This window comes from Ammoniphilus soli (genome assembly GCF_040813775.1).
Genome location: NZ_JBEGDL010000006.1, coordinates 230,687 through 281,935, shown reverse-complemented (window position 1 = coordinate 281,935; position 51,249 = coordinate 230,687). Strand labels below are relative to the sequence as shown.

Below are 51,249 nucleotides of genomic sequence, written 5' to 3'. Positions count from 1 at the left end.
TTTCAGAAGAAGTAAGTCTAATGTTGTGTTCAGTTTTCATTCCTTGTATCCCCCTGCATTCCTTAAATCCATATTGTGTAGTGTATATTTTTTCCAAAAAATCAAGAAATATGTTTGTGGATGAATAGAAAAAGTCCAACCATAAGAAAGTTAGACTCTTTCATGAACACAATATTAGTCTTGCTTCCCTCAACTATTGATCTCCGTACTTGAAGAAAAGAACTCTATGTGAAAAGCTCTTCAGATTATAAAAGGCAAAAAATTTAACCAATATTCTCTTTGGGTTACTTTTCCATTTTCGCTAAATCCACACGGTCATCCGCTGTTGGCGGCTCCTCCATCCATCCGTTTTTTATCATGAGGACCGATCCATCTTTAGCAAAGTCCACGACCTCACCCATAAGACGCAAATAATGCATACCGAGGTCTTTTCTTGCGCATACCGATAAAGCTATCCCGTAAAATGCTATCGTTGTTATAGTAGACATCTGGATTTGGAACATGATTAATTTATCCGAAAAAGGTGAAGTCGTGGAGTTCGTGACCATTGATTCCCAAGAGATAGGGGAATTAAGATGATCCTCACTAAGCAGCGATTTGAATATCTCAAGATGCTTATTTGTTATATCTAGTCCCCTCAACAGATGCTTGCGAACTTGTTCTGAATTAGCAACTTGACTATATGCAATCTTTAACGTTCCATGCAGATTCATTTTAATCATATTAAAAGTGATGCTATTAATTTCAATAGAAGTTAGAGGCCGTCGTTTTCCGATCCAGCCTGCCAAAAAATCAGGTTGTTTAACAAAAGTTGCTAATTCCGGTGGATTGATGTATGGAGGGCGAACCATTAGACCTTTTATCAGCATAGTTTCCATAATTCGATGATAAAGAATCATACCTTCCATATTGCACTTAATAAAATACTTTCTAATGTCTGAACGTATAGAAGTTGTCACAGACGCTCCATATCCATCTATACCGTGCAATGACATAACATACAGATAATTTAAGAAAAGAGCATCGTCAAAAAGACGTGGAGCATCAGTATTCACATCCTGCTCATTAAATCCTTGAGGAAGCGGAAAATTTTCCTGTTTGAAAAACTCCTTAATCCGTTGCACATGACGTTCTGATAACTCTATTGCAAACTGAAATAGTGATCGGATATCCTCGTCTTCAATTTTCGCAAGTGCATACCTAGAGAAACAAATGGCCGCCATATCATTCATATATTGAGTCCAAAGATTAGCTATTTCCGGAGCTGTTAATCTGGTACGATGTTGTGTTTTCAAGTGTACCCCTCCAATATAAGGAACCATTTATGGAGAATGTTTGTCCGCCAATTTCCTATATTCTTGATGAATCAATTTCTAAAATTTATTTTATATATCGTCCAGTGGTGTGCTTAAATTTACCAGCCATCTTATTAATTTTCGGGTCGGCATCGATCACCATTTGGCCTGAACTTTCATTGACTTTCACTTACCATTTATTAATCGTTCAGATGATTTTACCATTCCCAATAATTACATAATTATGCAAAGCTAATAAAACGTGCTTTATTAATTGTTATTGCACCAATCCGCGCTATAGTTCAGCAACTAAAAAGAAGCAACAGAGGCCTCGTTCATATCAGCGGAACAAAAGCTGAACTGCCGGACGCAACCCGACTAAAGTGTGATTCCTTACTTGCTATAATTAAATCCTTCGGGTCTTTCCCGTGGGGTAAAATTAATAATGAAATAACCGATGATTAGCACTAGAATGACCACCGCATAAATTAACGTATCCATAGGACTATTATGATCTACAATAATCAACCTTACCATCGCGGTGATGGCAATATAAATAAAATACCGTAGAGGAAAATGGTAATTATCTTTAAAATACTTTACGATCATAGAAATGAATTCAAAATAAAGAAAAAAAACCAAAATCTCCTCAAGAAATTCATGAAACTCAATTTTCCTTTTTAAGAACAATTCCCATCCGAAATGAAACAGTTCACTTGCAAGCAAAAATGCTAATATTAGAGCGAGAAATATTAAAGACAAGTTTAACATGATCTGCAGAATCCATGAAATGGAAAATTCAAATGGAATACTTCTCATTTTAGACAACGTTTTGAGTGATCTTTGCATGATCTAACCTTCCTTTTACCCCATGTTATCGATCCGCACGTTAAAAAGTTTGTATCACACTTTAATAATTATTACATCTTCTCTCTCCTTTTCCCTCTCAATTTTCAGTATGTAATACCCTTGACGATTTAGTACAATAGCAAAAATTTCGCCTGTACTAGTCAACCCCTCTTGGCATGTGGCATGCCAGTTATGTGACAAGATGATTATATTTTATTTCGTTCTAATTTTCAATATATTAATATTAATTATATAATCCTCGATAAAACTTCTAGTGTTATCAAAAAATTGCTGAAGATCATTTATATAGAAAATGACCGTCAAATCCACTATGGTTTTTACAAGGATGCCTATCACAATCAAAACAAGGAATGACTTAATGTAAGTCCAACTGTTTAATTTGGTGATACCAAGATAAACAAAGAACGGTAAACCAATAAAAGATAAGTATACTTTTCAAATGATTGGTTTATATCATCGTTACTCAACATTTCTGCCCAATGCTTCAATAAAAAGAGGACTGCTGCAGCAGCCCTCGATGCGTAACAATCGAATTATTTATTTTATTTCAATAACAAATGCATAGTCAGCATTGTAATTGTTTAACAGGATTCTTATCCCCTAATATCCGTACAGCATAGAATGGGGACCAAATTCTATAAATGATCTTATTCCACTGAGTATTCACCCTATCAACCCTTCCTGTGAATAAGAAAGCCGATACCATCGGACTTTGATGATATCGGCGTTTGTTGTTTAATCTTTCACTCGAAGTAATCTCAATCCGTTCAATGTAACGATCAGTGTAGCTCCCATATCCGCAAATATCGCCATCCACAGAGTCAACCAACCAGGAATAATGAGTAAAAGCGCAACAACTTTGATCGCTAATGAGAAGGTAATGTTTTGTTTAATAATTTGTAGAGCTTTTCGGCTCAATCGGATCGTAAACGGAAGTTTTCTTAAATCATCTGCCATTAAAGCAATATCAGCGGTTTCCAGAGCGGTATCTGTTCCGGCTCCACCCATTGCAATGCCGACCGTCGATGCCGCTAATGCAGGAGCGTCATTCACACCGTCACCGACCATCGCAACACCGCTTCCATCACTTCTGAGCTTTTTAATAAATTCCAACTTATCTTGTGGCAAAAGCTCCGCTTGAACCTCACCAACTCCTACCTGTTGACCTATGGCTTGGGCGGTCGCTTGATTGTCCCCTGTCAACATGATGGTTTTATTAATGCCTAATTCGTGAAGTTTTTGAATCACTTCGTTACTGTTTTCACGTACCTCATCAGCTACAGCGATTAAGGAAATCACTTCTTGTTCAGTTCCTAAAACCATCACCGTTTTTCCTTGTTTCTGAAGAGTCTCGATTTGATTTCTTGTATCTTGTTCTATCCCATTAACTAAAAGTTCTTCAAACAACCCTGGGCTTCCAACATAGTAAAGAACATCATTCACTTTCGCTTTGATTCCTTTTCCGGTAATAGACGAGAATTCATCCACCTGTATCGCATTAAAATCAATACCCTGATTTTCCGCCTTGCGTAAGATGGCTGATGCTAGGGGATGCTGTGAGCCTTTTTCCAAGGCAGCAGCTATTCCTAATAAAACTTTCTCATCTTTGCCACCGACATTCACGAAGTCTGTTACTTCCGGAATTCCTCTGGTCAATGTACCCGTTTTATCGAAGGCAATGACCTTCAATGCGCCAGCTTCTTCAAGGTGAACCCCACCTTTGATGAGAACCCCATTCTTAGCTGCATTTCCGATCGCCGTGACGATCGACACAGGCGTTGAAATAACTAGGGCGCAAGGGCATCCAACCACGAGAACGGATAACCCTCTATAAATCCAATCCGTCCAATCCGCACTCATTAGGAGAGGAGGCACAACGGATATTAACAAAGCAATGAGCATGATCACTGGGGTATAATACTTAGCAAAACGGTCTACGAAAGCTTGAGATGGTGCACGCTCTGCTTGGGCTTCTTCGACCAAATGGATGATTTTGGCTATCGTTGTATCTTCCACTTGTTTGGTCACTTTAACTTCGAGCAATCCTTCTTCATTTAATGTGCCGGCAAAGACTTCATCCCCCATCCCTTTAGCAACTGGAACAGATTCACCCGTAATGGCAGCTTGGTTTAGGGTAGATGCTCCTTTTACAACTTCTCCATCCATCGCAAGTTTTTGACCCGGTTTCACAATCATGACGTCGCCAAGCTGGATTTCATCCACCGGAACTATCATTTCTTCAGTTCCACGGCGAATCAGGGCTTCTTTGGGGGCAATATCCATGAGCGAGCGAATGGATTGTCTAGCCTTATCCATGGAGTAGGTTTCCAGCGCTTCACTGATGGCGAAGAGGATTACAACCGTGGCACCCTCTCCCCATTCTCCAATGGCAGCAGCTCCTAGAATAGCTACCGTCATAAGGGTTTTCATGTCAAATTGCAATCGGAACAGGTTCACTAACCCGGTTTTAAATAGTCTGAACCCACCAATAAGGATGGATGCGACATAAAGCAAAATGGATGATAGGCTTTCTTCTCCGTAATTTTCCCCAGCCAGCCATCCAGCAAATAAAAATAAGGCTGAAATTAAAACATTTATATTCTCCTTTTGTCGCCAAAATGGAACTTGAACCTGTGGTTCTTTCGCATTTTCTGGTGTAATTTTTAAATTTTCAAAAGCCCCTGCTTTCTCTAATTCCTCTATGGTTGCCTCTCCAAAGACGGTTACTTTCGATGCACCGAAATTGACTTTAGCATCCTGTACACTTGAAATTTCTTTGATGTTCTTCTCGAACCGAGAAGCACAACCCGCTCAGGTGAATCCTTGAACACGGTAAGTCGTTTTATTTTGAGATTGTGCCTGTTCCATTGGTCGATAACACCTCCTTGTGGTGAAGAAAGGCTAATTGAATGAGTTGTTTCACATGCTCATCATCGAGAGAATAAAATACCAATTTGCCTTCTTTTCGGTATTTAGCCAATCCCATATTTCGAAGTAACCGAAGGTGATGGGATGCTGTTGCCATGGTACTTCCCACAATATTAGCTACGTCACATACACAAAGCTCATCTTCTTGAGATAACGCATAGGCTACTTTAACTCGTGTATCATCTGCTAACGCCTTAAATATTTTGGCGACGGAAAGGGTATCCTGTTGGCTTAGACCTTCCTTGAGTCGATTAACTTTATCCTCATCGTAGCAAAATATCTCGCAGCAATCTTGTTCGTTATTATTAGTCATTCAATCACCTCTCACTCAAATATCCGTTTGATTATATATTATTCCTTGTTACGAATACGGTCAAATGATTATTTGATTATTTTGCCCAATTTAACGAAATCACCATCCAAGAAGGATGGCTTTAAACAAATAGCCTTATGATGAATAATCCCAGACTAAGCCTCTCAACATTGCGCACAGGTCTGTTTACATTATGCTAGAGAATGCTTAGAATTCATCACTACTCATTAAAATAGTGCTTCAAAAAATGGAAAGGGCTTCAACCCATCCTTTACTTTGATGGCGAAGCCCTTTGCATTTGACTACTTTCTATTAAACTTTTGACCTTCCGCGGAATACGTAAAGCTTTGATCCCGATAGTTAAACCGTAATTTTGGTTACACCAAACGGTTAAAACAGCAGCACAAATTTATGAAAATACTTCACAATTCATGACGAAGTTCTATAAAGTCCAATAAAGAATAGTATCATTGATCCCAAGGAGGATGAGGAGCACCCCAGCCAGGATTTGTATCCACTTTCCAATCTTCTTCGAATTCTTTGCCAAACTTTTATCCCATCCCAATCCATAGGCAAGCCCCAAAAAGAAGAGAACCGGCATGAATGTTCCGATCGAGAATACAAAAGGTAAAGAAAATCCGTATCCTGTGGTATTTATAACTAATGGCATCAATAATCCAAAAAAGAGTAAAAACATGGTCGGACAAAAGGCTAAAGACAATAAGGAGCCTAACAAGAACCAGCGTTTATTTCCCTTCATATTTTCAATGAATCTTTCGTATTTCAAAAACCTTTCCGTGAAAATCCCTTTAAACTTGTACAATCCAACGAAATAAAGTCCGGATATTAAAAATAAGGGACCCATAATCTTTCGGGTTATCTGGAAAATGGGTATGGTCGTTTCCTCCAATTCTTTTCCAATCCAGATGACAAAGAATCCTAACAAAAAATAAACCAACGTTTTACCGAGAAAAAAGCTCATGATTTGCCCGTACCACCTCTCCCCTTTCCCCATTCGATTTAAGGTGTATGAAAGGGTCCCTAAATTGGCGGAAATTTGGCACGGGGCTAAGGCTCCAACAATCCCCAATAATAACGCACCGATCAGAGGCATTTGATTATTGGTATAATACATATTCGTGAAGGGTTGGCTTAAATAAGATAGGATTTGGCTAATTTGAAAATACCACTCCATACCTTCTCCCTCCTCTCCTTTTGATTTTCATCAATCACTCATTTCACCGGGAACTTCTAATCGGAAGGGGAATCTGACTTTTTCTCCATCTTTCTTTACAGCAATCACGTCCATAAAAATGGTTCCTGCACCATGCAATAAATTTCCCGTTAGCCTATACTGACCTTCACCGATCGAAAAGGCACGGCGTTCAATCTTCCAAATCGGCGCCATGGAAAGTTGAGTGTAGACTTCTTTCAATTCCGACTGGTTTTCAAATTGAACCAGGATGTCATTCGCGCCTATCTCAAAGGGGGTAATCTTCACATGAGCCGTGATCCCGCCACGAGTCATTTTGTTAGGATAAACACCTTGCTCCGCCGCACTAGGAGACAAATCTACCAGGATAGCGGCAGCCACTAAAATAAATGAGCCAAACAGTAATTCAATCCTGATCCTTTGGAAAAACGGATTCAACATTTCAGGCGACCATTGTTTCAAAGAATTTCGTTGAAAGTACGCCATGGCAATGATCCCGGTGAGTAATACTACCTTCATCGAAATCATTTTCCCCCATCGGCTTTCCATAAAACTTTCAAAGGAAAACGTCGGAATGTAGGTAAACATCATCCATATCCCCGTTAGAATCATTGCCAATACGCTCCCTAACGCCCATTTCGAATACACGCGTCCGGTTTCCCTCAGCCATTCCACTCGTCCTTCCTTTGGTTTCATTACCCAAAGGGCAACTAGGCCGCCCATCCAAATGGATACAGCAAACAAGTGAATCGCATCGACCGCGATCCCGCGACCCCCTCCATAAAGCGGGGATACCGAATGTCCGGATAAGGCTAACATGAACAGAGATAATCCAAAGAAAAATAACTTCCACCTGCCTTTGGCAATGGTGTAGCCGATCGTCCATAAAATGAATTGGATCAACGGAATCCAAATGCTTCGGGATGAAAGGAATTCTCTAAGCGATACCTCCGAGAGTTTCATCCATAGATTGCTGAATAGGATGAAAAATCCAGCAAGCCCCATCCCGTACAGCCACAGCGAAACTTTGCTCCATCTGAGAGAATCGCCGTTTTCTTTTGTGATGACGGATCGGAACCATTCCCCACCAAATAAAAGAAGAAGACTAATGAATAGGAGCCAGTTTGCCAATTGCCCCATCCCGATCCCTTCAAAGAAGTGTGTCGTAGACACCCCTCCTTCTGGTGCATAAGAAGTTACTTCCTCCACCGCAAAATAAAACAGACCATTTTTACTCCTGTTTCCGATCGATGCATACCAACTTGCGGTATAGGTACCTTTGGGTAAGTCGTCGTTCACGGCTACTGTATAATGTTTGGGATCTTCGGGATCCACTTTAGGATCATCTGTCAGGATGACTCCACCTTTATCGTTAAAAAGACCAAAAACCTCCAATTGAGCTGGCTGAGTAAACCATAATTCCATTTGTTTCGGACTGGTTTTGACAAGGGTTCCGTCACCTGGAATCGCTTGGTCCAGCTTCAATTGCTCAAGCCTTTCCTCTCCCGTAAGCTTAGGCTCTGCGACCTCAAACTGATAGTTCTCCCGAATGGGATGTCCGTCAATTCCTAAGACTTCGATAAGAACTTGATAGGATCCAGACGGGACATCTTCCTTCAGAAAAAGGGATACATGTCGAGGATCTTTGGGGTCAACAACTGCCTTCCCTTTTTGAACCTCCACACCCGTTTCGTGTTTGACAATGATAGATTCCTGGTAGAGTTCAACCGCATCCTTGAACCACAGCTCTATGACCGAAGGAGGCGTTTCTAATTCTTGTCCACCTTGAGGTGAAACTTTGATAAGGGGAGAATGAGCAAATACTGCAGAAAAAGGATATAGTCCGATAAGCAAAGCCATCATCAACCATAAAATCACTCTTTGTTTTACAATCATATCAACACTTCCCGAATAAATTCTGTACCATTAGCTATTCAATGGAAAAGCTACCCCCTAAAGGGAAGTAGCTTCTGCATTGATCTTTTGATTTGAATGGTCCTCTTCTTTGTAGGAATCTATAAAGTTATGGCACGCCTTGACCATCCTTGTCCTTCCGGTGGATTCATAGCATCCATCATTTTACCCATGTTTTTCGTCATCCATCATTTGCATCATATACCCATACCGCTTGCCTCGCAACCGACACCATCGTTGCAGCTAAAATGGATAAGATTAAAATTTTCTTTATTTGAGCATGACCTTAATGTTCGTGGTCATGTCCATCCCCTTCATTCGATTCCCCTTCGCCTTGATCCGCAATCTTTTCCCATGTGTTTCCCTGATCCTGGCTTAAAAATACATTTTTATTATAGGTGGCAAACACCATTTCTTTTTCATTCTTAGGGTTCTCGGCGAAATAAGCGACCGCATCCTTTTCTAAAGGTGGAATATTAAATTCTTTTATTTGGTTCAAGCTACCGTCCAACTGAAGCAAAAGCGCCTGCCCGTTATATCCGCCAACATATAAATCGCCTTTCAGGTTATATTGTAGGGCTGTTACCTGATTGGACCCTATTTTTTCAAAGTTTTGTCCATAATCTTTTGATATAAATAAACCTTTTTCAGAACCTAAAGCGACAATGGATTCTTCGGTAGGATGAACAGCGAGCACAAAGTGCTCTCCCTCCACACCATTCATGTCACTTTTGTTCCAGGTTTTGGATTCATCCTGGGTGTAATATAATCCAGGAGCCTTCATTTCGGAATTGGGTTCATGGTTCATCACATAAATTGCATGTGTCTTGTAGCCCACCGCCATCTCGTGAAAATCCACTTCTCCATGAAGGTCCAATATTTCAAGGTTTATCCCTTGATCTGAGCTTTTTACAATTCCAAACGGGTTCTTCAAATCAGATCCCGGTTCCGGATGTCCGCTGCTATAAAAGCCGTTATCTACTGAGGAAAATCCCATATAATCATGTTTGGGCCCTTCAGGAACGTGCCAATGACCATCGGAATAGATTCGGAGACCATCGTGGGCAGGAATAATGATTTGCTCTCCGTCACCTGAATAACCCAATCCATGCACATGAGTTAGTTCGACCGAATCCTGGCTGGATTCCGGTTTAGCTTCCGCATTCGGCAACCCTTCCTTTTCACTTGCTGCGCAACTCGATAATACAATACTGATCGAACCAAGGACTGATAAAATAACATTTCGTTTAAACACTTTCATTCTCCCTTCGTTAAACAAACACTAAAAGTTATCCCCTGTCTAATACTTTCCGTTTCTGTTGATACTCGTCATCGGTAATTTCACCCTTTGCGTAACGCTCCTTTAATATCATCAATGGTTGATCTTCGACCTTATTTTTTCGAATTAGCCTGCGAACAACCAAATAAACCGTAATTCCTAACAACCTGAGTCCGCTTCGATTACATCCCAACCTTGCTTCACAAGAAAAGGTTTGATTAAAGATCGCATATTGGGTTCATCATCAACAACCATGATATTGACTTTTCTTTCAGTCATTGAATTCTCCTCAGCTATCGAATTTATTCAACGTCATTATACCCATTAAATTTGATGAAAATATGAAGATATAAAAAACTTAGTCACGATATTACCAAGGCTGAGGCTCGATTAGCCTTATGAAGTCTCGATTCCCGTCCCTCGCAACTTAAATAAAAAGATGCCATTCATGGAAGAATGACATCTCCGTTTTGCTTACTGATCGATTTTTTTATCTATCCTTGGAACACATCCATGGCCGCATCCACCCAACACTCATCTGCTTTACAAATCCAGAGCTTTCACTCATAGCCTTCCTATCCATGCAAGCTTCCCTCCAACCGGGGGGGAGGATGATATGGACCGATCGCGATTTGGATCAGACTGGTTTTTCCTTGTGGAACTATTTTGTAGATCTCATCACACAACCTTACATCAAATCCAAGGAGCGGGTGCCCCCCCATCCCAAGGGAGGACGATGCCAGAAGTAGACGTTGCACAAGCATGCCCGCTTCCATCTGTTGGATACGATATCCTCTGTACCCCAGTGCCGTTTTGAGGTGATGCCGGTATCCTATCACATGCAGACAAAGAGGAATCTGGAATATATTTATATCTTGTATAGGCATTCCCTGCTGCAGCCAGAGCCGATAATCTCCGAGACGCCTCTCCCGCAAGGCATGAGCAGTACTGTCATAGTGGTAAGCACCATCCGGAACCCCTTCCACACCATACAAGCAGCCATAAAGCGAGACGCGTGGCTCGGGATTTTTTTGGGCTCCATCCAAATCATTTCGATACGAGAAGGAAGCCATCGCCCCTTGCAACAAGGTAGAGAGTTGCCGTTGACTTATCTTGCCCAAAATGAAGTCCATCCCCGGCGAATACCGCTTTCTGCAGACCGACACCAGTTCATACGATATTCGGTTCACGTGGGGCAGAGTCACCGTCTGTCCCTCACAGTTAACGATCTTTTCCCCCTCAAGCCGTCGAAACGATCTCGTTGATTCCAGCAGGGACGCCTCATTCATCTTGATCAGCATCGGATACTCCAAGACTCTCTGCGACCGGACATAGTGATGATGCTGAACCGCTGTCAACTTCCTGCTCAATTCGGTGGCAGAGACAGTCTCGTCTCTGGCATTCCCGGTAGCAAACCAAGTGACCTCAGGCTCCATCGATAATGGAATAACTGCATACACGCTTTCCTCCTGTTCGGACAGCCCGAGCAGATGGTTAACGGCCCGATCAAGAAATTGGAAGTACACCCCCGTTGCGAAGCCAAACCGTTTGGCTACTTCCAGTAACTGCCCGATCAGCACGCCAGCATCCAGCCCCTGCAAACGGTAGGCAAAGTTATTGTATTTAAAGAAGTTCTTCCAAAACATGGTCGACACAAAAACAGTACCAAAACAAGCTGACACCTCACAGCGATGCCCGAGAGCCTGAGTTAGATAGGAATCGAAATTGCCTTCACGTATCAATACCATTCGGTGATGTGCCACATCATAATGGTATACCCCGGTAGGCAACTCCACTATTTTTAGATACACGTATAATTCGTTTGGATACAACGCCCCACCGGAGGGTACAAACCGCCGGGATAACTGCATCAGGCCCACCTTTTCTTCTGTGGAATCCATGGAATAGGCGGACTGGCAGAATTGAGTGAGCCCAAATACGAACCAAAGAAAATGACCAATTTCACGAAGGTCTGGCTTCACGGGCGCTTCTCGTTCTTCGATCGTCAGCGGCGGTTCTGGAGAGAGCGGAAACACAGGCAAGCCGCGGTAAAGCTTATACGCAAGTGGAGCGTCATCCCAATCCACCTCCCAGTCCAGCGGTCTGATCTTGTCAATATCAAAATGCAGATTGTGGATAAATGTCTCCAGATTCATCCTTCTCCCTCCTTGGACGGTTATGGAAACGGATGTGGATGTGGATTGAGCTGTTCAAGCGTCAGTGGCTGTTTCACATACCCGAGTTCCATGGGTATCCTCAAGACCCTCTCCAGTCCTGTCAGGCGAGTAAAGTGATGTCCGAACGTCATCGGCAACATCCCAGGAATCAGCACTTTCACGCAATGCAGTCCATTTCGACTGATTTCCGGTCTCGTCTGGTTCACCACAATTACATCGAGGTTCAATCGGCGAAACACCTGGAGAATATCCTTCAGATCATCGGTCAGATCCGCATGCCTTGCCTTCCGCTTGAACTCCTCGTCAAAGGTCCGCAATGGACGATTTTCATCCAGCATAAATTGCATGCGCTCCTGCGCTTGCGGCAAACTATACAGCATGGAATGATCCTCCATCTGATGCACTAGGAACGGATCGTGCAGCATTCGCTCAACTTTCCCTCGGTTTGCCTCAAATTTTTTATCAAGCATCAGCATCGTGCCGGCCAACTCATGAATCGCGCTTTTCACCGCCCGTATGGGATCCAGATGAGATCCGGCCGCACAGATGAGATTCACTCCCTTTTGTTTCTTGTTTTTCGCTACCACCCAAACGCTTGGAATCCCATTCTCCATCGTAGTGTTAAACAAATACAGATCATATCCCGCTACCGACTGCAAACGATGAACCATCAACCGCAATTCCGGGTCGTTAGCGGAATAGAGGTCAACTCGCGGGACAGGTAATTGCGCATACCAAGTCATCAGAAATGAATCACGTTCTACTACTTCTAAAATGCCATAAAAAATAGCCTCCTCCAAACTTCCCCCTAATGCGCATCCGTTGGAAGTTTCAAAGACAAAGCCATCCCCGCAACCCGAATTGTAATAGGCAAGCCACTGCGGTATTAAAATGGGTCGCTCTTGCAAAAATGAATAACCCCATACCCAATTCATGGAACAGTCAGGCTCAAACGGTTTAAACGGAAAACCAGGCTGAGCATACTGTTCCCTCGCGTGCAATCCTACCTTGACTGGATGGAGAGCTTGATCTGACAGATTGCGAAAACTGTCGTGGATCACCTCCTGATTGCTACGGGGTGCAAGACCGCAGTAACGCTCCAAGCCCTCCAAAATAGCCGCTAACTCACTTTCTGCATAGGAATGAGTCCGACCACCTGTTCCTACATTTTCTGTGAATAACGGCAGATTCACACTCGCATCGGCAAACGGAGATAAGAGATCAAGCCTTTTCCCATTTAAAAGGCCAGTCCGATAGTCCAGATAATCTCTGACTAGAACTTCCTTCAGCTCATCGATCGAACAGCAGCGGAAACTGTCGGCGTTGATCTTCGGACTTGGTTGAAGCGAAATTCGGGCCTCAATAAGAGAATCATCAGGCCATTGACCACAAACGGAACACAGTGGGTCGGGCAGAAAGAAGTGATGTGAGCTCTTCAGCGTTTTCAGGTTAATCAAAAATATCCGTCCTTCCAAGTGGGCCGGTCTGCGTTGCAACACCCTCCGTGTCTCCGCCACAATCAGATGAGCCATCTGCAAAAGGCCAGTGCGCGATGCCCAGGCGTCACGCGTGATTCCTCCGTTAGTCGCCAGCCCCTGTTGAAGTTCCCGCATCTCCGTGCGGTCCGGTCCCGCCATGAGGTGTCGCAAGTCCGCACACTGGGAGCATCCCGGCGTTCCCTGGCGGACCAGTGGCCCGATCACGCCTGCGCCAAACGAAACGAAGCCGCGAAGCCAAGGGATGCCAGTTGATTGCATCACCTCTTCCGCCTCGTGATGAACGGAGGGATGCCATGCATCGTGTAACACCAGAGCTAAATCCGTTGTTTCCGGTACTCCTCCCCTTAAATCGGGATGACAAATGACCTGGTACTGGGCGGAAAGTTCCCCGTGCACAAAGTCCGCCAACAATCCCTCTCCGATGACCACCACGATAGCGCTCACTGGGATTCCTCCTCTCGCGACAACACGCCAAACACTCTTGCCAGTTCCTCTTTCCCAAACAGTTCCAGCGCCAGTTCGCAGACCAACAGCCGCATGTGGTTTCGTTTTAAGACCTGCAAGGCGGATTGCAAGATCTCCGATTGTGTCGTCTCTTCACTCGCTGGAATGACAAGACTTTGCGGCCTCTTTTCTTCCAGAAGAACAGACGAAGCCTCCAACGATTGTGTCGTGAGGCACGCCGCTTTGTTTTGTGCCATTGAGAGTGCATGTTGCAACGCCCTTCGTACCGCCATTGTCACATTGAATCCTACACTGCCATACCAGCGGTCGCCCGTACCGACCCACACCACAGGGAGTCCGCACACTTCCTCACCCAAGCCGAGCTTCGGAACTCCTTGCATCGTGGTTAATGCCTTCAAATAAAACAGACAGCGTTCGTCTTCTACCTCACTCAACTGCACCCGAAAAACAGAAGGCTTTTGCTTCACCTGCATCCTGCGCAGCTTCTCGGTCAAACACTTTTGTAGACTACGGGATATCCCTTCAACAACCGTTTCTCCCACTCCGACGCAGATAAATTCCTGCGGGTCCACCATCCTCATCCATGCTTTTGGATAGGTGGGAAGGTTAGCAACGAGCAGACTAACCATTCGTGACACATAAGCTTCCATTCCGGTCAGCCCGGCTTCTCGTCGCGCTTCCTCATGCGTCAGACCTGTGCAGATCATATCCGGCAAAAGCTCTGCCGGTCCTTCCGACAGCGGGTCGGCTACCTGAATACGGCATTGAGCCAAAGGAAGCTGTTTCAAATCGCCCTCCTCCCAAGTATGGAAAATCCCTGATTCCGCCGATGTCAATAAGCTGAAGAAAGGAAGCAATCCGATCGGCTCCCTTCTGCCCGAACCTTGTTCGATCAACAGATCGAGATCTTGAACCCATTCTGCTTTCGCACGTCGGGTCACGAGAGGATGAGGTAGAAACGAGTGCCAGTTCCCTTCTAGCGTTTCAAGATCCAGCAGGAAAAATTGATGATTCGGTTCCGATTTTGTCACACCAGTAACCGTTTTTAGCAATTCAAACACGATTACATTCGCCAATATCGCTCCAGCTGTGGGAGAAAAGATGTGCAACTTCGGATCCTTGCAAATGGCGGATCGGTGTATACGGCGCCACGCCGACTCCCAGCATCCTTCAGCATCCGGGTGCACCAACGGACCCGCTAGACCCGCCTGCTGCAAAACAATGGCTGGGAGTAACTCCTTCTTCACCTCCCTGCAAACCGCGTGAAGAGTCCGCCACTCCATGAAATCAACCTCTTGTGACACATACATAATCCAGTCAAATGGTTGAATAACCTCCCGCCAAGGACGGATGCCCTCCTTCTGCCAGGTGACCTCCTCCAGCGCCACCTCGGCATCCGCTTTACGAGCATGCGCCTCTATTTCCTCTATACGCTGCCGATTCGTTGGTACTGAGTCCGTAATCAACATATGAAACTTGGGCAATCCTGATTCTAGCAATGCCGAAACCAGCGAAACAAAAAATGGGCCAGATCCGACAGCTAAAACTTTGGCCTGGCGATAGGACTGAAAACGGTACCCTCCATCACCGATTAAATTTTCCAATAATTGAATCTGAGAAGCGTACTTTTGGAGTACCTCATCTGGCATTTGATGCGGACGGTCTTGGCTTACATCACGAACGAAGCCGTTTTTGTACAACATTTCTGCGATTTTATACACCTGGTCCCGGTGTCGATCCGGCAATCGGTCTGTTAAGTCCCCCAACGTGCGCTCCCCATTGAACAGCGGTAACAGTTTTTCAATCCACTGATCGATCGCCCTGCCTTCTATACGGAACGAACATAAGTTGTTTCGCAAGTACACACCGCCGTTTGGATCAGGGATAAAAAAAGTGTCCCTTTTCACTTTTAGACGCATTGAAGGGTTCAAATTCATGCCGTTCCTCCTCGTATGGGCAATTCTCAAATCTGCGCCATATATTTACCATTATCCTATGTACTTCCTATTTGTCCTATTTCATCATGGTGTAAAGAAGAACCCCTGCAAAGCAAATACTTGTTTATGCAGGGGCCGCTGCTCCTCCTAAGTAAACCACAGTTTCTGTTACAGCTATTTATTATTACCTGAACTCTTATGGCAATGATGGCAATGATGACAATGGGCATGACAATGATGACAATGGGCATGGCAATGATACTGGGCATGGCAATGATGACAATGGGCATGGCAATGATACTGAGCATGACAGTGATGGCAATGATGACAATGCCAACCACTATAAACGGACTGGCGACCTTGATTTTCCCAAGTCGTTAAATTACTTTCCCTAAACTCGTCAACGCTTAACTGTTCGAGTTCTTTTTTAAACTTATCCATAGATTTACATTCCCCCTTTAGGTCTTGTCGTTTTAACCTATGCAAAAAGGAGTAAACGGGGGCTTTTACCACGAAATATAGGCTTTTACCTTTTAACTATCTTTAAATCGTTTGCCAAGTACAGTGAAAAAGTTGCCACCCTCAATCTCGCTTCATGGCTTGAAATTACTTTTGTACTAATGCATTAGAGAAAGGACATAATGTTCATGAAATCGCTGTGATTGCAGGACACAGCAACCTTCACACCACGTTTCTTTTTCTCATTTAAGGCATGATTTTCCCATCGTTTTTGGGTCTGTTCTTCGGTGAGCCGATAGATAATAGCTCGAGTAGCTAGCTTTTAATATATCCTATTGTAACGGCAAGTTTTTTCAGCCGCAGTCTTCTAACGCTTTCAAAACCCGATCTGGACGAACGGATAATGGGTTTCGCATACTTGCCTTGCTGATCATCCCTTCGGAAACAAAATCTTTTAAATGATCGGATACGGTTTCACGAATGGTGCCGGCCATGCTGGCTAATTCCTGATGGGTGAGTTTGATCTCTAACTGAACCCAGCTTTGGCCTGATTCCTGTTTAGCATGAATCGACTGTTGCTTCCCAAACTTCTGACAAACATTATAAAGTAAATAAAGGAGTCTTTTTCTTACGCTTCCATATGCCATCAGTTCAAGCATTTCCTCGACTTCTTTTAAACGCAAGGCAACAAGCTCAATAAATTTCAGTCCTAGTTCCGGATGTGCGGTAATGATTGATTCAAATTGGAATTTGTTTATCGTACAAATGTACGAGTCCTCTAGCGTTTCCGCAAACATATTTACTGAACCTGTTGTAAAGGATCCTATTTCACCGAAAATGTGTCCCTCCCCTAATATGTCAACCGTTAACTCTTTCCCTCCTTTAGATATCCTGAATAAACGAACCATTCCCGACTTCACAAGAAACAAGCACTTCTGAGGCGTATGCGGCGATGAAACTATAGTTTTCCTTTTGATGATGTTAACCGGGGGGCCTGCTTGTCCTTCTTATGCTTGGCGCGATCCACGCACACCTTTTCAGAGCGAAACATAAACCGTTTATGGCGATCAATGCAATAGTGATGTTAGTATTGTCAGCTTTTCTCGTTGTTGTACATCTTTAAACTTGAACTGAATATCCCAAAGGATACACGAGCAATCTAATAAGATGATAACTCTTCATAAGGAATGTACAGATAGGAGATTTTGCAACCATCATACCGAAAACTGGAGGATTTCATGATGAATCCCATTGAAAACGTAAAAAGTCGTATAGAACAATTTTCACAACAACACCAATCAGACAATATAGAAGAGCTTTCGGATCTACTTGGTCATTTAAAAGTGGACGAGGGAAATGAGGAACAGGTGAAAAAACGAATTGCCGATGCGGAATCTCTGATTCAGGAAGCCATCTTGAATTTCTCATCTATTCAAGGTCACGTAGAGACGATTCGTTTCCTTGAAGAGTTAGAAATGGAACTAATGGAGCTAAGCCAAAACTTGCAAGGGAGGCGCAGTGAAGATTATCCCTCATTTGGGATGTTGGAATAGCTGCACTTCTTCTAAAGTGAACCTTGCTCCAAGGCATCCTCGGTTTTTTCATTTCATTTTCGTTGTATACTGGTCATTAAAAAATCGGCTCCCCGAGAGGAAGCCGATTTTTTCATTGCTTTACACTAAAAATACATCGATAAACTCCGTTTTCGCCAAATTTCTGATCATTTTAACGATTTTCATCACCCCGATTAAATCAATGCGATTCAACTTCGTAGCACAGTAAAATACCTAAGATAATTAACGGCGGTAAAATGAAAGTAAAGGGATGAAGAAACTTCATCGTAGGATAGGTAACAGAAATAACGGCTAGAACTAATGAAATACTGGCGGCTCCAAATAAAACTATTCTTGATTTCATGTGTTTAGCTCGCATTGGCTAGCCAATAATGATTCTTTCTTTTGGATAGTGGTATTCTGCTTTTCTTTCTTCTTTCTTGAGTAAGAACAAAAAGCTGATAATCCCGATTCTCCCCACGAGCATTTAAAAAATAATGATTAGCTTTCCTGCAGTGCTTAATTCAGGCGTAATTCCCATGGATAACCCAGTAGTGCCGAAAGCGGAGCAAACCTCGAAAACGACTTCTATTAATGAAAAGGATTCAATAACCATAAGTAAAATAATAGCTATAATAACTAAGGCAATGGCGACAAAAAAAACAACAAAAGACTTGATGATATCTTCCGGATGCAGTTCCCGCTTAAATACCTTTACCTCATTCCGACCTCTCATAAAGGCTAGAATAGAAAGGGTAATGACAATGAACGTTGTGGTTCGAATTCCCCCTCCAACACTGCAGAAATCGGTCTTGTATGTAATCATAAAAAAAGAGTATAAGTCCAAGACCAAGACTCATACTCTTTTTTTGTTATACATTCAGCTCCTAGACCTAATCTTTTACAACGAAACGCCCAGGAAACCGCGTGTGAATTGAAAATCGACGTTACCCTGTTGATACAGCCGCGGAGTATAGCTATGCTCCATGGTTTGCTTGCAGCGCTCCAGAATCTGCTCTGTCCAGGCGGTGGGGTCGCCGGTGAGTAATAGGTCCAAATCGTTCCGATAGGTTTCTTGCATAGCCGGCTCTGAAGCCACTTGCAGCATAGGCACGAATGGATGCGTCTGCATCGGCTGACGATTCACCAGCGCGATGATTAGCTCTACGCCCGTGGCTGCTAAGCCCGTGACGGTCTCCACCCAATGCTCCGTTTGGGTTTCCATGATGTGGAAACCCGTTTGGCGGGCATGCTCGCCATAAGCCAAAGACGGAGGGACATTCGTAGAGGTCAATACCTTTTCCCTGTAAGAAGGCATTGAAAGCAGCCCGCTGTTCTCAGGGACAACCACCATGCCGCCTGCGCCGACAATCATTTTTGTCAGCATGGCCAACTGTTCCCCAGCCGGGTCCGGAACGGAACCATCGCTTAAGATCCCAATGCGCAATCCTTCTAGCCCGACCGTTTCCTTCGCAGTGGGTTGAGTGGCTGCCAATTGATCAGCAAACCACGCTTCCACCTTCTGCGTCACCTTCTCAATTCCGCCGTCAAGCTGAATACTGGCAAAGCCAAGTCGGCTCGGGTCTACACCCATCTCCTCCATCTGGTGACGCATAAAGTCATTATGGGTTTTCTCACAGCCGTGTTCCAGCAATAGGCAATGCTTGACCAACGGATGGGTGATATAGCCCACCATGGTGCGAGCATACAACTGTTCGGATGGACCGGCCGAATTCCCGCATCCTTCCGTGTGAGCCAAGGCTACAAACTGGGAAAGATGCTCGGGTTGTCCAATCCCCTGCTTATTCAGCCGCTGCGCTATCTTATTCGCCACCTGCCCGGAACAAAGACTGGTGGGCAGGATTAAGCCGATGGAATCACTGGCTCGGGTGATGCGGATAGGGTTGCTTAGCGCGACTCCATCCGTTCGAACCGCGATCGGTTCCCCCGTTGGCTTGGCTGCCTGGAGCAATGTTTCCAGCCGGCTCGCATCGGTTTGCCGCCAGTTGCGCCAGATCTGCACCTGGGCATGGCCCGCCTTCTCCCCCACACTGCGCTGACCGGAGGCAATTTGCAATGTCAGTTCAAAAGTTTGCTTACCCAATTCATCCATGGACAGGCCATCTTGATACTGACCGGCGTTGATATCCATATCATTGGCTAGCAGCTCGAAGCGGCGCGTCGTGGTCACGACCTTCAGAGTCGGCACAAAAGGAAAGTTGGTGATCGAGCCGTTGCCTGTCGTGAAGAAAATCAGGTTACAGCCTGAAGCCACCTGCCCAGCCACGCTCTCGAGGTCATTACCGGGGCTATCCATAAAATAGAATCCGGATTCTTTCATAGGCGCACCATAGTCAATGGCGTAGTCCAGGCGAGTATCCGGGTCTTTCTTGCGGGCAGCGCCAATGGACTTGAGGTAAATGTTATATAGGCCGCGATATTTATTTCCGCCGGATGGGTTTCCTTCCGCGTTAGCCCCATGCCAAGCCGTGCGCTCCTTGAATTGCTCTACGAGATTTAAGAATTTGCGGGCGGTTTCAACGTCGCGCACCTTCTGCAAGACATAAGGCTCGGCGCCAATCAATTCATCGGTTTCAGCCAGATTGGCAGCGCCGCCGTAACGGATCATTTCCTTCGCCATCCAGCCCAGCAGCGGATTGGCAGAAATGCCGGAAAAGGCGTCGGAGCCGCCGCATTGCAACCCAATCTTGAGATGGCTAATGGATTCAGGGGTCCGTTCCATGGCATTGACCGTTGGCAGCCAATCTCTTACAATCGCTTCCCCTTTGGCTAGATTATCCTCAAACCCGCCTTGGATGGATAGGAACTGGTGGAACACGTCATCTAATGGATAGTTATGTTCGCGCAAGTACGCTTCTACCATTTGGTTAGTCACGGGTTCCGTCCCATAGTCTGCGATTAATACGGCACCCACGTTGGGATTCACGATAAATCCGGCCAACGTGCGCAGCAATAGGGCGAGGTTATTCGGTTGTTCAGCTCCCCCCTCGGTATGGGCCACAGGAACAATCCCGTCCACTTGGGGATAGTGCTTCAGCTCGCCCTGGAGACGAGCGGCAAGCTGCTTGACATAGCTCCCCGTGCGGGAGGAGGTGCCCAGCAAGACAATAGAGTTGCGGGTACCAACGCCGCGTGCTTCGCTGCGCCGAAAACCGAGGAAGGTGCGTGTATCCGGGTAAGCGGGCAAGGCTGGAGCCGGCTGGAAATTTTCCTCGTCAAGAACATAAGGTGGAATCTGATCCGTAAAATTGGGCGCCGACGGCAGCGCAAATTCCAGCGAACGCACACGCAGCGCTTCCAACACCCCGTTATTGATCACATAATGGCCTGGCTCAATCGGTTGCAGAGCCACACCAAAGGGTAATTCCCAAGAGAGCAGCGGTTCACCTGGAGAAATCGCCTTCACGGCAAAGCGATGGCCTTCCATGACGGTGTAATCCAAGCTCAGGTCTTGGCCCTGATAGTGAATGATCGTCCCGGCATCCAGTTGGCGCGTGGCAACGGCGACATTATCTCCGGGTAAGGGAAGTCTAGCAACTTCGTCAAAGTGGTAAGATGTGGTCATAGATTTCTAACTCCTTATTAAAGATTTATTCATGCTTCCGCTTTGATACCCCGCTAGATCCAGCGTGACATAAGTATAGCCATAGGCTTGAATCTGTGAGCTGATTTCTCCATGCCGTTCCATAAAAATCTGAATCTCTTTCGGGTTCACTTCAATTCTAGCGATTTCCCCATGCGTCCGAACACGGACCTGGCGGATTCCAAGACCTCTAAGATATTGCTCCGCTTTCTCGATCTTCGATAGTTTTTCAAGGGTGATCTTTTCGCCATAAGCAATCCGGGAAGATAAGCAGGCGAAGGACGGCTTATTCCACGTGACCAGATTCAATTCTTTGGAAAGCTCTCGGATCTCGTCCTTGTAAAGCCCCACTTCTTGCAATGGCCCTCGGATCCCCAATTCCTTGGCCGCTTTTGTCCCTGGCCTGTACTCACTGGCATCATCGGCAATAAGTCCGTAAACGATACTGTTAAACCCCTTATTTTCCAGGATGGGCAAGAGCTCTTCGAATAAATTTCTCTTGCAGAAATAACAGCGATTCTTATCATTTTCGGTGTATCCGGGAATGTTTAATTCGGATGTTTCGAGCACCTCATGAACGGCACCGAGTTCTTGGGCGATTTTCTTGGCCTCCGCTAATTCGGACGATGGATAAGTTTCAGAGTCCGCCGTAACGGCCAGGACGTTTTCTTTCCCCAGCGTGTCGATGGCCGCTTTCAATAGAAACGTGCTGTCCACCCCGCCGGAAAAGGCTACGACCACGCTTCCCATATCGGATAAAACTTCTTTTAGTTTTTCATATTTTTCGGTAATCAATGGTCAACACCTCGCTTAAGACCTCTGGCCGATACCGCTGGGTTCTCCAGCGCCTTCTTCCCCGCTTCGATGACTTCAATAATGCGGTCTACGTCGTAGATGCTCCCCTTCCAAGTGCCTCCGCTTACGGCTTGCAAGGCTGCCCACAGTCTCGTATCATCAGGCAGATCCGGGTCTGGCCTTAAGTCCGGATGGGGCTCACGGGCGGCCAGGACTTTCTCTCCCACTTCCGGTCCAAAGGTTTCATGATCGTGGCCAACAAAATTCAGGCTGGCGGTCAATTCATTGCGGTCGACGATAATCTCTACGATGTCACCCGTACGAAGCTTGCCAATCGGGCCTCCGGCAAGCGCTTCAGGTCCGATATGCCCAATGCAGGCCCCCGTGGAAACCCCGGAAAAGCGCGCATCCGTAATAAGCGAGACGTATTTTCCATACGATAAATGCTTTAATGCTGAAGTTAGCTGGTACGTTTCCTCCATCCCCGTACCTGATGGTCCGCGGCCAATGACAGCCATAATATCGCCTTTTTCGATCTCGCCTTGTTTTATCGCGCGGATCGCATCCTTCTCGGCGGTAAATACCTTCACTTTGCCTGTATTGCGGTAGACCCCGTCCTCATCCACCACGGACGGATCAATCGCGGTGGATTTGATCACCGATCCTTCGGGGGCAATATTTCCTGTAGGGAAGGACACGGTCGATGTCAAGCCTCGGCTTTTGGCTTTCTCTGGACTCATAATGACGTCTTCCGGATTCACGCCATCAGCTTCTAGCAAGTGCTTTTTGACTTCTGCTCGGCGCTCCGATGACTCCCACCAATCCAGCACCGTCCCCAGCTTCTCCCCCGTGACAGTCAAGACATTTTCTCTCAAGACGCCAAGCTTGCGAAGCTGCAGCATGACTTCCGGTACACCGCCTGCCAGAAAAGCACGAACGGTCGGGTGATGAGTAGGACCGTTGGGCAACACGCTGACGATTCTTGGAACCTCGCGATTCACTCGGCACCAGTCTTCTACCGTAGGAATTGTGCACTTTGCAGCATGGGCAATCGCCGGAATGTGAAGCAAAAGATTGGTAGAGCCTCCGAAAGCCGCGTGGAGCACCATGGCATTGTGGATCGCATCATCCGTTAAGATATCTCTTGTCTTGATCCCCGCTTCTTCCAGTTTAATCGCTGCACGAGCAGATTGGCGTGCCATTTCTATCCAGATGGGCTGTCCTGATGGAGCCAAGGCCGAATGGGGCAGGGAAAGGCCAAGCGCCTCCGCTACCACCTGGGCAGTTGCCGCAGTGCCAAGAAACTGACAGCCGCCGCCCGGCGTACCGCAAGCTCGGCAGCCCAGATCCGCGGCATCTTGCAGGGAAAGCTCCCCATTCGCATAGCGTGCGCCAATGGTCTGAACTTTTCCTGCATCTTCGCCGTTTGTCGGAGGCAGCGTCACGCCCCCGGGAACAATAATCGCAGGCAGATCATGCATGGCGGATAAGGCAAGCAGGGTGGCCGGCAGCCCTTTGTCACACGTCGCCACTCCGATCACGGCCTTTCGTGTCGGAAGCGAGCGAATCAGGCGGCGATAAACGATGGCTGCATCATTGCGATAAGGCAAGGAATCAAACATTCCTGTCGTCCCTTGGGATCGGCCATCGCACGGATCACTGACAAAGCCGGCAAACGGCACGCCTCCCTTTTCTTTTATTTCTTCTGCAGCCGCTCTCATCAGAAGTCCCACTTCCCAATGACCCGTATGATAGCCTAAGGCGATGGGGGTTCCGTCCTCGCCGCGGATGCCGCCCTGCGTACTTAAAATTAAAAACTGTTTCCCGTTCAATTCCGTTGGCTTCCATCCCATGCCCACATTTTGCGTCATGCCGAAGAGATCGCCGCTAGGTGAGTTCAATAACATGTCAGGTGTTAAGGGGAGGGAACCCGCAGGACCGGATGCATGGGTTTTGATTTGATATAAATCATCCTGTACCTCTCCCATAATATAGTGGAGGTTGTTTCTCATCTTATCGACTCCCTTGCCAGGTATGTATGTAGCGGATTTTTAGGCTGTATTTGCAGATAGTTTAAGATAACAGGAGAAAGTCCGATTTTTTTTTGGAATAGGGTCAGCAGGATTAAGCGGACATAGAATTCGCTATTCTCACGAAAAACACTAAATCAGAGCTTTAACGGACATTGAGTTTGTTATTTACTCAAAAACGGGGAAAGAGAGCAGGATTTTAACAAAATAACGGAACCTATGTCCTCTCCACTTTCTATACCTTCCGATTTTTACCCATTTAACGAATCGAATGTCCGCAATTTAACAGAGCCTTAAAAAATGACGACCTTTTGATGAAAATAAGCGGAAAATATCCGGTTATTTCTCTGAACCCTTAAAAAACATCGTGTTCTTTAAGGCGTAACCGGAAAAAGTCCGCTTATTTTTTATGTTTTTGGTCTAAATCGTTGAATAGTCGGAAAATCCCCCGTTATCATCAAACCCGAGTCAACCTACTTTTTCAACACATTGGTCAGGCGGCCCAGCTTTTCAATCTCAATCGTGACCTCATCACCATCCTTCAGCCATACGCGCTTTTCTTCCGGATACCCGACGATAACCCCTTCCGGCGTTCCGGTCAAAATAATATCTCCCGGGGATAGCGTCATATGCTGGGATATGTAGCTAATGATTTCATCGCAATGGAAAATCATATCATCCGTGTTGGACTCTTGGCGAATTTCGCCGTTGACGATCGAGCGGATTTGCAAATCATTCGGATTTCCGACTTCATCCGCAGACACTAAGTATGGACCGATCGGGCTGAATCCGTCACAGGTTTTTCCGAGCAGCCATTGGGAGCTCCTGAACTGCAGATCGCGCGCGGAGAGATCATTCGCGTTGCAATAGCCATAAACATAGCTCAGGGCATCCTCTTTTTTCACATCCTGGGCGGTCTTGCCCATCACGATGACCAGCTCCGCTTCATAATCCACTTGGGAGGATTTCTCCGGCAGCTTCACCTCCCGGCCATGGGCGGCCAGCGCATTGCTGAACTTGCTGAACAGCAAAGGCTCCTTCGGATAAGACATGCCGCACTCGTCCGCATGCTTTTTATAGTTGAGTCCGACACAAATAATCTTGGACGGTTCAGGAACGCATGGCCCATAGGAAAGTGATTCTTCCTCCAAAAATAAGGAATCCTCGGCATAAGCGCGGTCCGCCAATTTCGCCAATAGAACTTTTCCCTCATCTCCGCGGGAAATCAGCTCCGCTGTGGTCACCGGCGCATCCTTAAAGTCCGCAAACTTCGAAACCGCTGCCGCGACATCCAAAATCCCCTTGTCGGTCTTGACGCCAAGACTGAATCCTCCATCTTTCTGAAACGTAACTGTAATCATATTTACCCCTCCTCTTGATATGCTGGAGGGAACCCTCAGCCTCGGTCCCTCCGGATGAAACTCCAAACGATTATGATTTGACAAACACGGTTTTTACCGCTGTAAAGAATTCTATGGCTGCCTGTCCCTGCTCGCGGGAATGAGAGCTGGACTGCTTCATGCCTCCGAATGGAGCCTGAAGCTCCACCCCTGCGCTTTCTGCATTAATGCGGACCAGACCGGCATCCATGTCATTAATGAAGGAAAGCATGTTCCCGATATTTTGGGTAAAGATCGATGCGCTCAATCCGAACTTCACATCGTTGGCGACATGCAGAGCTTCTTCAAACGTATCCACCTTGATCAGCGCCAGGACCGGCCCGAAAATTTCTTCTTGGGCTATCGTCGAATCTACACTTACGTTTTCAAATACGGTCGGTTCAACATAGAAGCCATCGGCACATTCACCCTCTGCCACTCGGTTGCCCCCAATTAATAGAGTCGCTCCCTCTGACTTTCCTTTTTCAATATAGGAAAGAACGGTATTCAGCTGGCTTTCGCTGGCGCAAGGTCCCATCCAAGTATCCGACTTCAAGCCGTTGCCCACTTTAATTTGCTGCACTTTAGCCAGAAGCTTTTCTTTAAAGGCCTCGTAAACTTCACTCACCACGATCGCGCGGCTGGTCGCCGTGCACTTTTGGCCTGTGGACTTGAACGCTCCGTTTACCGTTTGCTCCACGGCCAGATCCAGGTCGGCATCCGCGGCTACGATGACCGGGTTTTTCCCGCCCATTTCCAGCTGATATTTCGCGCCTCGAGCCAATGCCCCTTGCCCGACAAGCTTACCCACGGTATCCGAACCGGTAAATGTAAGACCCGCAATATCCGGATGATCAATCATTCCCTGACCAATCACCGAACCGGCACCGGTTACCATGTTGAGGACTCCGGCAGGAAGGCCCGCCGCAACAAAAGCTTCCATGACCTTCGCGGCCGTCACCGCGGTTTCTTGAGCCGGTTTAAATACGACGGTGTTGCCATATACAAGGGCCGGTGCGATTTTCCAAATCGGAATCGCGACCGGGAAGTTCCAGGGGGTAATGACTCCGACAACGCCCAGCGGAACGCGGCTGGTAAACATCAGCGCTTCGCTATCTGTCGAAGGGATCACATCCCCGATTTTGCGCATGCCTTCACCCGCATAATAGCGAAGAATGGCTACCCCGCGGGCAGTTTCTCCTTTGGCTTCAGGCAAAGTTTTGCCCATTTCCCTGGTCATCGTTTCTGCGATCTCATCCAAGCGCTTTTCCAATTCATCCGCTGCTTTATGCAGATACTGTCCTCGAACCGAACCCGCGAGTTTTTTCCATTCCGCTTGAGCCTTTTTAGCCGAAGCCACGGCAAGCTCTAAATCTTCGTTGGTCGATTTTTGAACGTAACCCACGATTTCCTTTTTGTTGGCCGGGTTCACGCTAGGATCGACTTGGTTGGCTGAAGAATGAACCCATTCTCCATTTACATAGTTTTGATAGGTTTTCGTCTCGGTTTGAACTGTCATTTTCTCTGTCCACCCTTTCGTGCTTACTATATTATAAAACATCGTTTCATTCCTTGAATATTAAAAAATTTTATCGAGCGGTTAACCCCCCATCGGCTACCATGTTGCTTCCGGTAATGAAGGAGGCTTCATCGCTGGCCAGGAAGCAGGCCAGGTTGGCAATTTCCTCCGGTGTGCCCATGCGGCCGATCGGCTGGCGCTGCTGCATCTGGATTCTCGTTTTTTGCGGATCGGGCTGGTCAGCCAGGATTTTGGCTATCCATGGCGATTCAACCGTACCGGGGGCAATCGAATTAACGCGAATGCCTTGTTCTGCAAAATCCGAAGCCACCGACTTCGTCAAACCCACAATAGCTGCCTTGGAGGAGCAATACCCGGCTCGGTTCAGGACACCAACCATTCCTGCGACAGAGGAGATATTGATGATACTGCCACGGATCTCCTTTTCGAGCATATGCTTTACCGCGTACTTGCAGCCGAAAAACGTTCCTTTCGCATTCACGTTCATCATTAGATCCCAATCGGCTTCGCTTTGCTCCAATACCGTCCCCGCCTTGCCAACTCCTGCATTATTCACCATTATATCAATTCTTCCGTATTTTCCGACAACAAATTTTAGCGTATCGCGAACTTGCTCTTCCTTCGTCACATCCAGCAGGTAAAACGCCGCGGTTCCCCCTCGGGACTGAATTTCTTCAGCCACGCGGCTTCCGCCTTCCTTATCCAGGTCACATACGGCTACCGCAGCCCCTTCCCCGCTCAGCTTTTTGGCAATGGCTTCTCCTATTCCGGAGGCTGCTCCCGTCACTATCGCAATTTTTCCGGCAAGCTTCATTCCTTGCTTCCCCCCATCTTTATTGAGCAGTCACCGATTTTGCCGCTTGGCTCTTTACTGGGTTGTTCAGGACGCCAATCCCGGAAATCTCGATTTCCACGCGGTCCCCATCTTCTAGCGAGAATTCGTTTGGAGGAACGATGCAAGTTCCGGTGAGAAGAACGGTTCCGTCAAACAAATCATTGTCACGAATCAGGAAAGATACCAGTTCATCAAACTTTCTCTTCAGCTGCCCCGTACTCGCGGAACCTTTTACAGCCAGCTCTTCATTTCGATAGATTCGGCAAGTGATTTGGAAGGTATAGGGATCCTCCACCGTTTCCGCCAAGCGGATCGCGGGTCCGATGGAGCAGGAATTCTTCCACATTTTAGCTTGCGGCAAATACAAGGGGTTCTCGCCCTCGATGTCACGGCAGCTCATGTCATTTCCGATGGTGTAGCCTACAATCTTTCCGCTCGCGCTAAGGATCAATCCCAATTCAGGTTCTGGAATCTGCCATGTGGAATCGCTGCGCAGGTAGACATCCTGATTGGGTCCAACGGTACGCGCCGCAGTCGATTTAAAGAAAATTTCAGGCCGGTCGGCATCATACACCTTATCGTAGAACGTCGTGGCATCCAGCTTCCCCCCGGTTGCCTCATAATTGCGGGCATCACGGCTTTTTTCGTATGTAACGCCGGAAGCCCATACTTCGGGTGCTATAATCGGAACGACGAGGTTCAAGTCCGATACGTTTCTATCGATGGGGTTCGTCGATGCGATAATCCCTTCTACAAGGGCTAGCGGAGTGGTCCCCTGCTCTTCTGCCACGTTGACCAATTCCATAAAATCTTGCTGTGGCAAAGCATACACCTTTTCTTCATCGGTTAAAGCAGCAAGGGTAGAAACGGACTGTTCATTCACAAAACGAATAATTCTCATGGGTGTAGACCTCCAATATAATTTTATATTATAAAACAACGTTCTAATCATGCTATATGTTTAAAGGACTAGGGCCATGAAGTGACTTTGTAGGTACCCCCTAACCCTAGACCCTTTCTTCCATTACAAGCTAACCATTCCATAGCCCATTTCTGCGGACATATCTTTCGCCGCTTTCTTGAGCATGCTGACATATTCCTGAAGCTTTTCATCATTGACTCGGGAGATCAAGGTCGACATACTGATGGCAGCTGCCGGCTGACCCTTATGATCAAAGATGGGAACGGCCACGCAGCGAACTCCGGGCTCATTCTCCTCCATATCCACGGCATGCCCCGCCTTTCGAACATTGACCAGTTCATTCAAGAACTCTTGTTCCGAGCTGATCGTTCGGTCTGTATGGGATACATAGACGTAATTCTTCAGGATTCTTTGGACTTCATCCTCCCTGGAAAAAGCGACGAGCGCCTTGCCGACGGCACTGCTATGCACGGGAATTCTTCTTCCGATCCGGGAATAAAGAATGACGGCTTGAGGTCCCTCCACTTTATCGATATACACGCCTTCTTTTCCATCCAAGAGGACGAGATGCGTGGTTTGGCCGGTTTTAGTAGATAAATCCAATAGGTATTTTTTGGCAATATGGCGGATATCCAATCCCTGAAGGACAAAATTCCCTCGTTCAAACAGCTTCATCCCCAGCTTGTATTTTCCGTTTTCAGCGTTCTGATCAATATACCCGTGCACCTGAAGCGTCTTCAGCAGAGAATGAACGGTGCTCTTATGCAATCCCATGCGTTCGCTGATATCTGTAATTTTCAATTCTGTTTCATGCTCGTCAAACAAATCCAATATTTTTAAAGCACGCTCCACAGCCTGTATAATTGGCATCTTACCCACCCTTTGTTAGTAATGCGCTTACGTTGATTCTATCATAGGGAGAAAGCTGCTTCTAGTACGAAAGTACTTCTGCTCGAGGCTTTACGGCTGCTCCGCATAGCTCTTTTTCGGAACAGGTACCGCTAAGCCAGCCGCGCCTTTCTCCGAAGTTCTTAGATGAGGAGCATAGCGCTTAATCATATCCAGCCCGATTCGAGCCCGGCGAACTCGCTCTTTGCTCAAAGCAATCGATGTGTTTTCCAGATGAGTTCCCGACGGATAGATGTTAGGAGAATTGCGCAAGCCAAATTTGATATAGACCGGAGCGGCCACCCGGATAATCTCGGGAATATCATAGTGGCGAATAAAACCGCCCACATCATCGGGAGCTTCCACGTAGATGTCAATCGGAATGTCTACCGCTTGCCGTATGGCAGCGAGTCGGGATAAAGTCAGATCGGTAGGAACATTGTACGTTCCCGCACCCAGGTCTTCGATGATCTTGATGGAAACGGGATTGGCATGGGCCATCTGGACCGAAATCTTCACGACTAAATCCTCAGGAAGCTCGCCTTGCTTTTTGAATTCATTGACCAGCCATAACAGTCCCTCATCGGATACCAATACGCTGCGGATGCCTTTGTCGCAAGCCCGCTTGATATCTTCAATGGAATAAACCAATTGATCCATTCCCTGGACACGAAGGCCTTGGATTTTTCCCGCACTGGCCCACTGCATCGGGGTGATATCCCAGCTTCCCCGCGGTCCGACAAACAGGCTGACTTCCAGATTTTCGCGCTTTCCGATTTCGGCCATTTGCTCCAATTCCTCATCGGTCATGAGCATAATTCCGCTTCCCTGTGAGATGCGGTGAATATCCACCCCATATTCCTTGCAGGCTTCTACAACCGCTTCAAATGTGGCTGGCCCTTCCACGCTGGGGATTTCCACTCGGTATTGCGCGCCATCCGGAAAGGTTTTGGTTGAACTCGGCAGCTCATGGCCATCCTTGCTCGGGAAACCTAGCTTCTCGATCATACGTCTTGTTTCTTCCATTCTTGAACCCCTCCCTATTCCTCTATGGTCTGCTTCTCTGAAAGTGTTACGTCTGTCTTGTAACCCAGTTCCGCCTCTTCGTAGACCGAAATGGGCACGACTCCGTTGGCCGCATCGGTATGGGCCACCATCCGATTGCTTGCCGCCACTTGGCGCTGGCGCTTGCGGATGCGCGCCAATCTGGACCCCGCCAGCTCCTGGCGTTCTGCCACTACATGATCAAACTTGTATTCGATGGTACCAAAGCGGAAAGCCATTTCATTCAAGTATTGCACTTGACGCTCCCGCAGGTTCAGATAAAGCAAATCCCCTGTTTGCAGGTAAAGGATTCCGCCGCCCTGCACCGCCTCTGGTGTCATATGGCCGATCGCGGCTCCATAGGTGACCCCGGAATAGCGGCCGTCGCTGATTAAGGTGGCGAGTCGCTTCAGCTTATGATTGGCGTTAATGTGCTGCATCGGGGTGAACATCTCCGGCATGCCGAAGGCTAAAGGCCCTTGTCCGGAAACGACCACAGCCAGCTTCAGCGATCCGTTTTCTGCCATGTTGTCAAAAAGACTATCGTAATCCAGCTCTTTACATTCCTCATAACGGGCAGGTTCATTATTTTTGAGCACAGCTAATAGATTATCAAGGCTAAACTCTCGATTTTCCTTGATTTTTTTCAATAACTCCGGATCGAGCAATCCGCGGTTGGCCGCATCCTCATTCTCGTAGTAGAGAACAAAGGCCGCCTTCTTATCGAATTGATCCAGCTGATCGGTTGTCATGCCGCTGATCTTCACGACCGCGGTTTCGAAGAAATTGCCGGCAAGCACGTCGACTCCGCTGAATGGGCGGCGCGGCTTGGATAGGATGATCGGGTTTTCCTGCACATGGTCTGCCGAAAGGCTATCCAATCGGCTTAAGCGTTCGCGCCAGGTTTTGCCTGCGACGGTCGGAGACTCCACATCCATCGGTACGCCATTCTGGATCAGTTCATAGATGACGCTTTCCATCCCCCTGCTCTTCCCGCTGCAGCATTGCATCGCAAGAGCAAAGATATCTCTTCCCTGCGTCAGGCTGTAGTCGAACAAGTCAGGAATCGGAACTTCATGATGGATTCGATCATATTCGGCTAAGCTGAAGGTATAGCCTCCATATAGCATCGCTGCCACCACATGCATCATCAGGTTGGTGGAGCCTCCGGTCGCACTGTGGATGCGAATGGCATTGCGAATATTTGCCGCCATCACATTGGCTGCCCCATAAACCGGGTTATTGATCATGACGGTCAAGCTGTCGATCGCTTCGTTGATCTGGTGTTGTTCAGGCGGTGCAGTCAGCAGTTCCAGCGCGGGGTGAACCAAGCCCAGACCGGCCACCAGGTGGCGCGAGCTGTTTCCTGTCCCGTTAAAGGCACAGACGCCGCCTTTTCCGTCGCAGGTCGCAACCGCCAATCGCTTTTCATAATCCTTGTGCTGCTCCTTGCTGATGAGTCCGCGATGGCGTGCTCTCTCCAGCACCCCTTGAAAAGCGGTATTCGACGAGCACTGAAGAATATAGGCCATCGCGTCCCGCAAATCATAGGCGAGATCTTCATCCCCATTGCGATTCCATTTTTCAGCCAATGCTCCCAGTTCGGCATATAAGTCGGGAGGAATAGTGCCGCCCTGAAGCACATGCGCCGGTGCAAAGGTGGCAAAGAAAGGAGCTTCTCCTCTCTCCCGGCGGAGCCGGTCAAGGTGCGCTACAGCACTGACCACTCCTAAAGGCTGCTTATCGCACCCTTGAATGACAAAGGCACCATGGTAGGCATGGGATTCCACCTGATTAATGACCATTTGTGCTACAGCGTTGCGACTCTGAAGGGAATAGCTCATTCCCATGGTGTTTTGGGCCGTCCCGTCGCACATCACCGGGGTAGAAAAGAAGAAGGGAACTCCTCCATTCTGCCAAATCCGGATGGCTGCGCGGGCTGAAGTCAAGTAATCCATCACATGGGCAGGATGGTCAGCCGAACCGCCGATGATGGCAATCCGGGGGGCATTCGACTCCAGTCGGTCATAGACCGCATCAAGACTCCAGTCCGGAGCCGGTCCGTCGTAGGAAGAACCGAGAATGAGCTTCGACCGATCAAGAAATCCTGCCACGCAAATCGGCTCATTCGCTTTCCCCTGGACATTAAAATCATACGGGTTTATCGTATTCATCAATGGAAATTGCGGCATGAAATGTCCTCTCCTCTGTCTCACATTACCATTCGGCTACGGCTCCGTCCTCGTGCCTCCAAATGGGGTTTTTCCAATCGTGTCCGATCTCCGCTAGCTGCTTTACCTTTTCTTCATCGATTTCAATACCCAATCCTGGCTTATTAGGGATCTCCACAAAACCATTCACATATTTGAACACGGTCGGATCGACAAGGTAATCCAGCAAGTCATTGCCTTGATTATAATGGATGCCCAAGCTCTGCTCCTGGATGAAAGCATTATGCGTACACGCATCCATCTGCAGGCAGGAAGCTAAAGCGATGGGTCCAAGCGGACAGTGAGGAGCAACCGCTACATCAAAGGCCTCGGCCATGGCTGCAATTTTCTTTACTTCCAAAATCCCGCCAGCATGGGATAAATCCGGCTGGATGATGTCGACGTAACCGTCCATTAGGAGCTGCTTGAAGCCCCATCTAGTATATTGCCTTTCTCCTGTGGCAATCGGGGTCGTTGTGTGTTGGGCGATTTCCCGAAGAGCTTCATTGTTTTCCGGCAATACAGGCTCTTCAATGAACATGGGACGGTACGGCTCCAGCTCCTTAACAAGAATTTTGGCCATGGCTTTATGTACCCTGCCGTGAAAATCGATCCCGATTCCCACAACTTTTCCTACCGCTTCCCTCACGGCAGCGATTCTGGATACAGCCGCTTCTACCTTGGAAAACGTATCAATATAGTTCATTTCCTCTGTACCATTCATCTTGAGAGCGGTAAACCCGGCATCCGTCTTTTCTTTCGCTGCAGCCGCGACATCGTGCGGTCGATCACCGCCGATCCAGGAGTAGATGCGGATCTTATCCCTTACAGCCCCGCCAAGCATCTGATACACGGGAACATTAAAATATTTTCCTTTAATATCCCACAGCGCCTGTTCAATCCCGGATATCGCGCTCATCAGGATCGAACCCCCGCGATAGAAGCCTCCCCGGTAAAGAACCTGCCAATGATCTTCAATGTTGAGCGGATCCTTTCCTATTAAATAGTCGCGAAGTTCGTTCACACACGCTTCGACGGTGTTCGCTCTGCCTTCCACAATCGGTTCTCCCCAGCCCGACACGCCTTGATCCGTTTCGATTTTTAGGAAAAGCCAGCGTGGAGGTACCTTATATAGTTTCAATTCGGTTATTTTCACAAGTCATCCCTCTTTTTGGCTATTTAAGCGAATGGGCTCGGGGCTGCTCAATACTTCGATGTCCTGGTGCTCCATTGCCTCTGGAAGCAAGCTCTCCGAAATCCAGATTTCCTTCAAATGCAGGGTATTTTCGATGCGTACTACCCTTGCCTGATTCATGTCAAAGGCATTGCACGTTTTAATCGCTGCTTTCACAGCCAATTCTTCTGAATCTAGAGCCATAGGCATCTTGACTACACCGACCACCGTACTGGTCAAAGCGTTGGCATACCCTTTTTCCTTGATCGTTTCATTCAATACTTTACTCGTCGTGATATCCGCGAGACCAATTCCATTGGCGTTGCCATGGGTTCTTTCGGTTAATCCCAGCACCACGATGCGTGCGACCTGCGGTCCTCCGCTGGCATAAGGCGTAGCATAACGCCCCGTGATATTGGGGTCCATGCCGTCGCCGGAAATATCCTTCCCGATTTCATCCACAATCAGCACATCGATCGGATCGAACAGTATACGCGGCATTAAGGCTTTCGCTTCAAGCAACAGCTGCGGCTCTTCTTCTTCCAGTCTCTCGGCGGGAACGGCCACTATTTTAGCCGGACGGTCATACGCGTTCTCTATGCTCCCCAGACCAAAGATGATGGGGACTTTGGCCAGCGTGATTTTGGCCATTTCCGGAACATGCTCCGCCATGTATTTGAAACTGTAAGCATGAGCCGCTTCGGCTCCTTTTTGCTTGCCTAATCCAATCGTAATCATTTTCAGCAATCCGCTCTCTACCGGTCCCCGGAAGGCCGTATGAGGCTTGATTCTGTTGATCACGATCACCTTATCTGCTTCATAAGCATGCTTATCCGTATAGACAGGGAGTCCATTCGGCAATTTCCCCACTTCCACGACATCCATGCTGGATAGGATAGGGGCTTCTACGAATGCCTCGGTTACCCCCAGCTGGGCGAGTACATCTTTTTGCCCTTCAGCCGTGGCCCCTCCATGGCTTCCCATAGCAGGTACGATAAACGGCTCTCCCCCCACGGATTTTACGGCTCTCACCGTTTCCCGCGTAAGCAGCTGGATATCGGCTACTCCCCGGCTTCCGACTGCAATCGCCACCCGGTCCCCTTTTGCGATTCTGGAGAGGACGTCTGTCTCCCTCATCGCGTCATGAACGGCTTGCGCGACATCCTCGATCTCAGGGGCATGAAAGTTCTGCCGGATAGGTACCATTCTGGGAAGCGGGATCTCGCGAAGCAACTCATCAATAATGGTCATATTTTAGGTCCTCCGTCGACAAATATCGGGTGGTGGCAGGCACCACCCATTTAGGCACCGCTATTTTCTGGCGCTTTCAATTTCAGCGTAAAGCTGTTTTACTAGGTCTTCCCCGATTTCTACGGCGAATTTATCAATGACCGGCTTGATGATTTCGTTCATTTTTGCTTTTTCTTCAGCCGTTACTTCATTTACTTGCATTCCTGCTGCTTTCAGACGCTCTAGGGCCTCTCCATTTACGCTGCGGTTCAATTCGCGCTGGTATTTCCCTGCTTCAATGGCGGAATCCTTCAAGATGGCTTTTTCTTCATCAGACAGCTGATCCCAAAACTTCTTGCTCACCAAGAAAACAAACGGCGTGTAGACGTGCTGGGTCATGCTCAAATACGGCTGAACCTCGAAGAACTTGTTGGATTCGATGGTTGCCAGCGGGTTTTCTTGCCCATCAACTGTCTTGCTCTCTAAAGCCGTAAACACTTCGGAGAAAGCCATGGGCGTCGGGTTAGCCCCTAACTTTGCGAAGGCTTCCAAGTGAACCTCGTTTTGCATTGTGCGGATCTTTAATCCTTGGAAATCTTCCGCTTTCTCAACCGGACGCTTACTGTTGGTCAAATTACGGAATCCGTTTTCCCAATAGGTTAAACCGATTAAACCGTGTTCAGGAAGCTTATCCAGGAGCTGCTGACCCACCGGTCCGTCCAATACCTTATCCGCTTCTTCACCAGTATTGAAAAGGAAAGGGAAGTCGTAAATGGCATATTCCTTGACCGTTCCAACCAGAGGAGAAGTGGACGGAATTGTAATTTCCTGCAATCCACCCTTCAAGGCTTCGGTCATCTTTTGGTCGTCACCCAGCTGGGCAGCATAGAAGTTCTGGACCTTGATTTTGCCGCCGCTCTTCTCGGCAACCAATTCAGCGAACTTTTTCAAGCCTTGCCCTTGCGGATGGTCTTCATTTAACCCAATGCCGGCTTTGATCGTGCGTTCCTTAATATTGCTATCGGCTGCTTGCTCTTTGGGAGCCTCAGGCTGTGCTGTTGATGGGGCTGCTTGGTTGCCGCCCCCGCCGCATGCGCTTAATACCAGCATCGAAGAGACCACAATACCTGCTGATAATCGGTTAACCCACTTCTTCATAAATCTCATTCCCCCTATTATCTATTTAACAAGCGGAGCGTATCGCTCCTCAGGCTGACATGGCTTAAGTTCAACCTGTTCTTTCACTTGCTTGTTAACCAAATATTTCGGATATTCCCGATGCAAAAGAACATCCACAACACCCATGGCAGCCTTCGAACGCATTTCCTCCGCCGCTTCCTCCGAATACCACGCCACATGCGGGGTCAAAATCACATTATCCATCGATAGCAGCGGATGATCCTCGGATATCGGTTCCACCTCAACCACATCCAATGCAGCACCAGCAATCTGCTTTTCCATTAGGGCTTCAACCAGCGCTTGCTCATCAATCACAGGTCCGCGTGACGTATTAACAATGATAGCTTCCTTCTTCATTAGACTGAACTGCTCGCGGCTGATCATTCCCTTTGTGGATGGAAGAAGCGGTGCGTGTACCGAAATAAAATCGGATTGCTGGCATAGCTCCTCCAGCGAAACCAGCGTAACCCCTTTGGCTTTCGCTGCCTCCACCGGAAAATACGGATCGTGTGCAATGACTTGGATTCCTAAGGGTTTCACCTTTTCGGCCAAAGATTGGGGAATCATGCCGAATCCTATCAGTCCTAGAACTCTCCCCCTCAGTCGGTTAATCGGCTGAGTAACCTTATAATCCCATCGTTTGTTTTTCACATGATGGTTGGCGACCACGACCTTGCGCGTCCAGCTTAACAGAAGGGCTAATGCATGATCGGCTACTTCATCTTTGCAATAATCCGGGACATTGGCCACACAGATCCCTTTTTCCGTTGCGGCTTCTAAATCGACCGTGTTGACCCCTACCCCGTAACGGGTGATGACCTTGCACTTCTCTAGCGCATCAATCACTTTCCTGCTGATCGGTGCGTATTGATTAATGATGGCATCCGCATCTCTGCAAGCTTCTATCATATCTTCTTCCGTGCGGCATTGAGCCGGAACGAGCTCGATAGACGGATGATCCAAAACCTGCTCCTCAAATCGCAAATCATCATATTCCCAATCACTTACGACAACCTTAAACTTGTTCACTCCTTAAAACCTCCTTATGCTACGTCAGCCACCCAAGCGGTACGAGAACCAGCTGCGGGAACAGAACCAAGAGGATGAGGACGATAACATGAACCAAGAGAAACGGCCAGATGCCCTTCATAATATCTTCCATCCCAATTTTTCCGACGCCGCAGGCCACATTCAACACGGTTCCGACCGGTGGAGTCAACAGCCCGATACAGTTATTCAAGACGAAAATAATACCGAAATAGACCGGATCAATCCCCGCCTTGATGACAATAGGCATCAATACGGGTGTAAGGATTAAAATCGTGGGAGTCAGATCCATAGCCGTTCCGATCAGGAGTACGAGAAGCATGATCGCCAGAAGCAGCACGAGCTGATTCTCCATGAGGGGAGCTAGCACTTCGGTTAGCACGCTTGGAATATTCGCAACGGTAATCAGCCAAGCCGAGACCATGGCTGCTGCCGCCAAAAACATCACGACACTGGTCGTTTTGGCTGAAGCCACCAAGATATGAAACAATTCCTTCATCTTTAATTCGCGATAGATGACCGCTCCAACCAAAAGGGCGTAGAAAGCGGCTACAACCGCTGCTTCCGTCGGCGTGAACACGCCTCCGCGCAGACCCCCGACGATGATGACGGGAAGAAGCAAAGCCCAGATGGCGTTTTTAATAGCAATGAATCTCTCTTTTAATGATTTCTTCGGGAAAACTTCCACCTGATCGCGACGAGCCACAAACCACCAAGCAAGAGCCAAACCGGCGCCCATCATAATCCCGGGAACAATCCCGGCCATGAAAAGCTTGGTAATCGATACGCCGCTGGTGACTCCAAAGATAATTAACGGAATACTAGGAGGAATGACAGGGGCAATAATTCCGCCGGCTGCAATCAAACCGGTGGAGCGATTGCGGTTATATCCGGCCTTTACCATCATGGGAATCAAAATAGCCCCTAAGGCCGCCGTATCGGCAACCGCTGACCCGGACAAGCCGGCAAACAGGATCGCAGCGATGATCGCTACGTACCCTAAACCGCCGCGGATATGTCCGACCAGGGATAACGCGAGGTCGATAATCCGTTTGGAGATCCCTCCGGCGTTCATCAGCTCCCCGGCAAGGATGAAGAACGGAATGGCCATCAGCGGAAAGTTGTCCGCTCCACTGATCAGATTTTGGGCAATGATTTGACTATCAAACATATCCATGTAGGCCATCAAGGCCACACCGCTCAATAACAGGGAAAATGCGATCGGGATCCCTAGTGCCATAGAACCTATTAATGATCCGACAAAAACAACGAGCGTCATTATTTTCCTCCTCCCACTGGCGGTATTGGGTTTAGGTTAGTTGAATGATGTGAGGGTGGAATAATTTCTTCAGATTCTGTGATCTGTGCCAGCTGGTCAATTGCACTCGGATTCTTAATCACGGTGATGATGTTAATAATGAGGATAAGTGCCATGCAAACGCTCATGAAGACACCGATACCATAGACGAAAGAAAGCGGGAGACCTGTTGCCGGCGCGGAACTGTTCATGTTGAGAAGCGTCATTTTCCAGCTGCCGTCCAAGATAAGGTAAAGAAGATACAGAACAAACATATTGCTAATGACATAGACGACTCGCTTCATTGAAGCGGGAAGCTTTTTGACTACCATGTCGACACCGAGATGCTGATTGTCTTTGAGCGCCCCGATTGCCCCGAGGAAAACCATATATACAAACAGGTACCTTGACATTTCCTCAGACCATGTGATTCCGGAGTTAAAAGCGTAGCGCAATACCACATTGCCGAATACGAGAATCGCCATGGAGGCCAGCGAAAAGCCCATCGCAATATTTAGCAGGTTAATCAGAATTCTAGAAATAGCTTTCAATCGTTTCCCTCCTTGCTTTGTTCGGGTTAGGGGACCGTTTGGTCCCCACTGCCCTACACTCTATTACTTTGCTTCTGCTTTAATCTTTTCTACCATTTCTTTAGCCCAAGGATACTTCGCGAAGATCTCATCATATAGCGGTTGAGCTTTCGCTTCCATGGCCTCTGTAAACTGTGCATCAGGAGTCGTAAACTTGATTCCATTTTCTTCGAGGAACTTCTTGTCCGCTTCATAGCTTTGCTTCATCAATTCAAATTCGTGAGCTGCGGATTCCTTTGCTGCCTCTTCAATCGCTTTCTGCTGTTCAGGCGTCAAGCTGTTGAAGAATTTGCTATTGATGATATAGACGTTTGGACTGAACATATGCTTGGATTCCAGCACATCCGATTGAACCTCATGCCAACCGGAAGCTTTCAGCGTGGCAATCGGGTTATCCTGCCCATCTACTACTTTCTGTTCGAGGGCCGTAAACACTTCCGAAATCGGCATTGGCGTAACATTGGCGCCTAGCAATTCTCCCAATTTAATATAGTTAGGGATATTCGGCATCCTTAGGCGAAGTCCCTTAAACTCATCTGGGCTAGCAATCGTCTTGTTGCTGGAGAACATTCTGAATCCGTTTGCACTCCATGCCAAAGGTTTGACTCCATGCTTGCTTTCTAAATCTGCCGTAAGCTCTTCCCCGATCGGCCCATTCAAAACCTTCTGAACATGCTCGTAATCCTTAAACAGGAAGGGCCATTCAGGTACGGCCATTTTCTCGATATCAGCCTGCATGATCAGCCCAGGAACTCCCATTTCAATCGTTCCATTGCGGACACCGTCATAAAACTCCTTTTCAGCACCGAGCTTGCTGTTATCAAAAATCTCAACCTTAAGGGTACCTCCGGATTTCTCTTCAACCAATGGCTTAAACTTTTCACGCAAGGCCACGTTTTGCGGATGATCCGTAGCGAAATAGTTGGCAACCTTAATCGTATGGGTCTTCGCTTCTGCTGCAGGCTTTTCGCCTTCTGATGCTCCTCCGGCTGTCGGCTTCTCACTGCTGCTTCCGCACCCGCTTAAAAGTAGAGAAGCTGCTAGAACCACACTTGAAAATAACGCCATTCCTTTTATCTTTTTCATCGTGACCCTCCCATTGTTTTTATATAGAAAGTTAAATCTAGTAAAATTTAACTAACTAATTGCCAGTGTTTTTGTTCTATAATATAAAACCGAGTTTTGAAACTTTCTCAAAAAAAATATAAGTTGTCTCTGCTAGGTATGTATAAATCCGCACCTCAACTTCCATTTGTTTTATAATGTAAAACTTGGTTTTATATATTTTTATCATAAATCTATAATATGGCAGTTAGTAAGCGTTGTCAATACATAAGATTCAAAAAATTATCAATCGCACCTCATTAGGTGCCTATCACTTGTCGAAGATACTTGTTTGAAAGCATCCTGTGTCCTAAACGTCCAATTGAAAAATGCTGCAACCAAGTTTACGGTATCGGATTTATTCCGTCATCAGGTGATACGGACCATCCTGCTCTCTGTTTTCCTGCTGCAGATTGGAATATGGGTGAGAAACTATTCTATTCTGCTATATGTCATGGAAAAGACAAATGAGGATCCTGTTGCGGTTTCCCTCATTTCGGTGGCGGAATTTGCTCCCATCTTTTTGTTTTCGTTTATCGGAGGGACGTTCGCGGATCGCTGGAGACCCAAGCGAACGATGATTTGGTGTGATTTGCTTAGTGCGCTCTCGATTTTCATTGTATTATTAACCCTGATGTTTGGAAGTTGGAAAGCCATTTTCTTTGCTACGCTGGTTTCTTCGGTTTTATCGCAGTTTTCTCAGCCTAGCGGCATGAAGCTATTCAAGCTTCACGTAGCGGAAGAACTGGTCCAGATGGGCATGTCCATGTATCAGACCATCTTTGCCGTATTCATGATATTAGGACCGATTATTGGGACTTTTATTTACCAGCATTATGGGATTAATATGGCTATCGCGATCATGGGGATTGCTTTTCTACTATCGGCAGCTGTCCTTTTCTTACTTCCCCCTGATCGTACTCCAGAGGAACAGGACAAAAAAACAACGCTTTGGCAAGAAATGAAAGAAGGTTTCCATTATGTTCTGAATAACCGTTCTTTAACCTTGTTAGGCGGTGTCTTCACTGCGGCTGGATTCGCGCTAGGACTCACGCAGCCTTTAGCCGTCTTCCTCATTACGGAAAGACTTGGATTGCCGAAGGAGCATCTTCAGTGGCTAATGGCCGCCTTTGGATCAGCTACAATCTTAGGAGGAGGGCTGATCATGGGGTTGGCCAAAAAGACTTCTCCCCAATTGCTTCTGGTTATTGGGATGGCCGTGAATGTCTGCGGTTTTTTGATCATGGGGCTCTCTACTCAATTTTGGTTAACGCTGAGCGCTCAATTTCTTTGTGGACTCGTCATGCCCTGCATTCACATTGGCATTAACACGATGATCCTGCAAAATAGCGAATCGGCCTTCATTGGACGTGTAAATGGGATTTTAACCCCCCTATTCATGGGTGGCATGGTGTTGACCATGAGCGTTGCGGGATGGCTAAAGGATGCGTTTTCCCTTGTTGCGATGTACGGGGCATCGTCCGTGCTTTTCGCGATTGGAATCCTATTCATGCTGCCGCTATTGAAGGGATCCGTATCAACAACGAACCAGGAGATAAGAAACATAAATTGAGGAGGAGCTTTATATGCTCCTCCCTCCTCTCTATCAAGCTATAAATTTTCGCAGAAAGCTAAATTGAATAGGTGGAAAAAGTAGTAATCCGGAGGTTTAGGTGGAGGATCGAGTCTCTCGATGAACTATAGGTTGAATTTTCAGGGGTCTGGATGATAACGGGAGTTTTTCCGACTATTCGTCCGTTTAGACTGAAAAAGTGAAAAATAAGCGGAGTTTTTCCGGCTAAACCTCAAAAATCATGATTTTCTTCCGTGTTTTAGAGAAATAACCGGAATTTCTCCGCTTATTTTAGCTGAAAAGTCCCCAACTTTTAAATAGTCGGACTTTCTCCTGTTATCTGAAACCTGCTTTCTACAATATTCATCTCAAAAGAACTATTAATCGACAGTCTCGGATCTCCATTTAAATCCCTTCGCTTATCATTGCTCCCATATGAACATCAGGGCACGGTTGATCACCACGGCCAGCCCGTAGGTCCAGGCCAGGTCAGGCTTCCTGACGGCGTACAGCGCAAAGGCGGGTAACCCGAAGACGACAAGCTCCAGGAGCAGGTGCAAGGATTTGGACAACTTTACCGATGCGCCGGGGGCACCGAACGTACCCCAAACGACCGCAATCAGTAGCGGAGCCCCAATGCCCATTGCCAGCTTCATGATCGTTCCCTTTCCCGTCTGGGAACCCCAGTAACCCAGCGCAGCCAGGGCGCACAGTTCCAAAAGGAACCGCAAAGCTATGTTGGCGGATTTAATCAGCAACCAAAAATCCATGATTTCTCTCCTTCCCCTTTGACGGGATTTCGAATTCAGTTTGGCAGCTGCTTCATCGCGTGAATGCCGGCAAGAAAGGTATCGATCATGAGACGGAGGCTAACATCCACGTCAAGCGGGATTCCGAATCCCCCGCTCTGCTCGAGCGAAGCGAATCCGTGCAGAATACTGCGCAGTCCTCGGACGGCATGAAGGGTGGCTTCGTTTCCCAGACCGTAAGCATTCAGCACGCGAACAGCAAGATCCACGATTTCACTCCCCGCCCGCTGAATGTCCGGATCCAGCGGATCAGGCGCGCGAAGGGTGGCTTCATACAAGCCGGGGTGGGCACGGGCAAAGGCCACATAGGCTATCCCCAGTGCACGCACCGCATCATCTCCGGACCGTCCGACAGCCGCTCGAGTCAAGGTGCTGTGAATCTGCTCAAGCCCATGTATGGCCAGCTTTTTTCGCAGGCCGTTCAATCCATGCACATGGTTGTATAATGAAGGGGGACGAATTTCAAGTTTTTTGGCCAATAAGGCCAAAGTCACTTCATCAAGGCCATGGGCATCAGCCATTTCTGTGGCGACTTGTAAGATGGTCGGCAAATCCAGGCCGATTCTTGGCGACATGTTAGACCCTCCTTAGCTGCTGGGTGCGATTAAGATTCTGTTCAGCTTCCCTAATGGCGAGATCGATGGAAGCCCCCGGCTGATTCAGCATACGTCCGTGCCCCACGGCAAGCAGGGATGGACAATACCCCCGCAGCTTATGTGCACTCTCAAGTGCAGTCTGCTTATTCCAAGTGGCCATGGCCGGGAATGGAAACCACGGACGAAGTTGTCCTGATACCGCAATACCGCCCCTTGTCTGAAAAGCGTCACCGGCAATTAAAGCGTTGTTGCGCATATCAAGAAATGCCATCGAACCGGGAGTATGCCCAGGTGCATCCACAGCAAGCAGCGAACCGATCCGATCCCCATCATGGAGCAAAACGTCGGCTCGAGTCTTTAGTTTTTTGGGCACTCCGCCGCGTATCGGGGAATTCGGTTCGTCAGGATCAAGCGTGCGGTCTCCCGCCAACAGCCGGGCATCCCGGCTGGAAATATGAACGGGGACATTCGGAAGCACTTCTTTAAGCATGTCAAGTGCACCTACATGATCTTCGTGCGCATGAGTCAGAAAGATACGTGTAATCGGTTTGCCTATTTTGCTGGCAGCCTGCAGAATTCCCTTTGAGCTGTAGGGCAGTGCAGCGTCAATTAAAGTCAACTCGTCGTCTTCCTCCACCAAATAACAATTGACGGGAAAAAAGCGCGGCAAGAACGTCAATTGGAAAATTGTCTTTTCGCGAATGATTCGCATGTGAACATCCCCTCTCACGAGCATAACTAATAGTATTAGTTTTAGCAAGCATAATTTTCCATTTCTTGATTAATGAGAAAAGATCGACATATCAAACAAGAAAGATTGGATAAAATCCAACCATGATCATGTGTGATAGATCCGAAATTTCCCATGTTCCCCCGACTGTAAACTATAATTTCCTTTTAAAGAAATGACAAATAAAGATTGTTACATCATTGTGTCATAACAATACAAAGGATGTTCAAGACGAATATTTTTTTGCATAATTAAGGAGGAAGAAGGATCTGGAAAGGTCGTGTGCTGATGATAACAACATTCTATCCTTCCAGTACCTTAATAGGATGGACAGGAACTTTTCTGTTTTTGTATTATGTATGGATTTTTGGATTTCAATCGAATGAAACCTGGCTATTATGGGGGGCTAACCTCTTTCAATTAATAGCATCCATCTTTGTGACCTTCATGTTGTATCGCATGATTCCTAGATGGAAGAATCATAATCGGCTATTTTTTCTTTATATTTTAGTAGGCACTTTTTGTTTTACCATCGCTCAAATCATCTGGTGTTTTTATGAGCTGGTGTTAAAACAAGAAGCCCCGTTTCCAAGCTGGGCCGATTTCGCTTGGATTTGTCAATTTTTATGCTACCTTATAGCGATTGGGACTCAAGTACAACGGGATCTATCCAAATACTATTCTCTTCGATTGCTATTTGATAGTTTGCTTTTGACGACAGTTATTGGTGCCTGGACATGGGAGTTGATGGTGAAATCTCAATGGTTCAGCGCACCTTGGCTTGAAATCGCGGTTGGAACCGCTTATCCGCTGATGAATTTAGCCATGCTATTAGGTATGATCGCTCTTTATGTTCACTCTCGCAATAGTTTTTCACAACGGGTATTTCGGATCCTATTTTTAGGCATTTTCATCTCGATTGTGGCTAATGTAGAATACATATATTTGGTATACAACAACTCCGCTTTTCCTATGTAGAGGAAAAGAAAATGGGCTCTGCAGCCCATTTTCTTCTCATCCTATCATTTCTTCCTCGGGTGACTGGCTTCCTGCGCTACCACACCCCTTACATTAATTAGCGGCAACTTCTTTCTTCCCGTTCACCAGTCGGACAGCCGTCTTCATGGCTGCAATTTGGGCACCGGGATCAGCCATGCCTTGCCCGGCAATATCAAATGCTGTCCCATGGGCTGGTGTCGTAAGGACGACAGGCAATCCTCCGCTTATGGTGACTCCGCGGGTAAAGCCAAGCAGCTTCATGCCGGTCTGAGCCTGATCATGGTACATTCCAACAAGACAATCGAAAGGTTCTTTATCTAAGCGCCGAAATATGGTGTCCGCAGGGAACGGACCGCTGACATGAACTCCTTTTTGCTGGGCTTCCTTCACCGCAGGAACGATCTCTTCAATTTCCTCCATCCCCATCAGACCTCCATCGCCGGCATGGGGATTAAGGGCCGCAACAACGATTCTGGGATTCTCATATCCGGCACTGGTTAATGTATCCTGTGCAAATTGAATGATTTCCACGACCCTTTGCTTTGTCACTAACTGGCTTACTTCTTTAAGAGGGATATGGGATGTCACGCGAGTCACCCAAAGATTATCCATGAGATTGATTTCACCAAACACATCCTTGCAGTCTAATAAGTCTGCGAAGAAGTGAATCTCATCTTCAAAGTGATATCCTCCCCGATGCAAAGCCTCTTTATTTAAAGGGGCATAAACGATCCCATCGATTTGGTTCGCTTTCGCTAGTCCCATGGCGTATTCCAGCGTTTCCCCGGTAACGCGCCCGGATTCAACCGAAAGGGTTCCCAGCTGTATTTGGCTAGGATCTAAGTTTTTCAAATCTATCATCCAGATCGCATCTTTATCACGCTCCACTTCCTTTATCGACTCCACCTTCTGATAGGAAAGCTTCAGACCCGTGATTTCTTCGCCTTGCTTGCACACTCTTTCATCTCCAATCAGCACCCACGTTGCTAACTGTCGAACTTCATCCAATTGAAAAGCCTTGATTACGAGCTCTGAGCCAATCCCTGTCGCTTCCCCAAACAACAATGCCATTACCGGTTTTTCACTCATTTCTTCGCCTCCTTTAATCTATTTTCCTGCGCTGCCAAGAGTTCAAAAGAAGAGCCGTAATGCTCTTCTTCTGCTAACTATGATTTAACAAGCGGTGAGTATCGTTCTTCCGAACGATTCTGCTCCCATTGCCTCTTTTCTTGCACTTGCTTATAATTTTTCCCTCTATGAGGGCCTCACACAACGCTTGTTCATCAATGACAGGACCCCGTGATGTATTGATGACAATGCTTCTTTCTTCATTAGCTGGAATTGATCACGGCCAATCATCCCTTGGGTGGAGGGGAGCAGCTGAGCATGGACAGAAATAAAATCAGCCTGCATGCATAGCTCCTCGAGAGAGACCAGGGCATGATCAGATCCAGGTCCGGAGCATACTTATGTACGACATTGGGCGAATTGTTGCCGAGCTCCAGTATCACTTTCCGAATCCCCGTCGCACTTTTGATATGTCGCCCAACCCCTGGGCTGCCGGTGAATGTAAACATCGCAATGCGATCATCCTCGTCTACTCCCCCCGCCAAATCGCCGGGCGCTTCTCGAGATGAGCCTGAACGCCCTCCGCAAAATCCCTGCTCCCATATACTTTGGCCACGACCTCATCAAAGCCTTGCTCCTTCATGGCTTTTTGGCCTGGCAATTGGAGAAGTCTCAACGCTTCTTTGGTGGCTTGAATAGTAAGAGGAGCTTTTTCGCCGATCTGTTCAGCGATCTCCATGACTTTAGGAAAAAATTCACTTTCATCAAAAATCCCTGTCAAAAATCCAAGGCTCATGGCTTCCTCCGCCGTGATTAATCGAGAGGTAAAAAGTAATTCTTTGGTCCGCATCGCCCCCAATTCCTGTACGAGCCTGTTATAATTGTTCAGGCTCAAGCAATTTCCGAGCGTCCGGGCCATGGGCGCCCCGAACTTTGCCTTAGGAGTCGCATAGCGCAAATCGCAATTCGTAGTGATCATCATCCCTCCTCCTACGGCATAGCCGTGGACGGCCGCGATCGTCGGCTTGGGGAAATCAATCAGCTTTTGGGTAATCCGATCAATCCGATGCTCATATTGGACCCCGTCGCTTCCCGTAAAACCGACGAATTGACTGATATCGGTACCGGCAGCGAGCGCTTTGTCCCCGTCCCCGCGGATGACCAGCACCCGAACTTGGGGATCATCGGCCAGTTCAGCCAAGTGCTGCTCAAACTGCTCATACATCTCCCAGGTAATGGCGTTCAGCGCACTCGGACGGGAAAGCGCAAGCAGGGCGACGGCACCTCTCCTCTCCAGTTTCACGCAGCCTGGGTCACGCGGTTTCATCTCTGGCATTTTCATCTTCCTCCTTCATTCATTAGATCGCTTTTTTATCTTTCAGGTTCTGAATTTCCTCTTCTGAATACCCTAAACGCTGCAGCAGCATGGCTGTATGCTCTCCGAGCAAAGGTGCAGGCGTTTCAACCGCGCCGGGGGTTTTGGAAAGCTTCACCGGAATTCCCGGCATCATGAAGCTGCCTGCAACCGGATGCTCCTGCTGCACAATCATCTCCCGCGCGATAACCTGAGGATGGTTGACAACCTGCCCTACATCATTTATCGGACCTGAAGGAATGCCCGCTTCTTCGAAAATGCGGAGCCAGTCATCGACCTTCCTGGTTTTCAGGATGTCGCTCATCAGGGTCTCCAGCGCGGCCCAATTGCTCGTCCTCGCTTCATTCGTAGCGAACCGCTCATCGGAACCCAAGTCCTCTCGGTTCACCGAAAGACACCATTTTCTCCATAGCTGATCATTTCCCGCCGCCACCACAATGTATCCATCCTGGGCTTGGAAGGCGGCAAAAGGCGAAATGGAGGGGTGGCGGTTGCCGGTTGCTTTGGGAGATTCCCCGGAAGCGGCGTAGCGGGCGATCGCATTTTCCAGGATCGCCACTTGACAGTCCAGCATCGCCACATCCACCTTTTGTCCCTCGCCTGTCTGGCTCCGGTGATGAAGAGCGGATAAAATGCCGATGGCCGTAAACATTCCCGCCGTAATATCGCCCACAGATGCCCCTACTCTTGTTGGAGCTCCTCCCGGCTCTCCGGTTAAGCTCATAATGCCCCCCATCCCTTGCACAATCAGGTCATAAGCGGCCTTCTGGCTGTAAGGTCCCGTATGCCCGAAGCCGGAACTGGCAGCGTAAATAATCCTTGGATTGATCGGCTCCAAATCCTCATATCCCAGACCCAGCTTTTCCATCGTTCCGGGACGATAGTTTTCAATGACGACATCGGCATCCTTTACCAGCTTAAGAAAGATCTCTTTTCCTTCTTCCGTTTTCAGGTTTAGCGTTACGCTTTGCTTATTTCGGTTGATGCTCATGAAGTAAGCGCTCTCACCATTGACGAAAGGACCATAGCCTCTTGCATCATCTCCCCCAAAAGGAGTTTCGATTTTAATGACCTCCGCTCCTAAGTCAGCCAATAGCATCGATGCATATGGACCGGCCAGCACCCTTGTCAGATCAAGCACACGAACTCCCTGCAACGCCTTTGCCATGCGGCACTCCCCCTTTTAGATAATCTTTGCCTCGCGCAATTGCCGGATCTCTTCTTCGCTTAAGCCCAGCTCCAGGCTGAGAATCTCGTCCGTATTCTGACCGAGCAGCGGAGCTGGCTTGCGGATTTGTCCCGGCGTCCTGGACATCTTAGCCGGGATACCCAGCGTCTTCATCCTGCCGGCTATTGGATGCTCAAATTCCTGAACCATGCCGCGGGCTAAAATATGAGGATCAGCCAAGGCTTGGTCGTACGTATTAATAGGTCCGCCCGCAACTCCCGCCTTCTCCAGAAGATCCACCCAATACTGGGTCGTTTCCTTTATCAGCACCTCTTCGATGCAGGCTTCCAGCTCGTCTACATGACGGATCCGGTCTTTGGGTTCGCGAAAACGCGGATCCTCTATCCATTCCGGCTTCTCGACGACATTCATGCAAAATTTTTCCCAGTTTCTCTGATTGGCTCCGCCTACGAGCACATATCCATCCCTGCTCCGATAAGCTTGATATGGAGCAGAGACGCGGTGCCTTGAACCCGTTTTCTGCGGAACGGTTCCCTCTCCGAAATAAGCGGCCGATTCCCAAACGCTCCAAGCCAATCCGGACTCAACCAAGGAGACGTCAACGAATTGCCCTTCGCCTGTCTTTTGCTTGTGAATATATGCAGCCAAGACCGAATAAAGAGCGGTCACTCCAGCGGAAATGTCGTTCATGGCAATCCCCGCCTTTACCGGGCGCCCGCCCGGCTCCCCGGTCATGCTCATCAGCCCGCTCATCCCCTGGGCCATGATATCAAAGCCGCCTTTATGGCTATAGGGGCCGGTTTGCCCATATCCCGAGATCGAACAATAAATGATACCGGGATTGACAGCAGATACCGCCTCGTAATCGATACCCAATGATTTCACTACACCCGGACGGTAATTTTCTATAATGACATCGGCCTTTTGGGCCAGCTCCATAAAAATTCGCTTTCCAGCTTCCTCTTTCAGGTTCAGGGTCACGCTTTTCTTATTTCGATTGATCATCATGAAACACGCGCTTTCGCCGTTCACGAATGGTCCCATTCGCCGCGTATCATCCCCTCCGGGAATTCTCTCGATTTTAATGACTTCTGCTCCTAAGTCCCCCAGTACCATCGTGCAGTATGGACCTGCCATAACCTGGGTCATATCTAATACTTTCATGCCTTCCAATGGCAGCATGTGAACCCCCCCCATTCGACAAAATGTTTGATTGAAATGTTAAAGTATTGTATATTTTGATTATATTTTAAAAAGTCATCTGACTCTATCCATCAATAATTACACTAGTATACATAAGTTACAAAACCCCTTTAAGAAAGGAATGGACCATGAAACTAGAGGCATTGACCCGCCCATCCCTGCAGCTCCGAATCACCGGCCTCGTCATGATGGTCGTTCTCCTTGCGCTGCTGATTGCCGGTTTTTCCTTCAGCAAAATTATCGAGCAAGCCGTTGAAAGGGAAATTGGACATAGCGCAATGGAAACCGCCCGTTTTCTGGCGCAAATGACCCTCGTGAAAGAAGCATTGAAGACCGATGACCCGTCAGAAATCCTTTATCCGCTTATGGAAGAGTACAAGAAGAAAACCAACGCAAAATTTATTGTCGTTCTCAACAATCGAGGCATTCGATACAACCACCACCTCGTAGATGAGATCGGCAAACCGTTTACCGGAGGGGATGAAGGACCCGCCCTGCAAGGAAATGAGTACGTTTCCAAAGCAACCGGAATGTCAGGTACTTCCATTCGCGCTTTTACCCCCATCATCGACCCCAAAACCAATCAGCAGCTTGGCGTGATGGTCGTCGGAATGTTTGAGCGAAATATCTTTGAGATCGTTGAATCTTATACGTCATCGATTATTCTTTGGCTCATGGTTGCTTTTGCCGTCGGTATTATTGCGTCCGCACTCCTGGCCAGAAACATCAAAAAAATCCTGCATGGATTGGAACCTGACCAAATTGCCCGCTTATTCAAGGAAAGGGAAGCGATGCTCGAATGTCTTGGCGAGGGGGTCATTGCCATTGATCGCCATTCCCGCATTACGCTTGTGAATGAATCAGCCAGGACCATGCTTTCCATCAATGGGAACCCTGTCGGGAGGAAAATCGATGAGGTGCTGGAAGGCTCTACATT

General features: G+C 47.5%; 42 protein-coding genes and 2 pseudogenes (1 of these 44 running past the window's edge). 4 read left to right on the top strand and 40 right to left on the bottom strand.

Annotated features, from left to right (window positions below):
* Positions 1-284 precede the first annotated feature (284 nt).
* The 13 genes from ABLT31_RS15110 to ABLT31_RS15050 all read right to left on the bottom strand — a co-directional run bounded on the left by ABLT31_RS15110 (position 285) and on the right by ABLT31_RS15050 (position 17,311).
* Complete coding sequence (locus ABLT31_RS15110) at positions 285-1,295, bottom strand: DUF3231 family protein (RefSeq protein WP_367752939.1); 1,011 nt, start codon at positions 1,293-1,295, stop codon at positions 285-287.
* 393 nt (positions 1,296-1,688) lie between these two features.
* Complete coding sequence (psiE, locus tag ABLT31_RS15105) at positions 1,689-2,114, bottom strand: phosphate-starvation-inducible protein PsiE (RefSeq protein WP_367752973.1); 426 nt, start codon at positions 2,112-2,114, stop codon at positions 1,689-1,691.
* Positions 2,115-2,900: 786 nt separating this feature from the next.
* Complete coding sequence (locus tag ABLT31_RS15100; RefSeq protein WP_367752937.1) at positions 2,901-5,033, bottom strand: heavy metal translocating P-type ATPase; 2,133 nt, start codon at positions 5,031-5,033, stop codon at positions 2,901-2,903.
* Complete coding sequence (locus ABLT31_RS15095; RefSeq protein WP_367752934.1) at positions 5,008-5,406, bottom strand: ArsR/SmtB family transcription factor; 399 nt, start codon at positions 5,404-5,406, stop codon at positions 5,008-5,010. The genes ABLT31_RS15100 and ABLT31_RS15095 overlap by 26 nt, the downstream gene beginning before the upstream one ends.
* Positions 5,407-5,848: 442 nt before the next feature.
* Positions 5,849-6,601: an urease accessory protein UreH domain-containing protein gene (locus ABLT31_RS15090; RefSeq protein ID WP_367752932.1), complete on the bottom strand. Its 753-nt coding sequence runs from the start codon at positions 6,599-6,601 to the stop codon at positions 5,849-5,851.
* 30 nt (positions 6,602-6,631) lie between these two features.
* The gene (locus tag ABLT31_RS15085; RefSeq protein ID WP_367752930.1) at positions 6,632-8,497 is read right to left on the bottom strand and encodes a copper resistance protein CopC; all 1,866 of its coding nucleotides are present in this window, start codon (positions 8,495-8,497) and stop codon (positions 6,632-6,634) included.
* 322 nt (positions 8,498-8,819) lie between these two features.
* Positions 8,820-9,788 carry a F510_1955 family glycosylhydrolase gene (locus tag ABLT31_RS15080; RefSeq protein ID WP_367752928.1) on the bottom strand — a complete coding sequence of 323 codons (969 nt, stop codon included), beginning with the start codon at positions 9,786-9,788 and terminating at the stop codon, positions 8,820-8,822.
* Between the two features lie 34 nt (positions 9,789-9,822).
* Positions 9,823-9,978 carry an SHOCT domain-containing protein gene (locus ABLT31_RS15075; RefSeq protein ID WP_367752926.1) on the bottom strand — a complete coding sequence of 52 codons (156 nt, stop codon included), beginning with the start codon at positions 9,976-9,978 and terminating at the stop codon, positions 9,823-9,825.
* Positions 9,979-10,387: 409 nt separating this feature from the next.
* The gene (locus ABLT31_RS15070) at positions 10,388-11,968 is read right to left on the bottom strand and encodes a SagB family peptide dehydrogenase (RefSeq protein ID WP_367752924.1); all 1,581 of its coding nucleotides are present in this window, start codon (positions 11,966-11,968) and stop codon (positions 10,388-10,390) included.
* 20 nt (positions 11,969-11,988) lie between these two features.
* The gene (locus ABLT31_RS15065) at positions 11,989-13,932 is read right to left on the bottom strand and encodes a TOMM precursor leader peptide-binding protein (RefSeq protein ID WP_367752922.1); all 1,944 of its coding nucleotides are present in this window, start codon (positions 13,930-13,932) and stop codon (positions 11,989-11,991) included.
* Positions 13,929-15,890, bottom strand: a complete 1,962-nt coding sequence (locus ABLT31_RS15060; RefSeq protein WP_367752920.1) for a putative thiazole-containing bacteriocin maturation protein — start codon at positions 15,888-15,890, stop codon at positions 13,929-13,931. The genes ABLT31_RS15065 and ABLT31_RS15060 overlap by 4 nt, the downstream gene beginning before the upstream one ends.
* Before the next feature lie 56 nt (positions 15,891-15,946).
* Positions 15,947-16,231: a hypothetical protein gene (locus ABLT31_RS15055; protein WP_367752918.1), complete on the bottom strand. Its 285-nt coding sequence runs from the start codon at positions 16,229-16,231 to the stop codon at positions 15,947-15,949.
* 471 nt (positions 16,232-16,702) lie between these two features.
* Positions 16,703-17,311, bottom strand: a complete 609-nt coding sequence (locus tag ABLT31_RS15050) for a Crp/Fnr family transcriptional regulator (RefSeq protein ID WP_367752971.1) — start codon at positions 17,309-17,311, stop codon at positions 16,703-16,705.
* 276 nt (positions 17,312-17,587) lie between these two features.
* Here ABLT31_RS15050 and ABLT31_RS15040 point away from each other — a divergent pair, with 276 nt between their 5' ends.
* Positions 17,588-17,902, top strand: a complete 315-nt coding sequence (locus tag ABLT31_RS15040; protein ID WP_367752916.1) for a hypothetical protein — start codon at positions 17,588-17,590, stop codon at positions 17,900-17,902.
* Positions 17,903-18,284: 382 nt separating this feature from the next.
* Here ABLT31_RS15040 and ABLT31_RS15035 read toward each other — a convergent pair.
* The 18 genes and pseudogenes from ABLT31_RS15035 to ABLT31_RS14950 all read right to left on the bottom strand — a co-directional run.
* Positions 18,285-18,701: pseudogene (locus ABLT31_RS15035) on the bottom strand (potassium transporter TrkG); the annotation flags it as partial.
* Positions 18,702-18,803: 102 nt separating this feature from the next.
* A complete protein-coding gene (locus ABLT31_RS15030; protein ID WP_367752914.1) occupies positions 18,804-21,488 on the bottom strand; it encodes a UxaA family hydrolase in 2,685 nt (894 codons plus the stop codon).
* 6 nt (positions 21,489-21,494) lie between these two features.
* Positions 21,495-22,301, bottom strand: a complete 807-nt coding sequence (gene larE / locus ABLT31_RS15025) for an ATP-dependent sacrificial sulfur transferase LarE (protein WP_367752912.1) — start codon at positions 22,299-22,301, stop codon at positions 21,495-21,497.
* Positions 22,298-24,313 carry a YjhG/YagF family D-xylonate dehydratase gene (locus ABLT31_RS15020; protein WP_367752910.1) on the bottom strand — a complete coding sequence of 672 codons (2,016 nt, stop codon included), beginning with the start codon at positions 24,311-24,313 and terminating at the stop codon, positions 22,298-22,300. Before ABLT31_RS15020 ends, larE begins: the two co-directional genes overlap by 4 nt.
* 491 nt (positions 24,314-24,804) lie before the next feature.
* Complete coding sequence (locus tag ABLT31_RS15015) at positions 24,805-25,692, bottom strand: fumarylacetoacetate hydrolase family protein (protein WP_367752908.1); 888 nt, start codon at positions 25,690-25,692, stop codon at positions 24,805-24,807.
* Positions 25,693-25,762: 70 nt separating this feature from the next.
* Positions 25,763-27,229 (bottom strand): alpha-ketoglutaric semialdehyde dehydrogenase GucD, encoded by a 1,467-nt coding sequence (gene gucD, locus ABLT31_RS15010; RefSeq protein WP_367752906.1) that lies wholly within the window; start codon positions 27,227-27,229, stop codon positions 25,763-25,765.
* 70 nt (positions 27,230-27,299) lie between these two features.
* Positions 27,300-28,064, bottom strand: a complete 765-nt coding sequence (locus ABLT31_RS15005) for an SDR family NAD(P)-dependent oxidoreductase (RefSeq protein ID WP_367752904.1) — start codon at positions 28,062-28,064, stop codon at positions 27,300-27,302.
* A 19-nt stretch (positions 28,065-28,083) separates the two neighbouring features.
* A complete protein-coding gene (locus ABLT31_RS15000; protein WP_367752902.1) occupies positions 28,084-28,986 on the bottom strand; it encodes a fumarylacetoacetate hydrolase family protein in 903 nt (300 codons plus the stop codon).
* 123 nt (positions 28,987-29,109) lie between these two features.
* Positions 29,110-29,877, bottom strand: a complete 768-nt coding sequence (locus ABLT31_RS14995) for an IclR family transcriptional regulator (protein WP_367752900.1) — start codon at positions 29,875-29,877, stop codon at positions 29,110-29,112.
* Positions 29,878-29,967: 90 nt separating this feature from the next.
* Positions 29,968-30,921 carry a U32 family peptidase gene (locus ABLT31_RS14990; protein WP_367752898.1) on the bottom strand — a complete coding sequence of 318 codons (954 nt, stop codon included), beginning with the start codon at positions 30,919-30,921 and terminating at the stop codon, positions 29,968-29,970.
* Between the two features lie 14 nt (positions 30,922-30,935).
* Positions 30,936-33,131 carry a dihydroxy-acid dehydratase domain-containing protein gene (locus tag ABLT31_RS14985; RefSeq protein ID WP_367752969.1) on the bottom strand — a complete coding sequence of 732 codons (2,196 nt, stop codon included), beginning with the start codon at positions 33,129-33,131 and terminating at the stop codon, positions 30,936-30,938.
* A gap of 25 nt (positions 33,132-33,156) precedes the next feature.
* A complete protein-coding gene (gene dgoD / locus ABLT31_RS14980; RefSeq protein ID WP_367752896.1) occupies positions 33,157-34,305 on the bottom strand; it encodes a galactonate dehydratase in 1,149 nt (382 codons plus the stop codon).
* A 3-nt stretch (positions 34,306-34,308) separates the two neighbouring features.
* Positions 34,309-35,574: a nickel pincer cofactor-dependent isomerase, group 22 gene (locus tag ABLT31_RS14975; RefSeq protein WP_367752894.1), complete on the bottom strand. Its 1,266-nt coding sequence runs from the start codon at positions 35,572-35,574 to the stop codon at positions 34,309-34,311.
* Positions 35,575-35,634: 60 nt separating this feature from the next.
* Positions 35,635-36,711 carry a TRAP transporter substrate-binding protein gene (locus ABLT31_RS14970; protein ID WP_367752892.1) on the bottom strand — a complete coding sequence of 359 codons (1,077 nt, stop codon included), beginning with the start codon at positions 36,709-36,711 and terminating at the stop codon, positions 35,635-35,637.
* Between the two features lie 21 nt (positions 36,712-36,732).
* Positions 36,733-37,761: a C-terminal binding protein gene (locus ABLT31_RS14965; protein ID WP_367752890.1), complete on the bottom strand. Its 1,029-nt coding sequence runs from the start codon at positions 37,759-37,761 to the stop codon at positions 36,733-36,735.
* 19 nt (positions 37,762-37,780) lie between these two features.
* On the bottom strand, positions 37,781-39,058 hold the full coding sequence (locus ABLT31_RS14960; protein ID WP_367752888.1) for a TRAP transporter large permease: 1,278 nt from the start codon (positions 39,056-39,058) through the stop codon (positions 37,781-37,783).
* A complete protein-coding gene (locus ABLT31_RS14955; protein ID WP_462976495.1) occupies positions 39,058-39,627 on the bottom strand; it encodes a TRAP transporter small permease in 570 nt (189 codons plus the stop codon). The genes ABLT31_RS14960 and ABLT31_RS14955 overlap by 1 nt, the downstream gene beginning before the upstream one ends.
* Positions 39,628-39,690: 63 nt before the next feature.
* On the bottom strand, positions 39,691-40,752 hold the full coding sequence (locus ABLT31_RS14950; protein ID WP_367752886.1) for a TRAP transporter substrate-binding protein: 1,062 nt from the start codon (positions 40,750-40,752) through the stop codon (positions 39,691-39,693).
* Between the two features lie 340 nt (positions 40,753-41,092).
* On the opposite strand from ABLT31_RS14950, the gene ABLT31_RS14945 reads away from it, so the two are divergent.
* Positions 41,093-42,343, top strand: coding sequence for an MFS transporter (locus ABLT31_RS14945; RefSeq protein WP_367752884.1), 1,251 nt, complete (start codon positions 41,093-41,095; stop codon positions 42,341-42,343).
* A gap of 422 nt (positions 42,344-42,765) precedes the next feature.
* Here ABLT31_RS14945 and ABLT31_RS14940 read toward each other — a convergent pair whose 3' ends face one another.
* From ABLT31_RS14940 to ABLT31_RS14930, 3 genes are read right to left on the bottom strand one after another with little or no spacing between them, the layout of a single operon-like run.
* Positions 42,766-43,113, bottom strand: coding sequence for a YrdB family protein (locus tag ABLT31_RS14940; RefSeq protein WP_367752882.1), 348 nt, complete (start codon positions 43,111-43,113; stop codon positions 42,766-42,768).
* 35 nt (positions 43,114-43,148) lie between these two features.
* Positions 43,149-43,727: a TetR-like C-terminal domain-containing protein gene (locus ABLT31_RS14935; RefSeq protein ID WP_367752880.1), complete on the bottom strand. Its 579-nt coding sequence runs from the start codon at positions 43,725-43,727 to the stop codon at positions 43,149-43,151.
* 1 nt (position 43,728) lies between these two features.
* Complete coding sequence (locus ABLT31_RS14930) at positions 43,729-44,460, bottom strand: MBL fold metallo-hydrolase (protein WP_367752878.1); 732 nt, start codon at positions 44,458-44,460, stop codon at positions 43,729-43,731.
* A gap of 306 nt (positions 44,461-44,766) precedes the next feature.
* Between ABLT31_RS14930 and ABLT31_RS14925 the strand changes: the two genes are divergently transcribed.
* Positions 44,767-45,456, top strand: a complete 690-nt coding sequence (locus ABLT31_RS14925) for a hypothetical protein (RefSeq protein ID WP_367752876.1) — start codon at positions 44,767-44,769, stop codon at positions 45,454-45,456.
* A gap of 93 nt (positions 45,457-45,549) precedes the next feature.
* Here ABLT31_RS14925 and ABLT31_RS14920 read toward each other — a convergent pair whose 3' ends face one another.
* From ABLT31_RS14920 to ABLT31_RS14895, 6 genes and pseudogenes are all read right to left on the bottom strand, one after another.
* Positions 45,550-46,566 (bottom strand): 4-hydroxythreonine-4-phosphate dehydrogenase PdxA, encoded by a 1,017-nt coding sequence (locus ABLT31_RS14920; RefSeq protein ID WP_367752874.1) that lies wholly within the window; start codon positions 46,564-46,566, stop codon positions 45,550-45,552.
* Positions 46,567-46,639: 73 nt separating this feature from the next.
* A pseudogene (locus tag ABLT31_RS14915) lies at positions 46,640-46,890 on the bottom strand (NAD(P)-dependent oxidoreductase).
* Complete coding sequence (locus tag ABLT31_RS39005; protein WP_462976494.1) at positions 46,833-47,090, bottom strand: aldehyde dehydrogenase family protein; 258 nt, start codon at positions 47,088-47,090, stop codon at positions 46,833-46,835. The pseudogene ABLT31_RS14915 and the gene ABLT31_RS39005 overlap by 58 nt, the downstream one beginning before the upstream one ends.
* The gene (locus ABLT31_RS14905) at positions 47,075-47,881 is read right to left on the bottom strand and encodes an enoyl-CoA hydratase (RefSeq protein ID WP_462976493.1); all 807 of its coding nucleotides are present in this window, start codon (positions 47,879-47,881) and stop codon (positions 47,075-47,077) included. Before ABLT31_RS14905 ends, ABLT31_RS39005 begins: the two co-directional genes overlap by 16 nt.
* A 22-nt stretch (positions 47,882-47,903) precedes the next feature.
* Complete coding sequence (locus ABLT31_RS14900) at positions 47,904-49,088, bottom strand: CaiB/BaiF CoA transferase family protein (protein ID WP_367752872.1); 1,185 nt, start codon at positions 49,086-49,088, stop codon at positions 47,904-47,906.
* Between the two features lie 15 nt (positions 49,089-49,103).
* On the bottom strand, positions 49,104-50,291 hold the full coding sequence (locus ABLT31_RS14895; RefSeq protein WP_367752870.1) for a CaiB/BaiF CoA transferase family protein: 1,188 nt from the start codon (positions 50,289-50,291) through the stop codon (positions 49,104-49,106).
* Between the two features lie 149 nt (positions 50,292-50,440).
* Here ABLT31_RS14895 and dcuS point away from each other — a divergent pair, with 149 nt between their 5' ends.
* A protein-coding gene (gene dcuS / locus ABLT31_RS14890; RefSeq protein ID WP_367752868.1) for a DcuS/MalK family sensor histidine kinase crosses the window boundary here: on the top strand, positions 50,441-51,249 show its 5' portion. It continues 805 nt past the right edge of the window; the window shows 809 of its 1,614 coding nt (coding positions 1-809); its start codon is at positions 50,441-50,443; its stop codon lies off the right edge, out of view.

Coding starts and splice junctions, on each gene's coding strand:
- psiE (WP_367752973.1), bottom strand. CDS start 2,114: ATGAGAAGTATTCCATTTGAATTTTCCATTTCATGGATTCTGCAGATC.
- ABLT31_RS15095 (WP_367752934.1), bottom strand. CDS start 5,406: ATGACTAATAATAACGAACAAGATTGCTGCGAGATATTTTGCTACGAT.
- ABLT31_RS15090 (WP_367752932.1), bottom strand. CDS start 6,601: ATGGAGTGGTATTTTCAAATTAGCCAAATCCTATCTTATTTAAGCCAA.
- ABLT31_RS15070 (WP_367752924.1), bottom strand. CDS start 11,968: ATGAATCTGGAGACATTTATCCACAATCTGCATTTTGATATTGACAAG.
- ABLT31_RS15060 (WP_367752920.1), bottom strand. CDS start 15,890: ATGAATTTGAACCCTTCAATGCGTCTAAAAGTGAAAAGGGACACTTTT.
- ABLT31_RS15040 (WP_367752916.1), top strand. CDS start 17,588: ATGATGAATCCCATTGAAAACGTAAAAAGTCGTATAGAACAATTTTCA.
- ABLT31_RS15030 (WP_367752914.1), bottom strand. CDS start 21,488: ATGACCACATCTTACCACTTTGACGAAGTTGCTAGACTTCCCTTACCC.
- ABLT31_RS15020 (WP_367752910.1), bottom strand. CDS start 24,313: ATGAGAAACAACCTCCACTATATTATGGGAGAGGTACAGGATGATTTA.
- ABLT31_RS15015 (WP_367752908.1), bottom strand. CDS start 25,692: ATGATTACAGTTACGTTTCAGAAAGATGGAGGATTCAGTCTTGGCGTC.
- gucD (WP_367752906.1), bottom strand. CDS start 27,229: ATGACAGTTCAAACCGAGACGAAAACCTATCAAAACTATGTAAATGGA.
- ABLT31_RS15005 (WP_367752904.1), bottom strand. CDS start 28,064: ATGAAGCTTGCCGGAAAAATTGCGATAGTGACGGGAGCAGCCTCCGGA.
- ABLT31_RS15000 (WP_367752902.1), bottom strand. CDS start 28,986: ATGAGAATTATTCGTTTTGTGAATGAACAGTCCGTTTCTACCCTTGCT.
- ABLT31_RS14995 (WP_367752900.1), bottom strand. CDS start 29,877: ATGCCAATTATACAGGCTGTGGAGCGTGCTTTAAAAATATTGGATTTG.
- ABLT31_RS14990 (WP_367752898.1), bottom strand. CDS start 30,921: ATGGAAGAAACAAGACGTATGATCGAGAAGCTAGGTTTCCCGAGCAAG.
- ABLT31_RS14985 (WP_367752969.1), bottom strand. CDS start 33,131: ATGCCGCAATTTCCATTGATGAATACGATAAACCCGTATGATTTTAAT.
- ABLT31_RS14975 (WP_367752894.1), bottom strand. CDS start 35,574: ATGACCATTATTGATGAGTTGCTTCGCGAGATCCCGCTTCCCAGAATG.
- ABLT31_RS14970 (WP_367752892.1), bottom strand. CDS start 36,711: ATGAAGAAGTGGGTTAACCGATTATCAGCAGGTATTGTGGTCTCTTCG.
- ABLT31_RS14960 (WP_367752888.1), bottom strand. CDS start 39,058: ATGACGCTCGTTGTTTTTGTCGGATCATTAATAGGTTCTATGGCACTA.
- ABLT31_RS14950 (WP_367752886.1), bottom strand. CDS start 40,752: ATGAAAAAGATAAAAGGAATGGCGTTATTTTCAAGTGTGGTTCTAGCA.
- ABLT31_RS14940 (WP_367752882.1), bottom strand. CDS start 43,113: ATGGATTTTTGGTTGCTGATTAAATCCGCCAACATAGCTTTGCGGTTC.
- ABLT31_RS14935 (WP_367752880.1), bottom strand. CDS start 43,727: ATGTCGCCAAGAATCGGCCTGGATTTGCCGACCATCTTACAAGTCGCC.
- ABLT31_RS14930 (WP_367752878.1), bottom strand. CDS start 44,460: ATGCGAATCATTCGCGAAAAGACAATTTTCCAATTGACGTTCTTGCCG.
- ABLT31_RS14925 (WP_367752876.1), top strand. CDS start 44,767: ATGATAACAACATTCTATCCTTCCAGTACCTTAATAGGATGGACAGGA.
- ABLT31_RS14920 (WP_367752874.1), bottom strand. CDS start 46,566: ATGAGTGAAAAACCGGTAATGGCATTGTTGTTTGGGGAAGCGACAGGG.
- ABLT31_RS14905 (WP_462976493.1), bottom strand. CDS start 47,881: ATGCCAGAGATGAAACCGCGTGACCCAGGCTGCGTGAAACTGGAGAGG.
- ABLT31_RS14900 (WP_367752872.1), bottom strand. CDS start 49,088: ATGGCAAAGGCGTTGCAGGGAGTTCGTGTGCTTGATCTGACAAGGGTG.
- ABLT31_RS14895 (WP_367752870.1), bottom strand. CDS start 50,291: ATGCTGCCATTGGAAGGCATGAAAGTATTAGATATGACCCAGGTTATG.